The 56105-nt window shown below is 71.3% G+C and carries 57 protein-coding genes (1 of these 57 cut by a window edge); 22 read left to right on the plus strand and 35 right to left on the minus strand.

Annotation, left to right across the window (positions count from 1 at the left end):
* The first annotated feature begins 5 nt into the window (after positions 1–5).
* Positions 6–464, plus strand: a complete 459-nt coding sequence (locus tag BJ981_RS06230) for a MarR family winged helix-turn-helix transcriptional regulator (protein ID WP_239139333.1) — start codon at positions 6–8, stop codon at positions 462–464.
* A 17-nt stretch (positions 465–481) separates the two neighbouring features.
* Here BJ981_RS06230 and BJ981_RS06235 read toward each other — a convergent pair whose 3' ends face one another.
* Together BJ981_RS06235 and BJ981_RS06240 are read right to left on the minus strand one after the other, a co-directional pair.
* The gene (locus tag BJ981_RS06235) at positions 482–1084 is read right to left on the minus strand and encodes a TetR/AcrR family transcriptional regulator (RefSeq protein ID WP_184615715.1); all 603 of its coding nucleotides are present in this window, start codon (positions 1082–1084) and stop codon (positions 482–484) included.
* A 173-nt stretch (positions 1085–1257) separates the two neighbouring features.
* Positions 1258–2352 carry a CapA family protein gene (locus BJ981_RS06240; RefSeq protein ID WP_184608865.1) on the minus strand — a complete coding sequence of 365 codons (1095 nt, stop codon included), beginning with the start codon at positions 2350–2352 and terminating at the stop codon, positions 1258–1260.
* A 305-nt stretch (positions 2353–2657) separates the two neighbouring features.
* On the opposite strand from BJ981_RS06240, the gene BJ981_RS06245 reads away from it, so the two are divergent.
* Positions 2658–4106 carry a catalase gene (locus tag BJ981_RS06245; RefSeq protein WP_184608867.1) on the plus strand — a complete coding sequence of 483 codons (1449 nt, stop codon included), beginning with the start codon at positions 2658–2660 and terminating at the stop codon, positions 4104–4106.
* 82 nt (positions 4107–4188) lie between these two features.
* On the opposite strand, the gene BJ981_RS39050 is transcribed toward BJ981_RS06245, so the two are convergent.
* The 4 genes from BJ981_RS39050 to BJ981_RS06265 form a co-directional block, all read right to left on the minus strand.
* A complete protein-coding gene (locus BJ981_RS39050; protein WP_184608869.1) occupies positions 4189–5013 on the minus strand; it encodes a helix-turn-helix domain-containing protein in 825 nt (274 codons plus the stop codon).
* A 286-nt stretch (positions 5014–5299) separates the two neighbouring features.
* Positions 5300–5536 carry a DUF397 domain-containing protein gene (locus BJ981_RS06255; protein ID WP_311745339.1) on the minus strand — a complete coding sequence of 79 codons (237 nt, stop codon included), beginning with the start codon at positions 5534–5536 and terminating at the stop codon, positions 5300–5302.
* Positions 5537–5585: 49 nt separating this feature from the next.
* A complete protein-coding gene (locus BJ981_RS06260) occupies positions 5586–5774 on the minus strand; it encodes a DUF397 domain-containing protein (protein WP_184608873.1) in 189 nt (62 codons plus the stop codon).
* Positions 5775–5831: 57 nt separating this feature from the next.
* Positions 5832–6692: a helix-turn-helix domain-containing protein gene (locus BJ981_RS06265; RefSeq protein WP_184608875.1), complete on the minus strand. Its 861-nt coding sequence runs from the start codon at positions 6690–6692 to the stop codon at positions 5832–5834.
* A 467-nt stretch (positions 6693–7159) separates the two neighbouring features.
* On the opposite strand from BJ981_RS06265, the gene BJ981_RS06270 reads away from it, so the two are divergent.
* From BJ981_RS06270 to BJ981_RS06285, 4 genes are all read left to right on the plus strand, one after another.
* Complete coding sequence (locus BJ981_RS06270; protein ID WP_184608877.1) at positions 7160–7474, plus strand: hypothetical protein; 315 nt, start codon at positions 7160–7162, stop codon at positions 7472–7474.
* The gene (locus BJ981_RS06275) at positions 7471–8130 is read left to right on the plus strand and encodes a hypothetical protein (protein ID WP_184608878.1); all 660 of its coding nucleotides are present in this window, start codon (positions 7471–7473) and stop codon (positions 8128–8130) included. Before BJ981_RS06270 ends, BJ981_RS06275 begins: the two co-directional genes overlap by 4 nt.
* A 196-nt stretch (positions 8131–8326) precedes the next feature.
* A complete protein-coding gene (locus BJ981_RS06280) occupies positions 8327–8938 on the plus strand; it encodes an HD domain-containing protein (protein WP_184608880.1) in 612 nt (203 codons plus the stop codon).
* Positions 8939–9073: 135 nt separating this feature from the next.
* On the plus strand, positions 9074–9946 hold the full coding sequence (locus BJ981_RS06285; RefSeq protein WP_184608882.1) for a Rieske (2Fe-2S) protein: 873 nt from the start codon (positions 9074–9076) through the stop codon (positions 9944–9946).
* A 21-nt stretch (positions 9947–9967) separates the two neighbouring features.
* Here BJ981_RS06285 and BJ981_RS06290 read toward each other — a convergent pair whose 3' ends face one another.
* The 4 genes from BJ981_RS06290 to BJ981_RS06305 all read right to left on the minus strand — a co-directional run bounded on the left by BJ981_RS06290 (position 9968) and on the right by BJ981_RS06305 (position 12929).
* Positions 9968–10219 (minus strand): DUF8836 family protein, encoded by a 252-nt coding sequence (locus BJ981_RS06290; protein ID WP_239139328.1) that lies wholly within the window; start codon positions 10217–10219, stop codon positions 9968–9970.
* A gap of 12 nt (positions 10220–10231) precedes the next feature.
* Entirely contained in the window at positions 10232–10987 is a 756-nt protein-coding gene (locus tag BJ981_RS06295) for a sulfite exporter TauE/SafE family protein (protein WP_184608883.1), read from the minus strand.
* A 114-nt stretch (positions 10988–11101) separates the two neighbouring features.
* The gene (locus BJ981_RS06300; protein ID WP_184608885.1) at positions 11102–12025 is read right to left on the minus strand and encodes an SPFH domain-containing protein; all 924 of its coding nucleotides are present in this window, start codon (positions 12023–12025) and stop codon (positions 11102–11104) included.
* A gap of 109 nt (positions 12026–12134) precedes the next feature.
* On the minus strand, positions 12135–12929 hold the full coding sequence (locus tag BJ981_RS06305) for an ABC transporter ATP-binding protein (protein WP_184608887.1): 795 nt from the start codon (positions 12927–12929) through the stop codon (positions 12135–12137).
* Between the two features lie 83 nt (positions 12930–13012).
* On the opposite strand from BJ981_RS06305, the gene BJ981_RS06310 reads away from it, so the two are divergent.
* Positions 13013–13819, plus strand: coding sequence for an Rv1486c family protein (locus BJ981_RS06310; protein ID WP_504747768.1), 807 nt, complete (start codon positions 13013–13015; stop codon positions 13817–13819).
* A gap of 16 nt (positions 13820–13835) precedes the next feature.
* Here the strand turns inward: BJ981_RS06310 and BJ981_RS06315 are convergent, their stop codons facing one another.
* Both BJ981_RS06315 and BJ981_RS06320 read right to left on the minus strand, forming a co-directional pair.
* On the minus strand, positions 13836–14471 hold the full coding sequence (locus BJ981_RS06315; RefSeq protein ID WP_184608890.1) for a response regulator: 636 nt from the start codon (positions 14469–14471) through the stop codon (positions 13836–13838).
* Entirely contained in the window at positions 14468–15601 is a 1134-nt protein-coding gene (locus tag BJ981_RS06320) for a GAF domain-containing sensor histidine kinase (RefSeq protein ID WP_239139326.1), read from the minus strand. The genes BJ981_RS06315 and BJ981_RS06320 overlap by 4 nt, the downstream gene beginning before the upstream one ends.
* Positions 15602–15725: 124 nt before the next feature.
* On the opposite strand from BJ981_RS06320, the gene BJ981_RS06325 reads away from it, so the two are divergent.
* From BJ981_RS06325 to BJ981_RS06340, 4 genes are all read left to right on the plus strand, one after another.
* Complete coding sequence (locus tag BJ981_RS06325; RefSeq protein WP_184608892.1) at positions 15726–16412, plus strand: SDR family NAD(P)-dependent oxidoreductase; 687 nt, start codon at positions 15726–15728, stop codon at positions 16410–16412.
* Positions 16409–17425, plus strand: coding sequence for an S-adenosylmethionine:tRNA ribosyltransferase-isomerase (locus tag BJ981_RS06330; protein WP_184608893.1), 1017 nt, complete (start codon positions 16409–16411; stop codon positions 17423–17425). The genes BJ981_RS06325 and BJ981_RS06330 overlap by 4 nt, the downstream gene beginning before the upstream one ends.
* A gap of 74 nt (positions 17426–17499) precedes the next feature.
* Positions 17500–18066 carry a hypothetical protein gene (locus BJ981_RS06335; RefSeq protein WP_184608895.1) on the plus strand — a complete coding sequence of 189 codons (567 nt, stop codon included), beginning with the start codon at positions 17500–17502 and terminating at the stop codon, positions 18064–18066.
* Positions 18067–18636: 570 nt separating this feature from the next.
* A complete protein-coding gene (locus BJ981_RS06340) occupies positions 18637–19212 on the plus strand; it encodes a DUF11 domain-containing protein (protein WP_184608897.1) in 576 nt (191 codons plus the stop codon).
* A gap of 63 nt (positions 19213–19275) precedes the next feature.
* Here the strand turns inward: BJ981_RS06340 and BJ981_RS06345 are convergent, their stop codons facing one another.
* Positions 19276–20151 carry a lysophospholipid acyltransferase family protein gene (locus BJ981_RS06345; RefSeq protein ID WP_204070341.1) on the minus strand — a complete coding sequence of 292 codons (876 nt, stop codon included), beginning with the start codon at positions 20149–20151 and terminating at the stop codon, positions 19276–19278.
* On the minus strand, positions 20148–20993 hold the full coding sequence (locus BJ981_RS06350; protein ID WP_184608899.1) for a GNAT family N-acetyltransferase: 846 nt from the start codon (positions 20991–20993) through the stop codon (positions 20148–20150). Before BJ981_RS06350 ends, BJ981_RS06345 begins: the two co-directional genes overlap by 4 nt.
* Positions 20994–21105: 112 nt before the next feature.
* Here BJ981_RS06350 and serB point away from each other — a divergent pair, with 112 nt between their 5' ends.
* Positions 21106–22338 (plus strand): phosphoserine phosphatase SerB, encoded by a 1233-nt coding sequence (serB, locus tag BJ981_RS06355; RefSeq protein WP_184608901.1) that lies wholly within the window; start codon positions 21106–21108, stop codon positions 22336–22338.
* An 82-nt stretch (positions 22339–22420) separates the two neighbouring features.
* Here the strand turns inward: serB and BJ981_RS06360 are convergent, their stop codons facing one another.
* The 4 genes from BJ981_RS06360 to BJ981_RS06375 all read right to left on the minus strand — a co-directional run bounded on the left by BJ981_RS06360 (position 22421) and on the right by BJ981_RS06375 (position 27119).
* Positions 22421–22903, minus strand: coding sequence for a SixA phosphatase family protein (locus tag BJ981_RS06360; RefSeq protein ID WP_221314660.1), 483 nt, complete (start codon positions 22901–22903; stop codon positions 22421–22423).
* An 89-nt stretch (positions 22904–22992) separates the two neighbouring features.
* Entirely contained in the window at positions 22993–25329 is a 2337-nt protein-coding gene (locus tag BJ981_RS06365) for a sodium-translocating pyrophosphatase (protein ID WP_184608902.1), read from the minus strand.
* A gap of 969 nt (positions 25330–26298) precedes the next feature.
* Positions 26299–26766 carry an ATP-binding protein gene (locus BJ981_RS06370; protein WP_184608904.1) on the minus strand — a complete coding sequence of 156 codons (468 nt, stop codon included), beginning with the start codon at positions 26764–26766 and terminating at the stop codon, positions 26299–26301.
* Between the two features lie 2 nt (positions 26767–26768).
* Positions 26769–27119: an STAS domain-containing protein gene (locus tag BJ981_RS06375; protein ID WP_114029683.1), complete on the minus strand. Its 351-nt coding sequence runs from the start codon at positions 27117–27119 to the stop codon at positions 26769–26771.
* 155 nt (positions 27120–27274) lie between these two features.
* Between BJ981_RS06375 and BJ981_RS06380 the strand changes: the two genes are divergently transcribed.
* Positions 27275–29593, plus strand: coding sequence for a DNA 3'-5' helicase SftH (locus BJ981_RS06380; protein WP_184608906.1), 2319 nt, complete (start codon positions 27275–27277; stop codon positions 29591–29593).
* Positions 29594–29629: 36 nt separating this feature from the next.
* Here BJ981_RS06380 and BJ981_RS06385 read toward each other — a convergent pair whose 3' ends face one another.
* The 8 genes from BJ981_RS06385 to BJ981_RS06420 form a co-directional block, all read right to left on the minus strand.
* The gene (locus BJ981_RS06385; RefSeq protein ID WP_260324611.1) at positions 29630–30013 is read right to left on the minus strand and encodes an Rv3654c family TadE-like protein; all 384 of its coding nucleotides are present in this window, start codon (positions 30011–30013) and stop codon (positions 29630–29632) included.
* Positions 30014–30022: 9 nt separating this feature from the next.
* Positions 30023–30571 carry a TadE family type IV pilus minor pilin gene (locus tag BJ981_RS06390; protein WP_311745340.1) on the minus strand — a complete coding sequence of 183 codons (549 nt, stop codon included), beginning with the start codon at positions 30569–30571 and terminating at the stop codon, positions 30023–30025.
* A gap of 538 nt (positions 30572–31109) precedes the next feature.
* Entirely contained in the window at positions 31110–31280 is a 171-nt protein-coding gene (locus BJ981_RS06395) for a DUF4244 domain-containing protein (protein ID WP_275422303.1), read from the minus strand.
* A gap of 815 nt (positions 31281–32095) precedes the next feature.
* Positions 32096–32671 carry a type II secretion system F family protein gene (locus BJ981_RS06400; protein ID WP_204070340.1) on the minus strand — a complete coding sequence of 192 codons (576 nt, stop codon included), beginning with the start codon at positions 32669–32671 and terminating at the stop codon, positions 32096–32098.
* A 736-nt stretch (positions 32672–33407) separates the two neighbouring features.
* Positions 33408–34127 carry a type II secretion system F family protein gene (locus tag BJ981_RS06405; protein ID WP_184608910.1) on the minus strand — a complete coding sequence of 240 codons (720 nt, stop codon included), beginning with the start codon at positions 34125–34127 and terminating at the stop codon, positions 33408–33410.
* 254 nt (positions 34128–34381) lie between these two features.
* Positions 34382–35536: a TadA family conjugal transfer-associated ATPase gene (locus tag BJ981_RS06410; RefSeq protein ID WP_184608912.1), complete on the minus strand. Its 1155-nt coding sequence runs from the start codon at positions 35534–35536 to the stop codon at positions 34382–34384.
* On the minus strand, positions 35533–37038 hold the full coding sequence (gene ssd / locus BJ981_RS06415) for a septum site-determining protein Ssd (protein WP_184608914.1): 1506 nt from the start codon (positions 37036–37038) through the stop codon (positions 35533–35535). The genes BJ981_RS06410 and ssd overlap by 4 nt, the downstream gene beginning before the upstream one ends.
* 1283 nt (positions 37039–38321) lie before the next feature.
* Complete coding sequence (locus BJ981_RS06420; protein WP_184608915.1) at positions 38322–39110, minus strand: Fic family protein; 789 nt, start codon at positions 39108–39110, stop codon at positions 38322–38324.
* 722 nt (positions 39111–39832) lie between these two features.
* Between BJ981_RS06420 and acs the strand changes: the two genes are divergently transcribed.
* The 4 genes from acs (at position 39833) to BJ981_RS06440 (ending at position 43928) form a co-directional block, all read left to right on the plus strand.
* Entirely contained in the window at positions 39833–41809 is a 1977-nt protein-coding gene (gene acs / locus BJ981_RS06425) for an acetate--CoA ligase (protein ID WP_184608917.1), read from the plus strand.
* Positions 41810–41992: 183 nt separating this feature from the next.
* On the plus strand, positions 41993–42505 hold the full coding sequence (locus BJ981_RS06430) for a phage holin family protein (RefSeq protein WP_184608919.1): 513 nt from the start codon (positions 41993–41995) through the stop codon (positions 42503–42505).
* Between the two features lie 8 nt (positions 42506–42513).
* A complete protein-coding gene (locus BJ981_RS06435) occupies positions 42514–43440 on the plus strand; it encodes an alpha/beta fold hydrolase (protein ID WP_184608921.1) in 927 nt (308 codons plus the stop codon).
* Positions 43437–43928 carry a DUF309 domain-containing protein gene (locus BJ981_RS06440; RefSeq protein WP_184608923.1) on the plus strand — a complete coding sequence of 164 codons (492 nt, stop codon included), beginning with the start codon at positions 43437–43439 and terminating at the stop codon, positions 43926–43928. The genes BJ981_RS06435 and BJ981_RS06440 overlap by 4 nt, the downstream gene beginning before the upstream one ends.
* Positions 43929–43943: 15 nt before the next feature.
* Here the strand turns inward: BJ981_RS06440 and BJ981_RS06445 are convergent, their stop codons facing one another.
* Positions 43944–45134 (minus strand): MarP family serine protease, encoded by a 1191-nt coding sequence (locus tag BJ981_RS06445; protein WP_184608925.1) that lies wholly within the window; start codon positions 45132–45134, stop codon positions 43944–43946.
* 179 nt (positions 45135–45313) lie between these two features.
* Here BJ981_RS06445 and BJ981_RS06450 point away from each other — a divergent pair, with 179 nt between their 5' ends.
* Complete coding sequence (locus BJ981_RS06450; protein ID WP_184608927.1) at positions 45314–45847, plus strand: HEAT repeat domain-containing protein; 534 nt, start codon at positions 45314–45316, stop codon at positions 45845–45847.
* Here BJ981_RS06450 and BJ981_RS06455 read toward each other — a convergent pair.
* Both BJ981_RS06455 and nth read right to left on the minus strand, forming a co-directional pair.
* Complete coding sequence (locus BJ981_RS06455) at positions 45844–46491, minus strand: NUDIX hydrolase (protein WP_184608929.1); 648 nt, start codon at positions 46489–46491, stop codon at positions 45844–45846. The two genes, BJ981_RS06450 and BJ981_RS06455, sit on opposite strands and share 4 nt — an antisense overlap.
* Before the next feature lie 100 nt (positions 46492–46591).
* Entirely contained in the window at positions 46592–47248 is a 657-nt protein-coding gene (gene nth, locus BJ981_RS06460; RefSeq protein WP_184608931.1) for an endonuclease III, read from the minus strand.
* Positions 47249–47438: 190 nt separating this feature from the next.
* Between nth and BJ981_RS06465 the strand changes: the two genes are divergently transcribed.
* Positions 47439–48119 (plus strand): Crp/Fnr family transcriptional regulator, encoded by a 681-nt coding sequence (locus BJ981_RS06465; RefSeq protein WP_184608933.1) that lies wholly within the window; start codon positions 47439–47441, stop codon positions 48117–48119.
* 25 nt (positions 48120–48144) lie between these two features.
* On the opposite strand, the gene BJ981_RS06470 is transcribed toward BJ981_RS06465, so the two are convergent.
* From BJ981_RS06470 to sp36, 4 genes are read right to left on the minus strand one after another with little or no spacing between them, the layout of a single operon-like run.
* Positions 48145–48942, minus strand: a complete 798-nt coding sequence (locus BJ981_RS06470; RefSeq protein ID WP_184608934.1) for an MBL fold metallo-hydrolase — start codon at positions 48940–48942, stop codon at positions 48145–48147.
* A complete protein-coding gene (locus BJ981_RS06475) occupies positions 48939–49772 on the minus strand; it encodes an NUDIX hydrolase (protein ID WP_184608936.1) in 834 nt (277 codons plus the stop codon). The genes BJ981_RS06470 and BJ981_RS06475 overlap by 4 nt, the downstream gene beginning before the upstream one ends.
* The gene (locus BJ981_RS06480; RefSeq protein ID WP_184608937.1) at positions 49769–50230 is read right to left on the minus strand and encodes a RidA family protein; all 462 of its coding nucleotides are present in this window, start codon (positions 50228–50230) and stop codon (positions 49769–49771) included. The genes BJ981_RS06475 and BJ981_RS06480 overlap by 4 nt, the downstream gene beginning before the upstream one ends.
* Positions 50227–50382, minus strand: a complete 156-nt coding sequence (gene sp36, locus BJ981_RS06485; protein ID WP_184608939.1) for a Sp36 family protein — start codon at positions 50380–50382, stop codon at positions 50227–50229. The genes BJ981_RS06480 and sp36 overlap by 4 nt, the downstream gene beginning before the upstream one ends.
* Before the next feature lie 179 nt (positions 50383–50561).
* Here sp36 and bagA point away from each other — a divergent pair, with 179 nt between their 5' ends.
* A complete protein-coding gene (gene bagA, locus BJ981_RS06490; RefSeq protein ID WP_184608940.1) occupies positions 50562–51566 on the plus strand; it encodes an ATPase BagA in 1005 nt (334 codons plus the stop codon).
* 40 nt (positions 51567–51606) lie between these two features.
* Complete coding sequence (bagB, locus tag BJ981_RS06495; protein ID WP_184608942.1) at positions 51607–52788, plus strand: ATPase BagB; 1182 nt, start codon at positions 51607–51609, stop codon at positions 52786–52788.
* A gap of 140 nt (positions 52789–52928) precedes the next feature.
* Here bagB and BJ981_RS06500 read toward each other — a convergent pair whose 3' ends face one another.
* Positions 52929–53225: a WhiB family transcriptional regulator gene (locus tag BJ981_RS06500; RefSeq protein WP_114029663.1), complete on the minus strand. Its 297-nt coding sequence runs from the start codon at positions 53223–53225 to the stop codon at positions 52929–52931.
* Between the two features lie 299 nt (positions 53226–53524).
* Here BJ981_RS06500 and BJ981_RS06505 point away from each other — a divergent pair, with 299 nt between their 5' ends.
* Entirely contained in the window at positions 53525–55756 is a 2232-nt protein-coding gene (locus BJ981_RS06505; RefSeq protein ID WP_307837829.1) for a transglycosylase domain-containing protein, read from the plus strand.
* 111 nt (positions 55757–55867) lie between these two features.
* Here the strand turns inward: BJ981_RS06505 and BJ981_RS06510 are convergent, their stop codons facing one another.
* Positions 55868–56105 carry the 3' portion of a GatB/YqeY domain-containing protein gene (locus BJ981_RS06510; protein ID WP_184608946.1) on the minus strand. The gene runs 218 nt beyond the window's last position, so only the last 238 of its 456 coding nucleotides appear in the window; its start codon lies beyond the right edge, outside the window — the gene reads right to left on this strand; it ends in the stop codon at positions 55868–55870.

The following is a 56105-nucleotide window of genomic DNA, read 5'->3' on the forward strand; positions in this document are numbered from 1 at the left end:
ATCGTGTGAACGGAGTCGAGTTGTTCCTGCTGGGACGCACGTTGATGAAGATCGGTGAGGACGCCCTCCCCACCGAGGGCATCGGCGACCACACGACCAGCGTCCGCACGGTCCTGATCGTCCGCATCGACGTCGCCGAACATCCGGACAGCGCGATCGGCGAGATAGCCGCCAGGACCGGCCTGCCGCAGAGCCGCGTCTCCGAGGCCGTCGCCCGGCTGCGCGCGACCGGCGTCGTCGAGACCGCGCCCGACCCCCGCGACCGCCGGCGCATGCTCGTCCGCCAGTCCTCCGAGATCTCCCCCCGGGCGGCGCAGGTCGCGGCGACCCCGGTGGACGACGCCCTGGCCGCGGCCCTCGGCACCGGCGATCCCGAGCGGGTCGCGCGGGTGGTGGCCCTGCTGGAGTCACTCGCCGAGCAGCTCACGCCCGAGGCGCTGCGGCGCATGCGCCCGGCCCGCTGACCCCCGCCCGGCGAAGGTCAGCTCGTCGCGGCGGGGACCTCGCCGCGCCTGCCGGACAGCGCGTCCCGCTGGGCGCGCAGCTGGCTCGACAGGTACTCGCGGATCAACCGCTTGGCCTCCTCGATCAGCGGCGCGTGGCCCCCCGGGTCGCGGCGGAAGGCCAGCGCCAGCACCGCGCCGCCCGCCTCGACCGCGACGGTGAGGCTGAGGTCCAGGTCCTCGCTGTCGGCCATGCCGAACTCCTGGAGCAGCAGGCCGCGCAGCCGCCCCGCGATGACGGTGTTGTTCTCCGAGGCCGAGTCGAGCAGGTTGAGATCGACGGCGTCGCCGAATCGGAGGGACCGGAACCCTGGAACGGTCCTGTGCATGTCGACGTACTCGTCGATGATGGCGTCCACCGCGTGCCACCAGTCGGGGTACTCGTCCTCCATGAACCGGCGGCCCACCCGCGAGATGAACATCTCGACGTTGCGCTGGGTCAGCGCCTGGGTGATCGCCCGCTTGTCGGGGAAGAACTGGTAGACCGACCCGATCGCGACATCGGCCCTCGCGGCGATGCGCGTCGTGGACAGGGCGTCGTAGCCGGCCTCGTCGAGCAACTCGGCACAGGCGTCGAGCATGCGCTCGACCCGGCGGGCGCTACGACGTTGCGCGGGTTTACGGCGCAGGGGCACCTGCTCGCCGTCGCATTGGGGAGAGGAGAAGCCGGGCACATGTTCATCTTGCCCTCTCCGCGCCAACAGGTCAGTCCTTCCCGGCCAGTCGTCCTATTTCGGAATGCGTTACCGGGCGGCTACGGGGTGGAGGCGAGGCCGGCGCAGCCGCGCAGGGACTTCCAGTTCGTCACCGCGCTCTGCCGCGCGGCGCCGGTGAGGGGAACGGGGATGCCGCCGGTGATGCGTGCCGGGGTCCACTGGTCCTTGAGCACCTTGCGGCCGTTGACGGTCAGCGTGAGCACGCCGGTGGCGCCGGTCTCGGGGCCCGAGTTGTAGAAGACGAAGTTGCCCATGCCGTAGTTGACGTACCGGCCCTTGAGGTAGCCGCTGCCCAGCAGGATGTGGGCGTGCCCGCCGACGATGACGTCGGCGCCCGCGGCGATCAGCTTGGGCGCGAGGGTGAGCTGCGCCGGGTTCGGGCATTTCTGCAGTTCGGTGCCCCAGTGCAGGTGCACGATGACGGTGTCGGACGTCCGGCGCGCCTGCCGCACGGCCTGGATCAGCCGCTCCTCGTTCTTGGCCGAGGCCAGCCCGCCCTGCGTGGAGGTGGCCGTCCAGGACTGGATGAACTCCGAGTCCAGCACCTGGGTGGCCCCGATGATCGCCACGCGGTTGCCGTTGACCGTCTTCCTGAAGGGCTTGTACGCCTCCGCGGCGTTGGCGCCGATGCCGACGATCGGGAACTTCGAGCGGCGGATCGCGGCGAGCGAGTCGCGCAGGCCGCCCTGCATGTAGTCCATGCCGTGGTTGTTGGCCATGGACGCGACGTCGACGCCCGCCGCCTTCAGCGCGGTCAGGGCGCTCGGCGGCGCGCGGAAGGTGAACTGCTTGCCCGGCGCGGGCGTGCCGGCCTGGGTGATCGCCGTCTCCAGGTTGACCATGGACAGGTCGGACTTGCGCAGGACCGCGGAGATCGGGCCGAGCGCCGTGCGCGGGTTCGCCAGCCGGCCGCGCAGCACGCCCTCGAAGTGGACGTCCCCGCCGAAGGAGATCGTGAACGGCTTGCGCGCCGGCTTGGTGGCCTCGGCCTCCGGCGAGCCCTCGGGGGACGTCTTGCCGCCGGACGTGGGCGAGGGCGACGCCGACTCCGCCGCGGAGCAGGCCACGACGGCCGGTCCGGCGATCACGGCCGCCAGGAGCGCGAGAGCGGCCCGCCGGGCGGAACGGGTCATGCGACGGACCTCGATCGGCACGGGAGGCGGTACTCGGACGAACCGGGGGCAGGGGACAGAGGACAGGGGACGGGCTGGCTTCTCATCGTCCCAAGAGCATGCCATCTCCCGCTCCCGGATGGACACCGCCACCCGGCGAAATCGCCTCAGTTGAATGGTTCCCTTACTTGAATCATTCGTGTTTAGCGCCTAGGGTGCAGGTGGTGGGGGATGTGGACCGGCCACGGGCCGGACAGGCGTCCCTCCAGTCGGAGTCAATGGCCAAGGAGCCGCACTCCATCGACGACGATACGGAGGACCACGCGATGACCATCCGGCCATACACGACCACGGACGCGGGCGTTCCCGCCCCGAGCGACGAGTTCTCGCTCTCCGTGGGCCCGAACGGGCCCCTGCTCCTGCAGGACCACTACGTCATCCAGAAGATGGCGCAGTTCAACCGCGAGCGGGTGCCCGAGCGCGTCGTGCACGCCAAGGGCGGCGGCGCGTACGGCGTGCTGCGGATCACCGAGGACGTCAGCCAGTTCACCAAGGCGGGCCTGTTCCAGAAGGGCGAGGAGACCGACCTCTTCCTGCGCTTCTCCACGGTCGCGGGCGAGCTCGGCAGCGCGGACACCCAGCGCGACCCGCGCGGCTTCGCGATCAAGTTCTACACCGACGAGGGCAACTACGACCTGGTCGGCAACAACACCCCGATCTTCTTCATCCGCGACCCCTCGAAGTTCTCCGACTTCATCCACAGCCAGAAGCGCCGCGCGGACAACAACCTGCGCGACCACAACATGCAGTGGGACTTCTGGACCCTCTCCCCCGAGTCGGCGCACCAGGTCACCTTCCTGATGACCGACCGGGGCACGCCGAAGAGCTGGCGGAACATGCACGGCTTCGGCTCGCACACCTTCCTCTGGTACAACGCGGCGGGCGAGAAGTTCTGGGTGAAGTACCACTTCAAGACCGACCAGGGCATCGAGAACTTCACCGACGCCGAGGCCGGCGCGGTCATCGCCCAGGACGCCGACTACCACATCCGCGACCTGTTCACCGCGATCAAGAACGGCGACCACCCGTCGTGGACGGTGAACGTGCAGGTCATGCCGTTCGAGGCGGCTGCGGACTACCGGTTCAACCCGTTCGATCTGACCAAGGTCTGGCCGCACGCCGACTACCCGGAGATCACGATCGGGAAGCTCACCCTGACCCGGAACCCGGAGAACTACTTCGCCGAGGTCGAGCAGGCCGCCTTCGAGCCCGCCAACCTCGTCCCCGGCATCGCCGCCTCGCCGGACAAGATGCTCCAGGGGCGCCTGTTCTCCTACCCGGACACCCACCGGTACCGCATCGGGGCGAACTACCTCCAGCTCCCGGTGAACCGGCCGAAGGCGCCCGTCCACAGCTACAACAAGGACGGCGCGATGCGCTACAGCAACCCCGGCGACCCGGTGTACGCGCCGAACTCGGCGAACGGCCCCGCCGCCGACCCGTCGTTCTTCGCGGGCGAGAGCTACCAGGTCGCGGGTGAGATCATCCGCAGCGCCTACCGCAAGCACGCCGAGGACGACGACTTCGTCCAGCCGCGCGCCCTCTGGGAGAACGTGCTGTCGGACACCGATCGGGAGCACCTGGTGGGCAACATCGTCGGCCACGCCTCCGCCCCCGAGGTCACCGGCGACATGAAGAAGCGCGTGGTGGAGTACTGGACCAACGTCCACAAGGACCTCGGCCACGGCGTCGCCGCCGGCCTCGGCCTCGCCTGACCCTGCTCTCCGGGTGAGCCCCGGCTCGCAGAACGGCTCGCGCCCCACACGGGCGCGAGCCGTTCGCCGTCTCGCGGCGGGCTCAGCGCCGGGCGCCGGCGATGTCACGGATCAGCAGGCGCGAGTCCGCCTCGTCGAGGGCGACGGCGCACAGGTGGTCGAAGGCGCGCTCGTAGCCGCGGACCTGGCCGGCGTCGGAGACGAGGCGCGTGCCGAGGATCTCCTCCAGGTAGACGACGGCGGGGAGGTCGGGGAACCGCAGGTGGACGAACTGGCCGGCCGTCATGGGGTGCGGGGACTCCTCGGCGAGGACCCGGAGCCGCACCTGCTCCGACCTGCTCATCTCCACGAGGTGGCGGAGTTGGTCGCGCAGCACCCGGGCGTCGCCGAGCGGGCGCCGCAGCGCGGACGCGTGCACCACGGCCGTGAAGGTGAACGGGCGCGACCCGTCGAGCAGATACTCCTGCCGCGCCTTCAACGCCTCCAGCCGCCGCGCGACGGTGGTCTCGGCAACCGGCTCGATCGCGTGCATGCCCTTCATCACCAGCCGGGCGTAGTCATGCGTCCGTAACAGCGCCGGGATCACCTGAGACTCCCACTCCCACGCCCGGTCGGCCTCGGCCTCCCGGTCCAGCAACTCCAGCGCGGGGGCGGCCAGCACTCCGCGGTACTCGTCGTACCAGCGCCGCCGCCCGGCGTCCCGGTACAGGCCGAACACCTCCTGCCGCACGCCCGGAGCGGCGCCGTACAACGTCAGGAGGTCCTCCACGTCGCCCACGGAGGGAAAGGTCCTGGCCGTCTCGATCCGGCTCACCTTCGCCGCGGACCATCCGAGCCGGGCCGCGGCCGCGTCGCCGACCATCCCCGCGCGCTCCCGGAGCCGCCGCAGCCGCAGCCCCAGCCGCACCCTCCGGACCGAAGGATTTCCCCGCTCCACCACTCCGGCCTCCCGTCCTGGGACATCAGGGGGATCGCGCCCCCTCGTCACCACGGCGGGGAATCTGCGATCTTGCAAATTGCACATATGATTACGTCGCAAACCATCCGTGACTATACCCCTCAAGTTGCCATGTAATCGGATACGCAAGCAGTCGTCACGTCTGCGCGAAGACGGTCAGCGGCCACGCGATCATCAGCGGGCACGAAAAAAGGCCCCGTCCTGTGACGGACGGGACCCTCCAGGAGCTGGGGCGTCAGCCCGCCTTTATGCTGCGGACGAAATCGTTCCACGCCACCCTCCCGCAGGCCACGACGGCACCGCGCGGGTTCTTGGTGTCGCGCACGAGAACCTGTGCGCCGGCACCGACGCCGACCGCTACGCAATTACCGTTGACGCTGTAGGAGCTTTTACGCCAGTCCCTACATCCGCTGCCCGTAACGGACATTCGTGACCTCCACCCCAGAAGACAGCAAAGGAGTACTTGCATCATGAGCTTCAGCGGGGCGGGACGCAAGATTCCAGCGGGATAGCCTGCCGGATCAGGCTTTCAGCTCGGCCATGAAAGCCGCCATTTCCCGGCGCGGAACGCGCAGCTCGGGCCCCCCGGGGTTCTTACTGTCGCGGACGCCGACGAGATCGGCGCCCACCGCCGCGATCTCCACACAGTTGCCGTTCGCGCTCCGCCTGCTCTTGCGCCACACGAGGCCGGCGCCGTCGGTCGTTTGCATAGTATTCCCTTTCCGGGCATGTGCCGGCAGCTCGCGCCCCCCGATGAAGCGTTTCACTCAGTGCCAGCGTTCGGACAGTGTCTTTTTGATGAACTCACGGGATGTGGGTTCGTCCAGCGCCAGCTTGAGCAGATGATCAAAGGCCCGTGCGTACGCGAATACCTGTTCCGTGTCCTGGACCATGCGCGACCCGAAGTACTCTTCGAGATAAACGACGTCCGGAAAGTCAGGGAACTGGAGATACAGAAACGGGCCCGTCGGCATCAGGGGAGGCGTCCCCTGCGCCAGGATCCTCATCTCCACGTGCGGAAGCTCCGAGATCTCGATCAGGTGTTCCAGCTGTTCCCGCATCACTTCGTCCCCCCCGAACCGGCGCGTCAGCACCGAGTCCTCGAAGACGGCGAAGAAGCCGACGGGATTGGACTCCAGCAGGAGAGTCTGCTTGCGCCGCATCCGCGCCGCCGCCCGGTCGCGCTGCCATTTGGGGGGAATCTGGATCACCGGCTGCCACGACTCGAACAGCGCCCGCGCGTACGCCTCCGTCTGCAACAGCCCCGGCACAACCTGGGGTTCCCAGTTGCGCAGCTCCACCGCCTCCGATTCGAGGTCGATGAGCTCCACGGTCGGTTCGGGCAAGGAACTGCGGTACTCGTCCCACCAGCCCTTCTGGGCGGCGCTCCGGCGGAGGTCCACCAAGTCCCGCCGCAGGGCCGGCTCGGCCTCGTACAGCTCCAAGAGGGCGTCGACGTCCTTGGGCGTGGGAAACGTCTTCGCGGTCTCGATCCGGCTTACTTTCGCGGCGGACCAGCCCAGTCTGGTCGCCGCGTCCTCGCCGATCATGTCGGCGCGCTCGCGCAGCCGCCGGAGTTCCCGGCCGAGCCGCTGACGGCGGAGAGAAGGACTGCCACGGTCAGGCACACGGCCTCCTCGTCGAGACACGGGTGGTGGGCGCAGGCGTCGTCGCCTCCACGGACCTGATCCTAGCCGCTCCCCCGTGCAACTTGCACATTCAGTTGCACGGCATCAGATGAAATCACTTTCAGATTTTCTTGCGGACGGCCTTGCAAGGCAATATGCCATGAGGGAGCATTTGAGAAGTAGAACCCCGGGAGATCCGGGAAGGGGGGCCAAATGATCTCGTGCGGAGATGACCAGGGGACGTCATTCGATCATGTCCGCCTCCGGCGTCATTCCCACGCCCGATTCCGCAGCGCCCACACCACGGACAACGACTTCAAAGAGAGGAAAGATCGGGAACGCCGGCATCTGCCAGATGGGGGATGAAACGCCCTTTTTGGGCGTGTACTAAAGCCGGGCCGAAGGCTGCCACCTGTCGACCCGGCCGTTACGAGAACTCCGTCCCAAGCCAAAGTCAGGAGTCTCCGATGAGTCACCACGGTACCAAGCAATTGTCGCGAATCAAGAACTACTTGGCCCGATTACTGGAACGTGCCGACCGGGCCATCTGCGCCGAACCGGACGAGCGGGCGCGAAAGCACGGCTGGACGGTCACGCGTACCGGATTCGGCGCGAGGAGCTACCGGGACCCGCGCTTCGACCGGTTGCGCGGCGCCGGCGGGCCCGGCACCCCTCCCGAGGACGGCCCGCGCGCCGTGCGCACCCGGCCGGCGGCCGGGCGCGACGACCTCCTCTACGCCACCCCCCGGCGCGTCGTCCCCACCGGGAGGGATCGGTCATGAACCCGCGCAACACGCGGCACGGCTCCTACCACCACGTCGCGCCGCCTCCCCCGCCCGGAGCCCTCACCCGGCTGTGGCGCAGGCGTAGCGAGGTCCTCCTGGTCACCGGTGCGGTCGCGTTCGGCGTGGGGGCGTACGCGGCGCACGGCTGGATCGGGTTCGGGCTGCTCACGGGCCTGGTCGCCGCCCCGGCGACGGTCAGGGCCGGGCGCAGCCGGTTCGTGGCGCACTTCTGGTGCGTCTACTCGCGGCGCCGCATGCAGCGGGTGTTCATGAACACCTCGCTGCAGACCCCCGCCGGCCGCGTCCCGCTCATCCTCTGGATCACCCCGGCGCAGGCGGGCGAGAAGGCGCTGATCCTGTGCCGGGCGGGCATCAGCCCGGAGTCCTTCCACGCCTACGCCCCCGAACTGGCGGCGGCCTGCGGCGCGAGCGAGGCGCGGGTGTCCCGGCACCGTAAGTGGTCCAACCTGGTGACGGTCGAGATCGTCCGGCGCGCGACCGTCCCCGCGCGGTCACCCGTGGGCGTCCACCGGCTGATCTCGAACCCGTACTCCTGGGAGTCGCTGGACGTCTCCTCCCCGGAGGCGTTCCCGGAGATCGCCGGGCGCGCGGAGCGCCACGACCGGCCCGGAGAGGTGCTGACCTGGCACTGAACCGCACGAGGCCCTGCCGGCGGACGGCCCTGACGGCGCACGGCCGTCCGGGCCCTTCGCCGTCCGTCTCCCTCTCCGGTCCCCTCTCCGGTTCGTCTCCGGCGGCGTGCCGGCCGGGCCGTGCCCCTCGCCTGACACGCCTGGGAACGGCGATGCCGGGCGGTTTCTGGCGCTTGGCGGTAATAGGCTGGTCCGCGTGACCACCGTGCCCGATAAGGAACGTCTGCTGGCCCAGGTCGGTTTCGCCGTGGAAATCGACAAATTGAAGCGCGTGCTGCGCCGCAACACCTTGATGGACGGCTCCCGCAGGGAGAACGACGCCGAGCACTCGTGGCACCTCGGGATGCTGGCCATGGTCCTCGGCGAGCACGCGCCGCCGGGCACGGACCTCGGCCGCGTCACCGCGATGCTGCTCGTCCACGACATCGTCGAGATCGACGCGGGCGACACGTTCGTCTACGACGTGGCGGCGGTCGAGGTGCAGCGGAAGGCCGAGCGCGCGGCGGCCGACCGCATCTTCGGGCTTCTCCCCGCGGACCAGACGGTGACGCTGCGGGCCCTGTGGGACGAGTTCGAGGAGCGGGTCACGCCCGAGGCCAGGTTCGCCAGGGCTCTCGACCGGCTGGCGCCGATGCTGGCCAACCACCACACCGAGGGCGGCAGCTGGGTGCGGCACGGGGTCACGATCGAGGAAGTGATGGAGAAAGTCGAGATCATCCGGGAGGGATCGCCGGCGCTGGGCGCCTACGCGACCGAGATCGTCGAGCTGTCGGCGGCCCGCGGCCACCTGGCTCGCGGCCACGCGTAGCGCTCTTCACGGTGTTCCCTCCGGGTCTTAGGGGTACGTCCCCTAGGGCGAGAGGGGGCGAAAGTGGAGGAAACTTCGAAGTCCATCAACTCGCGACGCCGTCGAACGATCAGGGAGTCCCTGGGTCTGGGCCCCATGACGTTGCCGGTGAAGGTCACCGAGCGCCTTGAGCACGTCAGGGCGGGTGACCAGGTGATCACGCGGCTGGCCAAGACGGTCCGCCGCAGGCTCCCCCTCGGGAGCCGGATAAGGGACCTGTTGCACGGCGTGCCGACCGGGCATCCCCTGCATCCCCCGCTCGCGACCGTCACCCTGGGCTGCTGGACGGCGACGGCCGTGCTGGACGTCATCGACGCCGACCCGCGCGCCTCGCAGGCCGTGCTGGCGACGGGCATCGCCGGAGCCATCCCCACCGCCGCGGCCGGGATCACCGACTGGTCGGTCCTGCACCTCGGGCAGCAGCGGGTGGGCTTCGTGCACGCGCTGGTCAACCTGACCGCGCTCGGCCTGTACTCCGGTTCCCTGCTGGCGAGGCTGGCCGGGAACCACCGCGCGGGGCGCGCCCTGGCGTTCGCCGGGCTCGGCGCGGCCGGCGTGGGCGGCTATCTGGGCGGCCACCTGGCGTACCGCATGGCGGCCGGGCCCACCCACGCCGAGCCGACGACCCATCTCGTGCCGCTCGGATGGCACGACCTGTGCCGGCTGTGGGACCTGCCCGACGGGCGTCCCGTCCCCCGGCGGCTCGGCTACATCCAGCTCTTCGTGCTGCGCCACGGGGCACAGGTGAAGGTGCTCGCCGACCGCTGCTCGCACTTGGCGGGCCCGCTGCACCAAGGACGGCTCAAGCTGGAGAACGACGAGGCGTGCGTGGTGTGCCCGTGGCACGGCAGCACCTTCCGGCTGGAGGACGGCGCGGTCGTCCACGGCCCGGCGACGTCGCCGCAGCCGTCGTTCGAGGTCAACGTGCGCGGCGACGGGCTCGTGCAGGTGCGCCCGCGCCCGGTCTGAGCCTTCCGGCCGCCCGGCGCCTCATCCGCCGTCGCGGTCGGCCGCCGGATGCTCCACCAGGGCCAGGATGCGGCTCGCCATGAAACGCGCCGTGCGCACGGGCGTGCCGCTCCTGGTCACCTCGCTCACCTCGACCAGGCCCCTGCGGGTCGCGACGTCCACGCGCCGGCCCGCCTTCGTCGCGACGACCTCGTACGTGCGCGGTCCGAGTGTCCCGCCCGCGTCTATGACGATCTCGACCCGGTCACCCTTCATGTCCAGGTAAATACCCACTTGCGGTCCTGGTTATCCGTACACCAGTTTGACTATCGCGATGACGCCGACGCAGACGATCACCGCTCTCAGCACCCGCGGCGGCAGCCTGCGGCCGATCTTGGCCCCGACGAAGCCGCCCACCAACGTGCCGAGGGAGACGAAGAGCACGGCCCACCAGTCGACCGGGGCGATCACCGTGAACAGGACGGCGGCCGTGAAGTTGACCAGCAGCGACAGCAGGTTCTTCGCGGCGTTGACGCGCTGCAGGTGCTCGTCGAGGAAGATGCCGAGCAGGCCGACCAGCACCACTCCCTGCGCCGCGCCGAAGTAGCCGCCGTAGACGCCCGCGGCGAACACGCCGAGCCACAGCCACGCCCCGCCGTCCACGCGCGGGTCGTCCTGGCGGGCCGACAGCCAGGCCTGCAGGCGGGGCTGGGCGACGACGAGCACGCACGCCAGCGCGATCAGGACGGGGACGATCACCCGGAAGGCCTCGGCGGGCAGCAGGAGCAGCAGGAAGCCGCCGGCCAGCGAGCCGAGCACCGAGCCGACGCCGAGCCGGAGCAGGCGCCGCCGCTGCCCCGCGAGCTCCGGGCGGTAGCCGAGCACGCTGGACACGCCGCCGGCCACCATGCCGATGTTGTTGGACACGTTCGCCACGATCGGCGGGTACCCGAGGGCGACCAGGGTGGGAAAGGTGATCAGCGAGCCCGAGCCCACGACCGCGTTGATGGCTCCCGCCGCCAGCCCGGCCGCGAGGATCGCGGCGACCTCCCACGGTGTCACGACCTCACCCTTCCTGGAGACTCCGCCCGATGCTAGGCCGTCGGCCCCGGCGCGGCGCGCGGCAGGGTGCCCCGGGAGGCATCCGGGAGGTCAGGGGACGGGGGCGCGGCCGGGTCAGCGGGCCGGAGGAGCGTCCTTCGGGCGGCGGTCGAACAGGCCGCCCAGCCCTTCCAGCGCCTTGCCCATCTCGGACGGGACGATCCACACCTTGTTGGCGTCGCCCTTGGCGATCTCCGGCAGCGTCTGGAGGTACTGGTAGGCGAGCAGGTTCTGGTCGGGGTTGCCCTCGTGGATCGCCCGGAACACCATCGAGATCGCGTCGGCCTGGCCCTTGGCCCGCATGGCCTGCGCCTCGGCGTCCGCCTGCGCCCGCAGCACCGCGGCCTCCGCCTCGCCGCGCGCCTTCAGCACGGCCGCCTGCCGCTCGCCCTCGGCGGTCAGGATCGCCGCCTGCTTCTGCCCCTCGGCCGACAGGATGGACGCGCGCTTGTCGCGGTCGGCGCGCATCTGCTTCTCCATCGAGTCCTGGATCGAGGCGGGCGGGTCGATGGCCTTGAGCTCGACCCGGTTGACGCGGATCCCCCACTTGCCGGTGGCCTCGTCCAGCACGCCGCGCAGCTCGGAGTTGATCTCCTCACGGGAGGTCAGCGCGCGCTCCAGGTCCATGCCGCCGACGACGTTGCGCAGGGTGGTGACGGTGAGCTGCTCGACGCCGGTCAGGAAGTTGGCGATCTCGTACGTCGCGGCCTTGGGATCGGTCACCTGGAAGTAGATGACGGTGTCGATGGACACCACCAGGTTGTCGGAGGTGATCACCGGCTGGGGCGGGAAGGAGACGACCTGTTCGCGCAGGTCCACCGTGGTCTTCACCGCGTCGACGAACGGCACGACGACGTTCAGCCCCGGCGTCAGCGTGCGGTGGTAGCGCCCGAGCCGCTCCACGATGTACGCCCGCGCCTGCGGCACGATACGGACGGTCCGATACAACGCGAACCCGGCGATGGCCACCACGACCACGGCCACGACCAGTTGAGTCATCACGGCACTCCGCCCGACGGTTGCGAATATGTCTGGGCCGGAATGATATTTGGTTTATTGCCGCTATTGCCGGAACTCACCGCAAAAACGACACAGAGCGCCGTTCATCTCATCCAGGGAGGGCTCGGGCGTACCAGCGGCCTTCGGGGCTGCGTTCCAGGCTCAGGGGGACGCCGAAGGTGCGCGAGAGGTTGTCGGCGGTCATGACGTACTCCAGGGGGCCCTGGGCGACCACCGCGCCGTGGCGCAGGAGCAGGACGTGCGTGAAACCGCTCGGCACCTCCTCGACGTGGTGGGTCACCAGGACCATCGTGGGCGCCGTGGCGTCGTAGGCCAGCGTCGACAGGCGCCGCACCAGGTCCTCGCGGCCGCCGAGGTCGAGGCCGGCGGCCGGCTCGTCCAGCAGCAGCAGCTCGGGGTCGGGCATCAGCGCGCGGGCGATCTGGACCCGCTTGCGCTCGCCCTCCGAGAGCGTGCCGAACCTGCGCCTGATCAGGTGCGCCGCCCCGAGCTGGTCGATCAGCTCGACGGCGCGCGTGACGTCGCCGGAGTCGTAGTCCTCGTTCCACCGCCCGAGGATCGCGTACGAGGCGGTGAGCACGAGATCGATGACCTTCTCGTCGGAGGGCACCTTCTCGGCGATCGCCGAGCTGGCGAGGCCGATGCGGGGCCGCAGATCGAAGACGTCCGTCTGGCCGAGCCGCTCGCCGAGGATCTCGGCCGTGCCCTCGCTCGGGTACATGAGGGCCGCCGCGACCTGGAGGAGCGTCGTCTTCCCCGCGCCGTTCGGCCCGATGACGACCCAGCGCTCGTCCTCCTCGACGGTCCAGTCGATGCCCCGCAGCAGGGCCGCGCCATCTCTGCGGACGGCGACGTCCTGGAGCCGAAGCACCTGACCACCCATCCCCACTACCTCCCTGACATAGAACCCGGGCGGCCCGGTCACCCCGGAACCACCCGGCTTCACCGCGCGGGTGCCCCCGCCCGATGCCTCCGGACCAAACCTATTGCAGCATCAACGCATATCGTGGATCGGTGCACCCCGATTCACCGATCTCCGCCACCTTGGTCGCATGGGGCAATTCTTGGCTTGCCGGACATGTCGGCCTGGACGAAGCAGTGGACCGGCTGGAGCGCGTCGCGGGACCTCACGTCGTCTCCGTTGAGGGAACAGAGACCCCGCTGCGCGTGTTCCTCGCCGACCTCCGCGCCGAGGGCGTGACCGGACTGCGCCTCTCCCTGCCCGTCGCCGGCGACCCGCTCGGGCTGACCGGCCCTCCCCCGTTCACCATGGCCGCCGTGGACGCCGGCGAGGCGGCCACGGCGCTGCTCACCGGCGGCTGCGTCGGCCTGGTCCCCGCGCCCGACCGCCGCGGATCGTCCTACACCGGCATCCGTTGGACGGCGATGCCCGCCTCGCCGGCCCCGCCCGACGTCCCCGCCCTCGCCGAGGCCGAGCACGCCCTCACGCTGGCGATGCGGTCGGCCACCGACGCCCTGCTCGCCGTCGAAGGGCCGGGCGGCGGCCCGCCGTCGATCGCCGCCGGCGGCGAGGGACTCGCGCCCGGATACCCGGGCCGCGCCCACCGCGTCGCCGCCCTGACCGGGCGGCTGGCGGCGGTGCTGCGCCTGGCCGACGACCGCGGCCTGACCGCCGGGCAGATCGCCACGCGCGGCCAGGCCCTGCGCGAGCTGGACCGCGCGGTGCGGCGGGCCCGCGTGGCCGCCCACAACGCGCTCCTGGAGGGCCGCCCGGCCCCGCTCGGCACGCCTCCGGGCGGCTCCCGGCCCTGACCGCCGCCCGGCCGTCCTAGGCCAGGCCATGGCGCACCGCGTAGAGCGCCGCCTGGGTGCGGTCCTGGACGCCGAGCTTCATCAGCACGTTGGAGACGTGGGTCTTGACGGTCTTCTCGGCGACGACGAGCTCCCTGGCGATCTCGCGGTTGGACAGGCCCGAGGCGATCAGCGCCAGCACCTCGCGTTCCCGCTCGGTCAGCACCGCGATCGGCTCGGGGGCCCGCCCGGCCTCCGCGCCGGGACCGGCCAGCATGGCGTCGGCCGCCTCGGGCGCGAGCAGCACCTGGCCGCCGTGGACCGCGCGGATCGCCTGCACCAGCGCCGCCGGGTCGACGTCCTTGTAGAGGAAGCCCGCGGCGCCCGAGCGCATGGCGGGCGCGACGTCCCCCTTGTCGCTCACCGACGTCAGCACGATGACCCGCGCCCCGACGCCGCGCTCGGCCAGCCGCCCGAGCGCGGCGAGGCCGTCCAGCACGGGCATCTTCAGGTCGAGCAGCAGCACGTCGGGGGCCAGCGAGGCGGCCAGCTCGACGGCCTCGGCGCCGTCCGCGGCCTCGCCCACGACCTCCAGGTCGTCCTGCAGGCCGAGGAACGTGCGCAGCCCCTGGCGCACGACGGGGTGGTCGTCGGCGATCAGCACCCGGATCACGCGGGGACCTCCAGCAGGACGGTGGTGCCCGCGCCGGGCTCCGAGGACACGCGCAGCGCCCCGCCGGCCTCCTCGGCGCGGTCGCGCATCGAGACCAGGCCGAGCCCGCGGACGGGCGCGTCCACGTCGAAGCCGTCGCCGTCGTCGCTGATCTCCAGCGTGAGGCGCGACCCCGGCATGCTCAGCCGCACGGCGATGGAGGACGCGCCGGCGTGCCTGAGCGCGTTGTGCACGGCCTCCTGGGCCACGCGCAGCACGGTGACCTCGGTGGCCGCGGGCAGGTCGCCCGCCTCGCCCGCGGCGCTGAACGAGACGGTCTCGGGGTTGAGGCGGTCGAGCAGGGCGACGTGCTTGCGCAGGGCCTCCACGAGGCCGTGCCGGTCCAGCTCGGCCGGGCGCAGCTCGACGATCACGGCCCGCAGCTCGGCCAGCGCCTCGCCCGCCAGGCGCTCCACGCGCTCGATCTCCGCCAGGGCGCGCCCGGGGTGCCCGTGGACCAGGGACGCGGCGGCCTGGGCGGTGAGCCGCAGCGAGAACAGCTTCTGCGTCACCGCGTCGTGCAGCTCGCGGGCCACGCGGGTGCGCTCCTCGACGACCGTGAGCTCGCGCCCGCGCTCGTACAGGCGCGCGTTGGTCAGGGCGATGGCGGCGTGCGCGGCGAACAGGGTGAGCAGGTCCTGGTCATGGGAGGTGAAGCCGCCGGGGGTGCGCTTGTTGGACAGGAAGATGATCCCGAGCACCTGGTCGCCGTCCCGGATGGGGACGCCGATGAAGTCCTTCAGCACAGGATGCGCGCTCGGCCACCACTCGAACCGCGGGTCATCACGGATGTCGGGCAGGCGCACCGGGGTGGCGTCGCGGAGCATCGCGGCGAGCATGCCGTGCTGGCGGGGCAGCGGGCCGATGGCCTCCCACTGCCGGTCGCTGACGCCCTCGGCGACGAACTCGGCGAACGAGCCGTCCTCGTCGGGCACGCCGAGCGCGGCGTACCGCGCGCCGAGCAGAGCCCTGGCCGAGCGGACGATGACCTGCAGCACCTCGCGGACCGACAGGTGGCGCGTGACGGCCAGCACCGCCGAGCTGACGGCGTGCAGGACGGCGTCGCGCTCGCCGCACGGTTCCGAGGTCACGCCCACACTGTAGGCGGGCGCGCCGGGCACGGGGCCTCCGCCGTTGGTCCTAGGCCCATGAGCGCAGGACGGAGCCGGTCGCGGGCCCGATGTCCCGGCGGCGGCGCGCTCCTAGCGTCGGGGCATGACCGATGACACCCCTTCCACCCCGCGGCGCACGGCGCTGGTCACGGGCGCCTCCCGCGGCCTCGGACTGGCCCTCGCGCGGGAGCTGTCCGCCCGGGGCTGGCAGCTCATCATCACCGCGCGCGGCGCCGCCGACCTGGAGAATGCCGCGCTTGAGACCGGCGCCACCGCCGTGCCCGGCGACGTGACCGACCCCGCGCACCGGGACGCCCTCGCGCGGGTCGCCAACGACTTCGGCGGCCTGGACCTGCTGGTCAACAACGCCGGGACGCTCGGCGCGGTCCCGCTGCCGCCGCTGGCCGCCTATCCCCTGGACGTGCTGGCCGACGCCGTGCGGGCCAACGTGATCGCGCCGCTGGCACTGATCCAGGCGACGCTGCGCGGGCTGCGCGAGCGCGGCGGCGCGGTCGTCAACATCACCTCGGACGCGGCCGTCGAGCCCTACGAGGGCTGGGGCGGGTACGGCCTGACCAAGGCGGCGCTCGACCAGCTCTCGCGCGTGCTCGCCGTCGAGGAGCCGGGCGTGGCCGTCTGGTCGGTGGACCCGGGCGAGATGCGCACGCGCATGCTGGCCGACGCCGTGGGCGAGCAGGAGGCCGCGGGCGCCGACGACCCCGAGGTCGTGGCGCCGTTCATCGCCGACCTGGTCGAGCGGCGGCCGGAGAGCGGCCGGGTGAGCCGGTGATCGCCTTCGAGCTGCCCAGGACCCGCGAGGCCCACGAGCCGCCGGAGGCCCGCGGCCTGGCCCGCGACCACGTCCGGCTGATGGTCTCCAGCACCGAGACCGGCGAGGTCACCCACCACACGTTCACCGACCTGCCGGAACTGCTGCGGCCGGGAGACCTGCTCGTCGTCAACGACTCGATCACCCTGCCCGCCGCCGTGCCGCTGGACCGGCTGGCGGTCCACTTCTCCACCGCGCGCGAGGACGGTTCGTGGCTGGTGGAGCTGCGCCGGCGCGTGGGAGGGGTCACGGCGCCCTATCCCGGGGGCGCGCCCGGCGAGTGGCTGCCGCTGCCGGGCGGCGCGACGCTGCGGCTGCTGCAGCGCGAGACGCCGCGGTTGTGGCGTGCCGCGCTGGACCGGGACGTCCCCGGGTACCTGGCCGAGCACGGGCTGCCCATCCGGTACTCCTACGTGCCGCGGGAGTGGCCGCTGGCGGCCTACCAGACGGTGTTCGGCGTGCGCCCCGGCAGCGCGGAGATGCCGAGCGCGGGGCGGCCGTTCAGCCACGAGCTGGTGACCGCGCTGGTCAGCCGGGGGATCCTGGTCGCGCCGATCACCCTGCACACCGGCGTGGCCTCGCCGGAGAAGGACGAGCCGCCGTACCCGGAGCGGTTCGAGGTGCCCGAGCACACCGCGCGCCTGGTGAACCAGGCCGAGGGCCGGGTGATCGCCGTCGGGACGACGGTGGTGCGGGCGCTGGAGACGGCGGCGCTCGGAGCGCCGCACGGCAGGGTGCGGGCGGCGGCGGGCTTCACCTCGCACATCGTCACCCCGGCCGAGGGCGTGCGCGCGGTGGACGGCCTGATCACGGGGCTGCACGAGCCGAAGTCCAGCCATCTGATGATGCTGTCGGCCATCGCCGGAGAGGAGCTGCTTTCCCGGTCATATGAGGAGGCGCTCGGCGAAGGCTACCTATGGCATGAATTCGGAGACGTCCACCTGATCACCTCGGGTAAATTTCCAATAAAGTGACACACAAGGACATTACAAGTCCGCCGCCCCATGATGGGTCAGTCGTTCAGTCACCTCTACGGGAGTTCTCACCCATGCGTCGGTACCTCTCCGCTTGTGCCGCTCTCACCGTGGCCGGAGCCCTGGCGGGCGCCTCGCTGGCCGCCCCGGCCTCGGCGGCCACCACCACGGCCGCCTCCGCACAGCACACGGCCACCACCACCCAGGCGGCCGCCAAGCCCCAGTCGCCGCTCTACACCCGCATCGTGTGGAACAAGGCGGTGCGCCGCGGCGGCACGATCACGTATTCGGTCAAGAGCACCAACCAGGGTGAGTGGGCGACCGACGTGGCCGGCCTTTTCGCCAAGCTTCCCCGGGGCGCGAGCAAGATCCGCGTGGTGAGCAGGTCGAAGGCGTTCTGCGAGGTTTCCGGCCGCGATCTGTTCTGCCTTTATGACACCCTCAACTCGGGCCGCTCGGCCTCGCTCAAGGTGAAGGTGTGGCTGAAGAGGAGCACCAGGGGCACGGCCGTGGCCGAGTTCGGCCACTTCTCCATCGACGTCCCCGCGGGCGTGGACATCACCAACGAGGAGGAGCTGAACAAGCTCGACATCCAGAACCAGATCAACTGGAAGACGTTCAAGACCAGGATCGTGCGCTGAGCCGGGCGGGCGCGCCACGTCGCGCCCGCCGCCCGCTCGCAGAGGCGGCCACCGTCCCGACGGTGGCCGCCTCGTCGTGTTCCGGGGCGCCGGGCCCGAGTACGGAAATGCGGTCGGGTAATTGCGGCAAAACGCTGTGTGATACATGCACGCGAGAACCGTGACGCTGGCGGCGCGCGGACTTTTCCGCCCGGGCTTTCCGTCACCGCCCGCTCACACCCGCAGCGCGCGGCCGCCCCTTCCTCGCTATAGGGGCGGTCCACATTCGCATCACGATATGCGGGTAAATGGTAAATAAGGTGTGACGCGCCCGGTAGATCATGATAGAAACGTGCCGTTTACGTGCGGGCTTCGCTGACGAGCCTCCGGAAGCTCCGGCGCGGCCGCACGCGCGTCCGACGGGACTCCTCGTCCCATCGCCGGGAGACCCCGTCTCCCGGCCCACGCACCCACGTCCGACGCCGTGGAGCCCTGCGCTCCGCGGCGTGCCGTTCCGCGCGCTCGCGTGCCACGGGAACGTTCCCGAGCGCGTGGTCCCGGTCCTGTCCCCCACCCCCATGGAGAATCCCTATGCGTCACCCGCTCGCCAAGATCGCGGCAACGGCCGTCGCCGTTCCGCTGGCGGGAGCCCTGATGTTCGCCGCGCTCCCGGCCTCGGCCGCGACGAGCGCGAAGAGCGGCACCGTCACCGCGACGGCCAAGGCCGCCGGTGAGGACCCGTACTCCGCGTTCTCGGTGACGGTCACCGGGCCCAAGAAGGCCAAGCGTGGCGGTGAGATCACCTACCGCATCAAGGGCGTCAACAACGGCCCCTGGACCGCCGACGACTACTACCTCGGCGGCACGCTGCCCAAGAACCTCCGCGGGCCGGTCTACTACGACGGGCCGAAGGGCACCAAGTGCGGCTTCTTCCCCGACGGCTTCTGGTGCTGGCCGCCGTACGCGCTGGAGAAGGGCGAGAGCACCTGGCTGACCATCACCGTCCGGCTGAAGAAGGGCGCCACGGGCACGGCCACGGCCAAGCTCGGCGTCAACACCTGGAACTGGCCGACCGGCGCGGAGGACCTGAGCCGTGACGAGCTCAGGCGGATCGGCGTCAAGGGCTGGTACTTCACCAAGCCGGTGAAGACCAAGATCGCTCGCTGAGCACACCGGGGGGAGGGCCCGTCCGCCGGGCGGCCCTCCCCCCGGGCGTGAGCGCCGGTCCCGCTACGCCGCGACCAGCACGTCGTGGCGGCGGGGAGAGTCCCCCGACACCGTGGCGTGCGCGATGCCCGCCAGGGAGCGCCGCGTCGCGCCGCCCGCGGGCGCGTAGGCGACCTGCGGGAACATCGTCACCTCGACCACGAGGCCGCGGGCCGCGATCACCCGCCGCAGCGACGCCAGCAGCGTGTCGTCGCCCACGAACGCCGGCCCCGTCGCCGGATCGCTCCCCTCGTCGCGGAACCGCAGCCGGACCGGCCGCACCGGCGCGCCCGCGTCGATCGCCGCCTGGAACATCGCCGGGCGGAACGGCCCCATCGCCCTGCCGCACGTGGTCGTGCCCTCGGGGAAGACCGCGACGTCGTGCCCGGCGCGCAGCGCGCCCGCGACGTCCCGCACGGTGCCCGGCAGCGTCGAGAGCCGCTCACGGTCGATGAAGATCGTGCCACCGGCCGCCACCAGCCGGCCCAGCACCGGCCAGCGGGCGATGTCGCTCTTGGCCAGCGGCCTGCACGGCGTGATCGCGGCCACCACCAGCGGGTCCAGCCACGACACGTGGTTGGCCACCAGCAGCGCGCCGCACGTCCCGGGATCGGGCGCCACCGGGGCCGGGGACGCCGCCGAGCCGCCCAGCACGCTGAACCCCTGCGCGACCTCCAGCCGGATGCCGAGCACCCGCAGCAGCAGCCGGGCCCAGCGCATGGTGATCCGCCCGCGCCGCCGCTCCTCGAACCGGCGGGCCACCAGCGACCAGGGGACGCCGCCCGCCACGACCCCGAGGGCCCCGAGCACGCGCAACGTCCGCCGGACCGGGCCCGCCGTCCTCGCGGGAGGCCGGACGCAGCCGCCCACCGTGCACGCGGCGACGGGGAGCCAGCTCACGCGGTCACCCCGAGGAAGTGCCGCAGGTAGCGGACGTCCACGTTGGCCAGCGACAGCAGCACGAAGAAGTCGGCCGTCCCGAAGTCCGGGTCGTGGGCGGGAGCGCCGCAGACCCACGCGCCGAGGCGCAGGTAGCCGCGCAGCAACGGCGGGACCGCGAATTTTCCCGGCCGGGCCACGCCCGTGTCCCGCCACATCCGGTGCGGCGTCACCCGGTACTTCGCGGGGCCCAGCGGGACGTTGTCCACCACGCCCGCGGCCGCCGCCCCTCCGTCGTCCAAGGGGATCGAGCAGCACCCGCCGAGCCAGCCATAACCGCCACTCACCATGTAGTGGGCGATCCCCGCCCACATCAGCCCGATCACCGCGCCCCCGCGATGGTCCGGGTGCACGCACGTGCGCCCGGCCTCCACCAGGCCGCCCCGGATGCCGGAGAGCGCGGAAAGGTCGAACTCGCCGTCGGAGTACAGGCGGTCGGCACGGCCCGGCGCCAGCATCCGATAGGTGCCGACCACCGTGTCGCCCTCGCGCACCAGCAAGTGGTCGCAGTAGGCGTCGAACCTGTCCACGTCCAGCCCGGAGACCGGCGAGTCCAGCCGGGCGCCCATCTCGCCGGCGAAGACCTCGTACCGCAGCCGCTGCGCCGCGCGCAGGTCGGCCGGCGTCCTCGCCAGCCCGAGCGTGTACCGCCCGCGCGCGTCGGTCAGACCTTGCTCGGGAAGCCTCGCGGCTCCCGGAACGCCCGCCAACGGCGGGAGGGCGGAGGTGGGGGGATCCGCCGGTACGGCGGCCCGCGCGGAGCCGTTACCGCCGTGGACACGGTCGGTGAAGACCTGGGTCATGGCATGCCTCCTCATGTGGCACACCCATGAAGACATGCGGAGATGGCTATCTGCCGTCCGTATGGTGAACCGCTTACGCGTTCACTCTGAGCGGTCGGTAGCGTTGTCCGCGATGAAGCAGCGCACGCTTTTGATCACGCTCACCGGTCCCGACCGGCCCGGGGTGACGTCCCGCTTGTTCGGCACGCTGGCGTCCTTCCCCGTGAACGTCGTCGACGTCGAGCAGGTCGTCATCCGCGGCCGCCTCGTGCTCGGCGTTCTCGTCATGTACGCGGGCGGGCCGCCGACCGGCACCGGCGGCACCCTCGGCGCCATGTGGGCCGCCGTCGAACGCGTGGCCGAGGACCTCGGCATGGAGGTCGAACTCGCCACCGGCACCGACACCAAGGAAAAACGCCGCAGGGGACGTCTCCACGTGACCGTCCTCGGCGAGCCGCTCCAGCCCGCGGCGCTCGCCGGCATCGCCGGTCGCATCGCCGCCGCGGGCGCCAACATCGACCGCATCGAACGCCTGGCCCACCTGCCGGTCACGTGCATCGAGCTGGAGGTCTCCGGCGCCGACCCGGCCGCGCTGCGCCACGCGCTCGCCGCCGAGGCCGTCCTCCAGCAGGTCGACGTCGCCGTCCAGCGCTCCGGGCTCCTCCGGCGCACCAAGAAGCTGATCGTCATGGACGTCGACTCCACCCTGATCCAGGGGGAGGTGATCGAGCTGCTGGCCGCCCACGCCGGGTGCATGGACGAGGTCGAGAAGATCACCTCGGCCGCGATGCGCGGCGAGCTCGACTTCGCCGCCTCCCTGCGCGAGCGGGTGGCCCTGCTCGAAGGGCTCCCCGCCGACGCCTTCGAGGCCGTGCGGCAGGAGGTCGTGCTCACTCCGGGCGCCCGCACGCTCGTGCGCACGCTCAAGCGCCTGGACTACCGCTTCGCCATCGTCAGCGGCGGCTTCACCCAGATCACCGACGCGCTGGTGGAGGAGCTCGGCATCGACTACTCGGCCGCCAACACCCTGGAGGTCGTGAACGGCAAGCTCACCGGCCGCGTCGTCGGCGAGATCGTCGACCGTCCCGGCAAGGCGCGGGCGCTGGAGCGGTTCGCGCGGCAGGCGGGCATCCCGATCAGCCAGACCGTCGCCATCGGGGACGGCGCCAACGACCTCGACATGATCGGCGCGGCGGGGCTCGGCATCGCCTTCAACGCCAAGCCCGTGCTGCAGGACGCGGCCGACGCCGCCGTCAACGTGCCCTACCTGGACACGATCCTGTACCTGCTCGGCATCTCGCGCGAGGAGGTCGAGGCCGCCGACGCCGAGGACGGCCTGGCGGCTCCCGGCCCGGCCCCGGCCTGACCCCGCGGCGGCGCTCAGCCGCTCCTGCGCGTCCCTGGACGGCCAGGCCCGCCTAGGCCGTCCACGGGTGCCCGGGCGGCGCTCAGTCGTCCTTGGGCCTCCAGCGGTGCACCACGCGGCCGTCCCCCGGGCCGAGGCCCGCCCAGCCGTCCGTCTCCAGCACCGCGAACGCCCCCGGCGGGAAACCCTCGTCGTCGTGCGACAGGGACAGGTTCAGCACCAGCTCGTGCACGCCCGGGTTGTGGCCGACGAGCAGCAGGGTCGAGACGTCCTCGTCGGTCCTGCCGATGAGTTCGAGCAGCTCGTCGGGGTACGCCTCGTAGATCTCGCTCTCCAGGTGCAGCGGAGCCGAGGGCGCCAGGTCCGCCAGGGCCAGCTCGGCGGTCTGCCGGGTCCGCAGCGAGGGCGAGCAGAGCACCAGATCGGGAGACAGCCCCAGCGACCTCAGCGTCCGCCCCGCACGCCCGGCGTCGCGCTCGCCGCGCCCGGTCAGGGGGCGCTCCCTGTCCGCCAGCCCGGGCACGTGCGCGGCCTTGGCGTGTCTCAGGACGATCAGCGTGTTCATCTCCCCAACTATCCCATTACACGCGTACGGCCACCGCCCAACCCGGGCGGTGGCCGTACGTCTCGTGCGTCAGGCGGTCAGGACCCCGTTCAGCCGGGGACCTTCTCGCTCTCGACCCGCGCGCGCGGGTCGTCGCTCGACGGGGCGATGCTCGTCGAGCGCCGCTTGGAGATCACGACCGCGCCCACGACGACCGCCACCGCGACCACCGTGACGCCGATACGCAGAGCGGCGTTGTCGGCGTAGGTCACGACGGCCGGGGCGATGAGCAGGGCCACCAGGTTCATGACCTTGATCAGCGGGTTGATCGCCGGGCCCGCGGTGTCCTTGAACGGGTCGCCGACGGTGTCGCCGATCACCGTGGCCGCGTGGGCGTCGGAGCCCTTGCCGCCGTGGTGGCCGTCCTCGACCAGCTTCTTGGCGTTGTCCCAGGCTCCACCGGAGTTGGCCAGGAACACGGCCATCAGCGTGCCCGCCGCGATGGCGCCGGCGAGATAGGCGCCGAGCGGGGCGTAGCCGAAGGCGAAGCCGACCGCGATCGGCGTCATGACGGCGAGCAGACCCGGCGTCGCCAGCTCGCGCAGCGAGTCGCGGGTGCAGATGTCGACGACGCGGCCGTAGTCGGGCAGCTCGGTGCCCGACATGATGCCGGGCTTGGTGCGGAACTGCTCGCGGACCTCGTACACGACACGCCCGGCCGCCCGGCCCACCGCGCTGATCGCGAGCCCGGAGAACAGGAACACGACCGCCGCGCCGACGACCAGGCCGACGAGGACGTTCGGGGCGTCCACGCTGAGGCTGAACGACGAGAACTGGCCCAGGGCGTCCTTCACCCCGGCCGAGGCGGTGGCCAGCTTGCCCTCGACCGCCGTCCTGAAGGACCCGAACAGCGCCGTCGCGGCGAGCACCGCGGTCGCGATCGCGATGCCCTTGGTGATCGCCTTGGTGGTGTTGCCGACCGCGTCCAGGGAGGTCAGGATCGTCGCGCCCTCGCCCTCCACGTCGCCGGACATCTCGGCGATGCCCTGGGCGTTGTCCGAGACCGGGCCGAAGGTGTCCATCGAGACGATGACGCCGACGGTGGTGAGCAGACCGGTGCCGGCCAGGGCGACGGCGAACAGCGCCACCGTCACGTTGCCGAAGCCCAGCAGGAACGCGCCGTAGACGGCGCCGCCGATGAGCAGGGCGGAGTAGACCGCGGACTCCAGACCGACGGAGATGCCGGAGAGGATGACGGTCGCCGGGCCGGTCAGCGAGCTCTCGCCGATCTCCTTCACCGGACGGCGGTTGGTCTCGGTGAAGTAGCCCGTGAGGATCTGGATCGCGCTCGCCAGCACCAGGCCGACCAGCACCGCGCCGATGGCGATCAGGCGCGGGTCCGCGTCGAGCTGCGCCACGCCGGAACTCACGCCGCTCAGCTCGGCGAACGTGCTCGGCAGGTAGATGAAGGCCGCCACGGCGACCAGGATCGCCGAGATGATCGCGGAGATGAAGAACCCGCGGTTGATGGCCGCCATGCCGGAACGGTCGCCGTTACGCGGAGCCGTGGTGAAGATGCCGATGATGGCGGTGAGCACACCGATCATGGGAACGATCAGCGGGAAGACCAGGCCCTCGGTGCCGAAGGCCGCCTTGCCCAGGATGAGGCTCGCGACCAGCATGACCGCGTAGGACTCGAACAGGTCGGCCGCCATGCCGGCGCAGTCGCCGACGTTGTCGCCCACGTTGTCGGCGATGGTGGCGGCGTTGCGCGGGTCGTCCTCAGGGATGCCCTGCTCGACCTTGCCGACCAGGTCGGCGCCCACGTCGGCCGCCTTGGTGAAGATGCCGCCGCCGACACGCATGAACATCGCGAGCAGCGCGGCGCCGAAGCCGAAGCCCTCCAGGACGCTCGGAGCGTCGCCCTTGTAGATGAAGACGACGATGGCCGCGCCCAGCAGGCCGAGTCCGACGGTGAACATGCCCGCCACACCGCCGGTGCGGAAGGCGATGCGCATCGCCGGCTTCTCGCCGGACTCGCGGGCGGCGGCCGCGACGCGGACGTTGCCCCGCACCGCCAGCCACATGCCCATGAACCCGGTCAGCGCCGAGAACACCGCGCCGACCACGAAGAAGACCGAGCGCCCGATGGCCACACCGGTCGACTCCGACGGCAGCAACAAGAGTAGGAACGGGATGAGGATTACAAAGACGGCCAAAGTTCGGAACTGCCGCGTCAGATACGCGGCAGCCCCCTCCTGTACGGCCCGAGCGATGTTCTGCATGCGCTCGGTGCCTTGACCGGCGCCCAGCACCTCGCGGACGAGGCCGCCCGCGACGGCGAGCGCGATCAGCGCCACCGCGGCGACCACGACCACGATCGTGAGATGGGAACCGCTAAGGGATACCGCTGCGGCGTCGTCAGCGGCGAGATAGAGCCTAGACATCCGTCCTCCTCGGCCAGACGGGTAGGTCCACAGCTCAGACCGCGCTGCGGAATGAGTCGGGGGGCGGCGCGCATCCGAGCTGGATTGGCAGTGCCGCTTCCGGTAACGTCCGCAGATCCCGCAGGGCGTCGTCGATCTGCGGGGACAAAACCTTGGCCGGTGCGGGGAGTCTACGCAGGCACGCGCCAGATATGAAGCCTCTCGCGACTGCTAATTAGGCCTCCGTCCAGTAAGCGGCCGGGCTTTGCCCAGCAACGACACGGTTTTCCTGCGACGATGCGCTCCGGCGTCCGGTTTTCGGACAGGAACTTATTGCCAGAACTTTGTGCCTAGAACTGCTCGGGCATACCTCTTCGCCCCTCCCCCGGACACGATCGACTGGCCCGCGCCGCCCTCCGGCGACCCCCGCCCGAGCCCTTCCCGAATACCCTCATGACGCCTTCCCGGCCATCTCTTCACCCTCATTTCACACGGCCGCCACCGGCCGTCCAGGTGTCCCGGAGTTCGCGCCTGCCACACTCACCACTCGATAGGGGAAGGCCGGGCTATATGCGTCTTGGTGCTCGACGGCCGGAATCGCGCCGTATGCGAATGCGTGCGCCCGTGTGCGCGCGTCGCGGGAGGCGGATTCACGGGCCGCCGGTCAGGGCGCACGATGGTTCGGACGTATTCGCCCCGCGCCTGCGCGCCGGAGCGTCGGCGCCGCCGGTTCATGGGCACGGCGGCGGATTCGGCCGGCGACGTGCCACGGCACCCGAAATCCCGTCCTGTACCGGCTCGGCGGTACGAATCCGGACGTCACGCGGGGGAATCCCGGCACGCGCCGCCGGGACCGGACGTCCGCCCAGGCTCCGTCCGGAGCGCTCGGACCTGCGTCCGGAGCGCTCGGAGTTCTCGGAACGCCGGCCTCAGGGCCGGTACGGCACGAGGCCTCTCCGGCGCCGTGCCCCTGAGAGCCGCGGAACCGCGTCAGGCCGTCGCGAAGCCGGCGGTCGCGGGCCAGCTCATCCTGATCCGCAGCCCCTTGGCACTCGGGTACACCTCGACGTCGTCGGCCAGCGCCGCGATGACCGCGATGCCGAACCCGGACATCAAGGTGTCGGCCGGGAGCAGGCTGGCCAGCTCGGTCCCGTTGACGGGCGTCGGGGGCCCGTCCCCGGGCTTGTATGCCTGTTCGAGGTCGTCACTCGGGGCCGAGTCGGTGACGGTGACCTCGAACCGCCCCGACTCATCGCACAGCTCGATGCGGATCGGCTCGCCTGGGCAGTGAACGCGGTGCGCCTCCACTGCCCGAGAGCATGCCTCCCCCACGGCGAGCCGCACTTCGTCCAGCAGCGCCTCCGGAACCCCCGTACGGCGGGCGATCGCGGTCGCGACCAGCCGTGCCGTCCGAACGTGAGCCGGCAGTGCACTGAACGTCAGCTCGACGGTGGCCATGACTACTTGTCTCGGCCGTGAGCTTCCTTGGCCTCTTCGACCGAGGCGTAAATCCCGAAGACCTTCGTCAGACCGGTGATCCGGAAGATCTTCAGGATGCGTTCCTGCGTGCAGACGAGCTCCAGGGAGCCGTCGTGCGCCCGAACGCGCTTGAGCCCGCCGACCAGGACACCGAGTCCCGTGGAATCGAGGAAGTCCACCTTCTCCATGTTGACGAGCAGGTGGAAGTTGCCCTTGTTGACCAGGTCGATCAGCAGCTCACGCAGCCTCGGCGCGGTATAGACGTCGATCTCACCCTCGACTTCCACGATGGTGAGCCGGTCTTCGGTGTGGTGGTCCAACTTCAGATCCACAGATCCTCCAGCGCCTTGCCTGCTGAGTCCACGACGAGGGGTCTGACATGCCGGGACCCCAGGTCCCAGCGCGCAATACCCTGACGCGCGGCATTCAACCACGCCCCGTCTTCGTGTCTATACGAAATCACGACTCCGGGCGACTCTCCCCCAAGATGCCAAACTGGAAACCAGTGACTGCGACTACTTCATCCTCGAGGCGACCAGGCCCGATCCTCACGCGCCTGCTCGCGGTGCCCGCACGCCGGGAGCGTGTCACCCATGTGGAACACGTTCCCGCACGTCAGGCGGGTCATGTGCGCTGGCCGGAGTGGGTTGACCAGCGGCTTGTCAGCCCTCTGCGAAATCAGGGCGTCGACGGCCTCTGGGAGCACCAGGCGACGGCCGCCGACCTGGTACATCGTGGCCAAAACGTGATCATCGCCACAGGCACCGCGTCGGGAAAATCTTTGGCCTACCTGGTGCCGGCCGTGTCGGAGATCCTCGCAGGAGGCACCGTCCTTTACCTGACGCCGACCAAGGCCCTCGCCGCCGACCAGCTCCGGTCGCTCGGGGACCTCGGCCTCGGCGAGGTGCGCGCGGCGACCTACGACGGGGACACCCCGCCCGACGAGCGCCAGTGGGTGCGGCGGCACGCCAACTACGTGCTGACCAACCCCGACATGCTGCACCGGTCGATGCTCCCCCGCCACTCGGCGTGGACGTCGTTCTGGCGGCGGCTGAAGGTGGTCGTCGTGGACGAGTGTCACGGCTACCGCGGGGTCTTCGGCTCTCACGTGGCGCAGATCCTCCGCCGCCTGCGCCGGATATGCGGCAAGTACGGCTCCAGTCCGGTGTTCATGCTCGTCTCGGCGACGGTGAGCGACCCCGCGGTCGCGGCGATGCGCCTCACCGGGCTTGAGATGGCCGAGGTGACGACGGACGCCTCTCCCAGGGGTTCCACCACCTTCGCGCTGTGGGAGCCGCCCCTGACCGATCTGCGGGGCGAGGGCGGCGCGCCGGTCCGCCGAACGGTGACGGCCGAGACCGCCGACCTGCTGACCGACCTGGTGATCGACGACGTGCGCACGCTCGCCTTCGTGCGCTCGCGCCGGGGCGCGGAGACGGTCTCGCTCATCGCGCGCGGCAACCTGGAGGAGATCTCACCCGAGCTCCCCGCCAAGGTCGCCGCCTACCGCGCCGGGTACCTCGCCGAGGACCGGCGGACGCTGGAGAAGGCGCTGCGGTCCGGCGCCATCACCGGGCTCGCGACCACCAACGCCCTGGAACTCGGCATCGACGTCTCCGGGCTCGACGCCGTGCTCATCGCGGGCTGGCCCGGCACCCGGGCGTCGCTCTGGCAGCAGGCGGGCCGCGCCGGCCGCGACGGGCAGGACGCCCTCGCCGTGCTGATCGCCCGCGACGACCCTCTGGACACCTACCTCGTCCACCACCCCGAGGCCCTGTTCGGACGGCCGGTCGAGGCGATCGTGCTCGACCCGGACAACCCCTACGTCCTCGGCCCCCATCTGTGCGCCGCGGCGGCCGAGATCCCGCTGTCCGAGGCCGACCTGCCCACCTTCGGACCCTCGGCGGCCGAGGTGCTGGACGACCTCGTCGCCCGCGGTCTCCTGCGCCGGCGCCCCCAGGGCTGGTTCTGGACGCGCAGGGACCGCGCCGCCGACCTCGCCGACATCCGCGGCTCGGGCGGGCCCCCGGTGCACGTCGTGGAGTCGTCCACGGGACGGCTGCTCGGCACCGTGGACGAACCCTCCGCCCACACCGCCGTGCACACCGGCGCGGTGTACCTGCACCAAGGCGGAACCTACGTCGTCGAACAGCTCGACCTGGACGCGAGCGTGGCCCTGGTCTCGCCCGCCTCGCCCGACTACTCCACCTTCGCCAGGGACGTGACCGACATCTCGGTGCTGGAGTCCGTGCGATCCCACCCGTTGGGGCCGGGCGAACTGCACTTCGGCACGGTCGAGGTCACCCGCCAGGTCGTCTCCTTCCTCAAGCGCCGCCTCCAGTCCGGCGAGGTGCTCGGCGAGGAGCCCCTGGACCTGCCGCCGCGCACGCTGCGCACGCGGGCCGTCTGGTGGACGCTGCCCGACGAGGTGGTGGCCCCCCTGCGGGCGGACGGCCTCGACCTCGGCGGCGCCGCGCACGCCGCCGAGCACGCCTCCATCGGCCTGCTGCCCCTCTTCGCCACCTGCGACCGCTGGGACATCGGCGGCGTCTCCACCGAACTGCACCTCGACACCGGCCTGCTCACGGTCTTCGTCTACGACGGCCACGAAGGCGGCGCCGGCTTCGCCGAACGCGGCTACGCCCGCGCCCGCGACTGGCTCACCGCGACCCGCGAGGCCATCGCCTCCTGCGAATGCGACCGCGGCTGCCCGTCCTGCATCCAATCCCCCAAATGCGGCAACGGCAACGACCCCTTGAACAAACTCGGCGCCCTAACCCTCCTAGACCTCCTCCTAACCCCATAACCCACCCACGCCCTGCGCTCACGTTGCCGTATTGGGCTAGACCGGGCCGGCGCGGGCGGTGGCGGTGAGGGTGTGGGGGCCTGGCCAGGGGATGGTCAACTGGAGGGCTACCGTGACGTCCACGATGCCGTCGTGGACGACGCAGTTCCGCAAAGCGGCTCCGTTGGCACGGGCGAGATCGTGCGCCACACGGCATGCCGCTTCCGGGTCCGCGAGCGCGTGGCGCGCGGCGGCCAGCGCGCTGAGGTCGGCCGCCGCCTGCGCTCGATGACGCGCCACCCGCACGCCTCCCGCGACGACCACGACCCCGGCAAGAAACCAGACAACCCCCATAAGGACCACCACCCAAATCGTCCCCGCGCCCCGATCCCACCTCCACGACAGGGGTTCATCTGCGCGGGTCACATTGCAGTTGATCATCGTTCGGAATCACTCATTGAGGTCGGCCATGGAAGCACCCGTCTCCGCGTCCGTGATGACGGGAGCGCTCGCTCCGGGCTCTGTCGTAGATACGGCCGAGGCACTGACCGAGAGGGGTGGGACGGTGAAAGACCAGCCAAGCTGAATGGTGGCGGAGACGGTGACTCGGCTGATTCGGGAGTGTCGTTCCACCGATACCGAAGCACCACGGGGACCAGCACGGGCGGCGGCCTCACGCACGCCATCCAATGGCTCTCCCCTGGCGGCGGCCCGAGCCCCCGTCCGAGCGGCATCGACGCATTCCATCTGCGCGGCGACGACCGCGATGCCCCACAACGCCGCCCCGAGAACAAGCACAAGCGTAGGTAGAGCCACCGCCGTCTCAGCCGTCACAGACCCCTTGTCCCGAGGCCGAGAGCCGCACGGATTCACACCGCGCAACACAGAAAATACGATGCACCCGCACCGGAGCCCACAAGAAATCCATCTCAGCAGCCGACATCCGGCCATTCTCAACACGGCAGCCTCCCTAACGCCGCCCGGCCTATAAGTACCCATGGGGACGCGGCCATCCGCCCCACCCTGACCACAAGAATCCCCTTGTCAACCTCCTCTCGCGATACAACATGGTTTCTTGCCACGGGAATCGACTTGCCCCTGACCGCAAGAATCCGTTGACGATGAACCCCCACGGCGCCACCCGACCCCGGCACGTGGAGATCGGCGAGGAGCGCCAGAGCGCGGCCATGTTGTCGGCGCACTCCAATGCACCCCCATAACCCTCAGCGGCTCGGAAGAGCCGCCTAACGGGATCAGTGGCCTGATGAGGTCCCCGGCTGGGGCGAACATCGCCATAACGATCTCTGGTGATCCCGGCTGTCCTTCTCGGGACACCTCAGTCCCCCTACCGGACGCATACGACCAAGGACGGAGATGCCCTCAGATCGGCACTACCAAGTGGAGACACCCTCAGACCGACAGTCCGACGCCTCCACCTGAAGCCGGCACCTCAAGGGGATGGATGTGGCGACGGGCGTCCGAGTCTTCGAGGGAGGACGGCGAGCGGCCCGTCGCCTGGTGCCGGGATGAGTGGGCTCTAACCCGCCAGCTGCAGGGCTCGGCCGATGACGTCGGACAGCATCTTGCGCACCTCTTCACTACTGACGATCTTGAAGAGCAGCCCTGCGAACGCGCAGGCCGCGATGGTGCCGACCGCGTACTCGGCGGTCGACATGCCCGCCTCCGGCCGTGTCCGAACAATGGTCACGAGCCGACGTCCCTCCGCGCGGAAGCGCCCGGACCACCTCCGCAGCCGGCGCCGGACCGCACGCGCCCTCTCGCCCCACCACATCGCCGGCGTGAGCCGGACGAACGCGCGGATCCACCTGTTCATCGGACCTCCCATGAGTCTCATCGCGGCCGTGGCTGCCCGCCGCCTCGGCCCGTCGCGCACAACGAGAATCCCTCGAACGACCAGGGAGAATGGCTCCCGAACGACGTTCTGTGGATAGTTCTGCCACAGCCACGCAAGCCTGTGGACAACCGCCACGGAAGAGATCTCCGGGAACCGTCCCCTCGGCCGTCGGCCGTGTCCAGGTACCGCATCGACAGAGGGGCTGGCCCCCGAGGGCACTTCGTGCGGTATGACGGCGAGGGCGCCCCCGGTGACCGACGGCCCGTTCACCGAGACCAAGCACCTCATCGCCGACTGGATGATCACCGACGTGGAGTCCTGGGCTCGCGCCGTCGTGCCCCACGACCACGCGCCCGCGTTCCGGAAGGCCTCTCGGGCCCGTCATCTCAACCACCGGCCCCGGCTATGGGGTCGCACCGGCAAGCGCCCGCGGCCGGGCCCGTCCAGATACCGCAGCGGCGGTAGCGCCACGGACCTGCGCTCACGTGTGGAGGAGAAGTCGTGGCACCGCGACGTCGGGCAGCGGCCCGGCCCGGCCACCACACCGAAGGCCCGACGTGGGCAGACGCTCGGTGTCGCCGCCCTTCGCCGGCTCCACGCCGATGCGCCGGCCGTAGGGAAACGTCTTCCACTTACCGATCTCGCAGGTACGCCGTCCTTGCCGGCGTTCAGTCGTGGAAGACCTGCGCGGCCAGTCCGGCGACCACGGGGATGATCCCGAGGAACACGAAGGCCGGAAGGAAGCAGAGGCCGAGCGGTGCGACGACCTGGACGCCGACGCGCCGTGCGGCGGCCGACGAGGCGGTGCGGACTTCGTGGCGCGCGTCGTCGGCGAGTCTCGCCAGAACGTCGGCGACAGGGGCTCCGCTGAGCGCCGCGCGCGTCATCCCTCGCGCGAGGGCGGCCAGCGAGGGCTCCCGCTCCAGGGCCTGCCACGCGTCCTCCGGGCGGGCGCCGAGCCTCAACTGTCCGTTGACCCGGGCCAGCCGCTCCCCCAGAGGGCCGCCCATCGCCTCGGCTGTGGCCTCCACGGCGCCGCCGATGGGCTGACCCGCCCTCAGGCAGGCGACCATCAGGTCGAGGGCATACGGGAGATCGGCCTCGAGGCGTCGCTCACGCCTGCGGACATCGCCCGGCTTCCGGCGACGCACCATGATCGCCGCGACCACACCGATGACCGCGCCGACCGGCAACCCCGGCCACACACCGGCGAAGATCAGCCCCCCGAACGCGGCCCCGGCCACGGTCACAGCATCCCGTGACCTCTCGGATCCACGGCCAGGAGCAGAGTTCCCCTCTCCACCCGCGGTCGATTCGTCACCTCGTTCCAGAACGTGAGATCCGCCCCGCAGCCGGGCGAGCCGTTCCACAGGATCCCACGCCCCGACCGCACACCAGCCCGCCAACGCCGCCAGCCCAACGGCCAAGAGAATCCCCATCACCCATCCCAGAGATCACACCACCACCGCCACCCCGGCGACGCGAAACCACACCACGTACGTGCCGCCCCGGCGGGACCAAACCACACCACGTACGCACCGCCCCGGCGGGACCAAACCGCGCCGTGCGAGTGGTCCCGTCTGCGCACCTCCCGCGCCAACGTCACCGCCGGCACCACGCGCGGGGCCATCCCAGACCTCCACCCTCCCAAGGGCGGGACCGCCTTGGCCCCAAGCACAGCCGACACATCGCCTCTCCCGCCGCCGACGCCGTGCAGCATGTGTTGCCTCGTCCAACCGCCGAAGGCCGGGGACAGGCACACAGCCATCACCGCCGGGTGCCAGAGGCCACGTGCATCCAACCCCTTCCACCTTCCTCAGCCGTCCTAAGAGCGAACCCCCTTCGAGGCAGGGCACCGTCCTCGCCAGAACCCGGGCGTCGCAGCGCGCACTCGGCACGCCGGGAGACGTCCAAGCAGCGCCGCGGCATCGTCATCACCAACCTCAAGGGCCGCTACTGGATCTCGGGTGGTTCTTGTCGTCATACGGCCGTCTGTTGTGCGCGGGCGGCCAGCCAGGTGGTCCACCACAAGCCTGTGACGTCCAGCGCCACACCCGCCACGAGGCAGGCGAAACCGGCTGGGCCGCCGAAGAGGAACGACAGTGGGTGGAGGCCCAGGCCGGCGGCCAGCAGCAGGCCCAGGGCCGGAAGCCCGGCGAGAAGGCGTGCGGTGGAGCGGGGACCCGCCAACTGTGCCGCGACCTCGGAACGGTGGCCTTCCGCCTCTCGCAGTGAGGCGCCCAACCGGTCGATCAGCGCGGCGAGTCCACCGCCGACGGTCAGGCTCACCCGCCAGCACGCGGCGAGGCGCAGAAGCCCTTCGCCGCCATGGTCGGGCACCGCACGGTCCAGGGCCGCGGCGACGTCCCCGCCGTCGCGGGCGATCGCGACCACCGGCCGGAGCACACCGGGGTCGGGCGGGTCGAGGTAGGAGACGGCGCGGGCCAGAGCTTCCCCCGGAGTGCGACCGGTTGACAGCTCGGCCACGAGGCCCTGGCACAGCTCGATCGAGGCCCTCCGCCAGGCGGCGGCCCGCCGTCCACGATCGGACCACTGGACGACCTTCGCCGGCCGCGCCCATGACCACTGTTTCGGCGCATCGGCCGCGCGCAGCAGTGCCCGCAGACGAACCACCTCCCCGGACGGCCCGCTCCACACCACCGCGGCGACCACGCCCAGGACCACCGCTACAGACAACACGTTCACCCTCCTCGCGGACGAGCCGACATACCGCTACAGACAACACGTCGACTCTCAAGGGACGAGCCAGACATCATGAGCGAGACCTGGTGCGGCAGAAGCCGTCAGGCCGGTCCACCCCGCCGCCCCTCCCCTTCACGGATTCCGAGCCCCACCGCGCCCGGAAGTGATCACGCCGGTCCACCCGAGTTCGCTTCACCACCCACAGACCTCCGTTCCGGGCACCCGGTCGAATGACCCCGATCAGCGGCTGTTCAGGGAGTGGCCCGGGCTTGGGCTTGCAGGGAGGCGAAGGACGGTCCTGGGATGGGTGGGCCGTTGGCTGGGAAGGTCAGGGCTGGGGTGATCTCGATCAAACCTGAGGGCGCCCGCTCGACCGTGCAGATCTGTGCGACCCGGCGTCGTCCGCCGCCGGGGTCTCTGACCACGTGGATGACCGCGTCGAGGGCCGCCGCGATCTGGCTGTGGACGGCCTCGCGAGTGAGCCCGGCGGCGCAGGCGAGGGCTTCCAGCCTCGCCGGGACGTCGGCGGGGTTGTTGGCGTGCAAGGTGCCGCACCCGCCCTCATGGCCGGTGTTCAAGGCGCCCAGGAGATCGACGACCTCGCTGCCGCGGACCTCGCCCACGACGAGCCGGTCGGGGCGCATGCGCAGGGCCTGGCGGACCAGGTCGCGCAAGGTGACCTCGCCGACGCCCTCCAGGTTGGACGGGCGCGTCTCCAGGCGGACGACGTGCGGGTGGAGCGGGCGCAGCTCCGAGGAGTCTTCCACGAGGAGCAGCCGCTCGCCCGCCTCGGCGAGGGACAGCATGGCGGACAGGAGGGTGGTCTTCCCCGTGCCGGTGCCGCCGGTCACGAGGAAGGCGAGGCGTGCGGCGATGATCGCCCGCACGGCGGCGGCGCCGGGGCCCGGGACCAGTTCCTCCAGGGTGAAGGACCGGCGGGGTGGGAGCCTGAGGGAGACGCACGTTCCCTCGGCGGCCACGGGCGGGAGGATCGCGTGCAGGCGCACGCCGCCGGAGAGGCGCGCGTCCACGTATGGGCAGGCGTCGTCCAGGCGCCGCCCGGCCGCCGCGGCGAGCCGCTGGGCCAGCCGCCGGACCTCGTCCTCGGAGGAGAACACCACCGGCGTGCGGCGCAGGCCGTGGCCGTCGTCGACCCAGACCTCGCGGGCGCCGTTGACGAGCACGTCGGTGACGTCCGGCTCGGCCAACAAGGGCTCCAGCGGGCCCGCGCCGATGAGGTCGGCCCGCAGGGCGCGCGCCACCGCGAGGACCTCGGCGTCGCCCAGCACGGCGCGTTCGGCGCGCAGCGCCGCCGCGACCTGCGCCGCCGTAGGCTCCGCCGCCGTCCTGGCCAGACGCACTCTCACCGCCTCGACGAGTTCGGGCGGCACGCTCGCCCGGCTCATCGTGGCTCCTCAAAGTGAGCGAGAACCTTGCGACGCGACGACCGGCCAGTGGGGTGACGTGCGGTCACGGGGGTGAGGGGCCATGACGTACGGGCGGTGGCCCGGCGTGAGGTCTCGTTCATCAGAAAGCCCGGGGCCTCGGCGACGCGGCGGCACGCGCTCTCGCCGAGCGGTAAGCCCGGTGACCCGGCGAGGCGATGGCGTGCACTCTCGCTCGTCAGAGAGCCCGAGCGTCCGGCGACGCGACGGCGCTCACCTCCACCCGGCGAAGGGACCGAGGGTTCACCAACGCGATGGCATGCACTCTCGATCCTCAGAGAGCCCAAGCGTCCGGCGACGCGACGGCGCTCACCTCCACCCGGCGAAGGGGCTGAGGGCTCGGTGACGTGATGGTGTGCGTTCTCGTTCGGTGGAGAGTCTGGGGGGTTGGCGGTGCGGGGAGGGGGTGGTTTGGCGGGCTTGGGGGGTGGGCGGCGGGGGGTGAGGTAGGTGGCGCAGAAGCGGGCCAGAGGGGTGCGGGGGGTTAGGGAGGGGGCGTCGCCGCGGTTCAGGGCTTCGGAGAGGCCGCGCTGGTCGGGGAGGGCGCCTGCGCAAGGGATGCCGAGGGAGGCGGAGATGACGTCGGGGCGGAGGGTGCCCGTGCGGGCGACCGCAGCGATGGACGAGGTGTGGCGGCGTAGCTCGATCAGCACCTGGGAGGCCGCGAGGACGCCTCTGACGTCGGCGGGCACGAGGAGCAGGGTGGAGGCCGCGCGCGAGAGCGCCTCGGCGGCCGCGGGGCCGATGTGGCGGGGCAGGTCGACGACGATCAGGTCGCAACCCCGGTGGGCGGCGCCCAGGACGGCGCGCATGGCCTCCGGCGGGATGGGCGGGGACTCGCCGCGGTGCCAGGACAGCACGGTGAGCTCTCCGAAGGTCGGAAGCGCCTTCTGCAGCGCGGCGAAGCTGACCCTGCCCTCGCGCTCCGCGATGTCCGGCCACCGGGCGCCGGTGGCCTGTTCCTGGCCGAGGACGACGTCGATGCCGCCGCCGAGCGGATCGGCGTCGATGAGGAGGCTGCGCAGCCCTCGCCGTGAGCCCCAGAGCGCCAGCGACGCGGCGAGCACGCTGGCGCCGGAGCCGCCGCGTCCGCCGACGACGCAGATGGCCTCTCCGGCCCTGGCCGAGGGCTCGGACGCTTCCGCGAACTCGTCCACCAGGCGCCGTTCCTCGGACGGCAGCCGGAGCAGCGCCTGGGCGCCGACCGCCACGCATCTTCGCCAGACCTCGGCGTCGTCCGGGGCACGGGTCACGAGCAGCACACCTGATCGGGGAGGCGGGCCGGTGGCGGCGAGAGCGTCGGCGGCGTCGGCTCCCACCACCACGAGCGGGGCGTGCTTCCAGTACGGGCGGGCGTGAGCCGCGGCGTGCGCCACGTCGATCTCGACGCCGGCCGCGGCGGCGACGCGCAGCAGATCGTCGAGCAGCTCCTGGTCTTCGGTGATCACCAATGGGCGGTGCATGGGTCCTCTCCTCCTGCGGTGGAGGACCACTTTGCGCTCCCGCGCGCCCGCCCAAGGCTCCCGAACCGGGTTCTGTGGATAACCCGCCGACTCTCAGCTCGCGCGCCTGCCGCCGCTCGACTCGGCGCCGCAGAGCTCGGACCCGCATGGCGGCCGACGGCCCGGCGGGGCGGCACGGAAGCAGTGGCACAAGCCGGTCACGCGTTCGACCGCTCGTCGCGCCCCGGAAGCGGCCCAAGGAAGCGGCTCAAGGATCAGCCGGTGCGCGAGGCATGTGGTGGGCGGTGCCGACGCCCGAGTGCCTGTGAGCGGGCTGTCCGTGGAGCGGGTGGGCTGCCAGCCGAGGGACGGAGGGGGAGGAGAGGAAAAGATGGGAGAAAAGAGGCGACCCCCGCCGGGGGGGAGAGCGGGGGTCGCCAACCGGTCCGGCTCCGGGGGGGTAGAGCCGGTCCCGTTTCAGAAGAAAGTTTTCAGTCCGCGAAGACCGCGGCACGGCACGGGAAGGTCAAAACTTACCCAAGGCCGTTCGCCACAGTCATGTGGACACCCACGTATGGTGCCCGATGAACTCAAGTTTCGTCGAGGAGCAATCTCTGATTTCCACTAGTTTTTTTCAGCCGTAGCGATGCGGCTACTGGAAGTACGCGAAAATCGGCCCCGCCCGCCGCCATCACCGACGGTGATCAGAGAGGTTTCACTCGCGCCTGTCAGGAGCCCGGCGTGCGCCCCGGCCCGAGGGCGCGGCCGGCGACTCCCCCGCGCCCCGGCCGGCGGGCGCGGCCACGCCAGGAGTCGGTAAAGGTCTTGCTCGGAGGGGTTCCCATCAGGTCGAATCCGACGTACAAAGGTGGCACGGACCATGTGTCCGAGTACGACAGCCGGGCACCCACGCGCGACCAGCCGCGGGAGGCGTGTCGAGACGGGCTTGACCCGCTCCGACTGATTCGAGGTGCACGCTTGGTAACCCGGTGTGTCGTACTGGCAACGGCGTCCCGCACACGGGACGCCGTTCGCTTCGTCTGAGGCGGTGTCAGGACACCCTCGCAACGGGAAATCTTCCCACAGACGCCGCACCATCACCGGATACCCGCTGCACTCAGGGCGACACGGCAGGAGATTCTTCGCCACGACCTGTCATCCGGGCGATGAACGGCGTCCGAGCGGCTCCGAAAACCGAAATCCCGGTTACGGGCCGATCAGGTGGCGGGCCCGGAACGGCCCGTAGACACCCCCAGTGATCGGATCGATCACCCCGGGAAGGCGCCCCGCGGACCCCGGTTCCGTCACCCGCGCTGGAGCGCCTCGCAGACGGCGACCGACTCGCGCGCGCCCAGCCGGACGGCCTCCGCGCAGTGCCGCACCCAGCCGGCGACCCCTTCCGAGGTGCCCTTCAGGTAGCCGCGCAGGCTCTCCCCGTAGGACTCCCCCAGCTCGACGTGACCGGCCTCGACCACGACGAGCGACTTGGGGTCCAGGCCGAACTCGACCAGTGTGAGGCGCTCGGCGGCCCTGGCGACGATGCCGTCCGCGGCGCCGAACGGGCGGAGCACCGCGATCTCGGCGTGCGCGATCGCGGCGAGCACGAGCGCGGGGGCGTCCGTCGGCGTGGTGATCAGTTGGACGAGGGCGGCGACGCGGGCCGCGGCGGCCTCGGCGCCGGGGGCGGGGCCGAGGTCGTGAAGATCCGACGTCGCGGGGCCGGTGCGCGGGCGTCCCAGGAGATCCTCGTCGGCGACGACCCCGGCGGCGGCCAGCATGTGCAACCGCGCGAGCACCTGCCGCGGCGCGGAGCGCCAGGTCACCCCGAGGCGTCCCACTTCGGCGGACACGCGCAGCGCCCCTTGGGCGAGCGGCTGCCCGGCCTCCCCGGACCGCAGCGTCTCCAGGGGGACGTCGACGCCTTCGAGGGCGGCGGACGCGCGGGCGCCGCGCAGGGCCGACTCCGCGGAGACCTCTGGCCTGCGGCGGCGCAGGACTCGGTGGCCGTAGAGCCGGTCGACCGCGGCGCGCGCCTCCTGGACGGCCTCGGGGACGCCGGGAAGCCCGGCGATGACTGCCAATGGGTCGCTCACGCCTCCCGACCCTACCTGCGGGTAAACCGGACGCTCCGGCACCCCCGGCCCGTAGCCCGAAATGCCCCTTATCAGGACCCGGCCAAGGCCCAAAACCCCAATGTCCCCACTGGCCCCCCAATTCCCGAACGGGACTGCTTGGCGCAACACTCCCGACTTGCCATGACATGCCATGAAGTGCCCCAGATGGCCATCTGTCACACTGAGATCACCCCGGACGGAGCCGCGTCCCGCCGAGAGAGACCCTCTCCGAGACGCCCTGCGCGCCGGTAGAACGAGAGCACCCCTCACCTCTACCTCCGGGTAACCTCGGACCGGACACCCTCCGGCCCCACCGCTACCCGTCAGTAGGCTTTGACGCAGGTCAACACAGGGTCAAGGCGTCGCCGACACAAGCCGTCGGATGTGTGGACCGGTTCACAAGACCGTATGGAACAGACCAAGAGACACATGATCCGCGAATCGGCAAGACCGCTCGTCGCGCGGTTCGCGCCGTTCAACGAACGGCGCGGAGAAAGCCCCGGGCCCGCATGGTATTTGTCATTGGATATCATTCCCACAACGAATCCGCTGCTTTTGTGACTCTTGGTTAAGTCCTTTGTGAAGTGCGCGTGCCCGGTGACGGCCCGCCACCGCCCGTCCGTCCCTCTTGTCCCCACAGCCTCGAGACTGGTGGAGTGGGAACCAGCCGTATCGAGCAAGGCCATGTGAAGGAGTACGTTGTGGCCCCGGAAACCCCTGGTCGTGAGACCCAGGAGACTCTGTCGAACCTGCTGCAGGAGACCCGCCGCTTCGAGCCGCCGGCGGAGCTCGCGGCGTCCGCGAACATCACGGCCGACGCCTACGACGAGGCGGAACGCGATCGTCTCGGCTTCTGGGAACGTGCGGCCGACCGGCTGACCTGGGGACGCCGCTGGGACACCACCCTGGAGTGGAACGCCCCGTTCGCCAAGTGGTTCGTGGGCGGCACGCTGAACGTCGCCTACAACTGCGTCGACCGCCACGTCGAGGCCGGCCACGGCGACAAGGTGGCCTACTACTGGGAGGGCGAGCCCGAGGGCCACAACCGCACCCTGACGTACTCCGACCTGCTGCGCGAGGTCAGCAAGGCCGCCAACGCGCTCACCGAGCTCGGCGTCGGCAAGGGCGACCGCGTCGCGATCTACATGCCCATGATCCCCGAGCTGCCGATCGCGATGCTGGCCTGCGCCCGCATCGGCGCTATCCACTCGGTGGTCTTCGGCGGCTTCTCGGCGGCGGCGCTGAGCGGCCGCATCCAGGACGCCGACGCCAAGCTCGTCATCACCGCCGACGGCGGCTTCCGCCGGGGCGCGCCGAGCGCGCTCAAGCCGACCGTGGACGAGGCCGTCGCCGAGTGCCCGGGCGTCGAGCACGTGCTGGTGGTGCGCCGCACCGGCGAGGACGTGCAGGTGACCGGCAAGGACATCTGGTGGCACGACCTGGTCGACCGGCAGAGCGACACGCACGAGGCCCCGCAGCACGACGCCGAGGACCCGCTGTACATCCTCTACACCAGCGGCACCACCGGGAAGCCGAAGGGCATCCTGCACACCACCGGCGGCTACCTCACGCAGACGGCCTGGACGCACCACGCGGTGTTCGACCTCAAGCCGGAGTCGGACATCTACTGGTGCACCGCCGACATCGGCTGGGTGACCGGCCACTCCTACATCGTGTACGGCCCCCTGGCCAACGGCGCGACCAGCGTGATCTACGAGGGCACGCCCGACACCCCGCACAGGGGGCGCTTCTGGGAGGTCGTCCAGAAGTACGGCGTCACCATCCTGTACACCGCGCCCACGGCGATCCGTACGTTCATGAAGTGGGGCGACGACATCCCCGCGAAGTTCGACATGTCCTCGCTGCGCGTCCTCGGCTCGGTGGGCGAGCCCATCAACCCCGAGGCGTACGTCTGGTACCGCGAGCACATCGGCGGCGAGCGCTGCCCGGTCGTGGACACCTGGTGGCAGACCGAGACCGGCGCGATCATGATCAGCCCGCTGCCGGGCGTGACGGCCGCCAAGCCCGGCGCCGCGATGCGCCCGCTGCCCGGCGTGTCCGCCGACGTCGTGGACGACCAGGGCGTCTCGGTGCCGGACGGCGGCGGCGGCTTCCTGGTGGTGCGCGAGCCGTGGCCGTCCATGCTGCGCGGCATCTGGGGCGACGAGAAGCGCTACAAGGACACCTACTGGTCGCGCTTCGACGGCATGTACTTCCCCGGCGACGGCGCCAAGCGCGACGAGGACGGCGACCTGTGGCTGCTCGGCCGCGTGGACGACGTCATGCTGGTCTCCGGCCACAACATCTCGACCACCGAGGTCGAGTCGGCGCTGGTCTCGCACCCGAAGGTCGCCGAGGCGGCCGTCGTGGGCGCGACCGACCCGATCACCGGCCAGGCCATCGTGGCGTTCGTGATCCTGCGCGGCAGCGCGGAGGAGAGCGCGGACATCGCCAAGGAGCTGCGCGACCACGTGGCCAAGTCGCTCGGCCCGATCGCCAAGCCCCGGCAGATCCTCGTCGTGCCCGAGCTGCCGAAGACCCGCTCCGGCAAGATCATGCGCCGTCTGCTCCGCGACGTGGCGGAGAACCGCAGCATCGGCGACGTCACCACGCTGGCCGACAGCTCGGTGATGAACCTGATCTCCCAGAAGCTGCCCTCGGCGTCCAGCGAGGACTGACCCGGCTTCGGTAGGGCGCGGATCCGGTCGCGGATCCGCGCCCTACGCTTTTCAGGGACGGACACCCGTGGTACCGGTGACGGGCACACGTGGCGCCGGCGAGGGAACCGGAGCGGGAGGCGCGACGACAGGCGCCATCACGCAGGATGAAGATGACCGGAAAGATCCGATAGGAGAGCGAACATGGCCGCACCGCCCGAGGAGGAGTCACTCGGCGCCCTCGTCGCCCAGGCGACAAACCACATATCCACCCTGGTCCGCGCCGAGATCGAGCTGGCCAAGTCCGAGCTCAAGTTCGACGCCAAGCGGGTCGGCACGGCCGCGGGTCTCTTCGGCGTGGCGGCGTTCATGCTGCACCTGTGCCTGATCCTCGCGTCGTTCGCGATCGCCTACGGGCTGGTGCAGCTCGGCATGATGCGCTGGCTGGCCTTCACGATCGTCACCGCCTTCTACCTGATCGTGGCCCTGCTGCTCGGGTACGTCGGCTACCGCCGCCTGAAGGGCCTCACCGGCATGAAGCGGACGGCGCGCAGCCTGAAGAACCTCAGGGAGGTCGTCGACCTGGAGGACGGGTCCGCCGCGCCGAACGGCCACCGCGCCGAGCCGTACGGGGCCGGGACGGTGGGCCACCACCGGGTGCCGGTGGGCACCGAGACCGGCTCGCCCGATCCCGGGCACACGAGCCCGCGGCCGTGAGTCCCGCCATGGCCACCCGCCCTGACGAGTCGCTGGCCCGGGTCCCCGGGCCGTGGACGCACCGCTCGGTGCACGCGGGCAACGGCATGTTCCACATCGCCGAGGCGGGTGAGGGGCCGCTGGTGCTGCTGCTGCACGGCTTCCCGCAGTTCTGGTGGACCTGGCGGGGCCAGCTCGTGTCGCTGGCCGAGGCGGGGTACCACGCGGTCGCCGTGGACCTGCGCGGGTACGGCGCCAGCGACAAGCCGCCGCGGGGGTACGACCTGCCGAGCCTCGCGGGCAGCATGGCGGGGCTGGTCCGCGCGCTCGGCGAGACCTGCGCGGTCGTCGTCGGGCACGACTGGGGCGGGCTGGTCGCCTGGACGATGGCCGCCCTGGATCCGAAGGTGGTGCGCCGCCTGGCCGTGGTCTCGGCCCCGCACCCGCTGCGGCTGCGCCAGGCCCTGCTCACCGAGCCGTTCGGGCAGCTCAGGGCCAGCGGCCACCTGTTCGCCGCGCAGCTCCCCCTGCTGCCGGAGCGCAGGCTGACCAAGGACGGCGCGGCCCGCGTCGGACGGCTGCTTGAGGACTGGTCAGGGCCGCGGTGGCCCGGCGAGGACGTGGCGCGCACCTACCGCGAGGTGTTCGGCATCCCCACCGTCGCCCACTGCGCGCTCGAGTACCACCGCTGGTTCCTGCGCTCGCAGCTCCGCCCGGACGGCAAGCGGTACCGCAGGCTCATGCGCACCGAGCTGGAGATGCCGACCCTGCAACTGCACGGCGCGCTCGACACGTGCACGCTGCCGCGCACCGCCCAGGGGTCCAGCCGGTACGTCGCCGCGCCGTACCGCTGGCGGCTGATCGAGGGGGCCGGCCACTTCCCGCACGAGGAGCGGCCCGAGCAGTTCGACCAGGAGCTGCTGACCTGGCTCGCCGACCCGGAACCGGACCGATGAGCGGGGCCGGCGCCAGGGACCGGGATCCTCTCGGGCGTCCGCGCAACGCCCGGCCCCGGGACGAGTTCGGCCGTCCCCTGCCCAAGGGGACGCCGGGCGTCGCGCGGGTGCCGGACGACTACGCCCCGAGCGCCGGCCGCGCGCTGGCCGACGCCGCCGCCTACCTCGACGAGGGGCGGCCCTTCCACGCCCACGAGGTGCTGGAGGCGCGGTGGAAGACCGGCCCGGAGCGGGAACGGCCGCTGTGGCAGGGCCTGGCGCAGATCTGCGTGGGGCTGACGCACCTGCAGCGGGGCAACGCGCGGGGCGCCGCGGTGCTGCTCGGCCGGGGCGCGACCCGGGTGTCGGAGTACGCGGCCGGGGAGCCGCACCCTGGCCCGCCGGACCTGGCGGAGGCCGTGCGCGTGGCCCGCTGCCTGGCCGACCGCCCGCCGGACGACCCCGCCGACGCGATCGGCCGGGTCGCCGTCGTGCTCAAGTCCGGCTGACGGGAGCCGGCGGGGCTAGTCGCAGTCCTGGGTGTCGACGCGGGCGGTGGCGCCGCCGCCGGTGTCGGCGTCGGGGCGCACCTCCTTGGCGGTGAGCGCGTACCCCGTGTCGGGCTGGTCGGTCGCCGCCGCGAAGATCACGCCGTACACCTGGCCGGTCGGCGTGAGCAGCGGGCCGCCGGAGTTGCCCGGCTGGACCAGGCCGCGGATCGCGTACACCTCCCGGGTGACGGTCTTGCGCGAGTAGATGTCGGACGCCTTCGCGTTCTGCGTGCCGCGGAGCCTGGCCGCGCTCGTGGTGAACCCCTTGCCCTTGGGGAACCCGGCGATGATCGCGCTGCCCTGCTCCTCCGGCGTGTAGTCGAACTTGAGCGGCGTGACGTTCAGGTCGGGGACGTACAGGATGGCGATGTCACGGTCGGGGTTGTAGAGCACCACCCGGGCGTCGTGGCCGTCGCGGTCGGCGTCGGTGACCCGCAGGTCCTGCGTCACGCCGGCCACCACGTGGGCGTTGGTCATGATGTGGTTCGGCGCGTAGACGAAGCCGGTGCCCTCGATGCGCTTGCGGCAGGCGGGCGCGGTGCCCTGCACCTTGACGATCGCCCGCCGGGCGCGCTGCATGCCCGGCCCCTTGACCACGCTGGCGTCGGGCGGCGGGACCTCGATGATGCCGCCGTTGCCGATCGCGTTGAACACCTGCGGGAACTCGGAGGTGTCGACGAACTCCTTGAACGACAGCCGCCAGGCCTTGGCGCGCTCGGGCATGGCGGCGTCGACGGTCTGCAGCAGCAGCGAGCCGTTGGTCTGCTGGCGCAGCCACGGGAACGGCGCGACCGAGAGCAGCGAGCCGATCAGCCAGGCGATCACGAGCACCGATAAGGCGCTGGTGAACGTGCCGCCGAGCGCGTCGACCGTGCGCGCGGGCTCCCAGGTGACGTGGCTGCGGACCACCGCGCCGATCGTGGAGCAGGCGAACTGCCCGACGACGGCCGCCAGGAACACGATCACGATCGCGAGCAGCGCCTGGTCGGTGGGCGCGTCGACGACCGCGTGGGCGATCGGCGGCGCGATGAGGACCCCGAGGAACCCGCCGCCGACGAAGCCCAGGAAGCTGAACGCCCCGATGATGAAGCCCTGCCGGTAGCCCGACACGGCGAAGGCAATCACAAGAACAATCAGGATGAAATCGAGGAGATCGCCGCTCACGCTTCAACGGTATCCAGCGCGGCCACACGCCGTGCACGCCTTGGCTCGATATCGTTGGCGGCATGGTATCGATCGGGGGATCGAGCGAGGGCCGCACACACGAACACCCGGGCACGGGCACGCGCGCCTCCCCGTCCTCCGGGAGCACGCGATCGACGTCCGCGCGGCCGGCGCCGATCATGAACGCCGACACTCCCCACACCCTGACGTCGCGCACCGTGGGCGAGCTGATCGCCATCGCGCTCGCCGACGACGATCCGGACGGCCCGATCCGGTGGAAGGCCGTGGGCGTCCTGCACGGGCGCGGCGACCTGGAGACCTTCACCGAGGCCAGGCGGCTCTGCGCGGGCGACCACCGCGCCGAGCGGGTGCTCGGGGTGGACATCCTCGGGGAGCTCGGGGCGCCGCAGCGGCCGTTCATCGACAAGACGTTGTCGGTGCTGCGCTACCTGGCGGCCTGCGAGGAGGACGTGCGCGTGCTGCACGCCGTGCTGATCGCCTTCGGGCACCTGCGCGACCCGCGCGCGCTGCCCTCGGTGATCGAGCTGGCCACGCACCCGGACGCCACCGTGCGGTACGGCGCGGCGTACGCGCTGTCGCACGTCCTCGGACGCCCGCCGGACCCGGCCGGGCTCGCGGCGCTGCGGCGCCTCGCCCGCGACCCGGACGACGACGTCGCCGACTGGGCGGCGCTCGGGCTGATCCTCCCCTAGCGGCGGGCGAGCCTCAGCATCTCGGGCGGCAGTTCCTCCACCTTGCCGTCGTCCCAGGGACGGGCGAAGCCGGTCAGCGCCAGCACGTCGTTCAGGACGCCGGCCGTGAAGCCCCAGACGAGCATGCCGCGCACCCGGAACGCGGGCCCCGTGTAGCCGCCGGGGAGGCGCAGGCCGAAGCGGTTGCCGGGGTCGGCCAGCTCGGCGAGGGGCACCCGGGCCACGGCGTCCACCTCGTCCGGCGAGGCGGCGTGCACCGCGGACGGGGTGTGCCACCAGCCGAGCACGGGCGTCACCCGGTTGTCGCTGCGCCAGACGTACAGTTCGGGGAGCGTGCCGAGGACGCGGACGCCGGCGCGGTCCAGCCCGGTCTCCTCCTCGGCCTCGCGCAGGGCCGCGCCCACGGGGCCGCCGTCGCCGGGGTCGACGCCTCCGCCGGGAAAGGCCGGCTGGCCGGCGTGGTTGCGTCCCCGGGCGCTGCGCTGGATCAGCAGGATGTCGGGGCCGTCGGGCGACCGGCCGAAGAGCAGGAGGACCGCCGCGGCGCGTCCTCCGGAGGCGGGAGGCCGCAGGGGCGCGGGGACGGGGTGGTCGGCGGCGTTCGCCGCCAGGTCGGTCAGCCAGCCGGGGACGGGATCACTCATGCCATACCTCCTGCGGGGAGCAACATCGCGGCCCCGCGGCTGCTTCCCGGCAGTTCCGTGAGGTTTCGGCAGTGGCCCTCCGGGGGCCGGGCACGCCGTCCTACGAGAAGGGCCCGGTGCGCACCAGTTTGGCGGCCTTGTCGGGCTCGGTGGGGCCCTCGCCGAACGACGGGCAGAGGGTGGCGAGCGGGCACACGCCGCAGGCCGGCTTGCGCGCGTGGCAGATGCGGCGGCCGTGCCAGATCAGATAGTGCGACATGTCGGTCCACTGATTCTTGGGGATCAGCTCTCCCACGACGTGCTCGATCTTGACCGGGTCGGTCTCGGTGGTCCAGCCGAAGCGGCGGGTGAGCCGCTGGAAGTGGGTGTCCACCGTGATGCCGGGGACGCCGAACGCGTTGCCGAGCACCACGTTGGCGGTCTTCCTGCCGACGCCGGGCAGCGTGACCAGGTCCTTCAGCTTGCCGGGGACCTCGCCGCCGTAGCGCTCGCACACGACCTGGGCCATGCCGATGATGCTGTTGGCCTTGGCGCGGAAGAAGCCGGTCGACCGGATGATCTCTTCCAGCTCTTCACGATCGGCGCCCGCGTAGTCAGCCGCTGTCCGATATTTGGCAAAGAGTACTGGAGTAACCATGTTGACCCTTTTGTCCGTACACTGCGCGGAGAGAATGGTCGCGACCAGCAGCTCAAGTGGGTTGCCGAAGTCGAGTTCGCAGTGCGCGTCGGGATAGGTTTCCGCCAGGATTCGGGTCATTCGTCGGGCTCGGCGCACCAAGGCGAGCCGGGACTCCCCAGCGGAGGTCACTTTGCGGGGCACTCCGACAGCCTACGCGGACGGGCTCCCTGAGACTCCCTTGATGCGGTACGTCACAATGTCTAGCAGCGCGCGCCCCCCAGGCGTGGTGCGCGGTCGTGCGGGCGCGACACTGGAACGAGGAGGCACCGTGAATACCGACGACGTGCTGGGAAAGGCCCCTTTGTTCGCCGCGCTCGACCGCGAGGGCGCCGCCGCGCTCCGGACGAGCATCACCGAGGTCCAGCTCCACAAGGGCCAGACCTTGTTCAGTGAGGGCGAGACCGGCGACAGGCTCTACGTCGTCCTGGACGGGAAGATCAAGCTGATCCGCACCGCCCCTGACGGCCGCGAGAACCTGCTGAGCGTGCTCGGGCCAGGCGAGATGTTCGGCGAGCTCTCGCTGTTCGACCCGCGCCCCCGTACGGCCAGCGCCATCGCGCTCACCGACGTCCGGCTCGCCGGACTGGGGCACGACGACCTGCGGCCGTGGCTGACCGGGCGTCCCGAGGTCGCCCTCCACCTGCTGCGGGCCCTCGCCCAGCGGCTGCGGCGCACCAACGACGTCATGGCCGACCTGGTCTTCACCGACGTACCCGGACGGGTGGGCAAGGCGCTGCTCGACCTCGCCGAGCGGTTCGGCCAGCGCACCGAGGAGGGCCTGCGGGTCCACCACGATCTCACCCAGGAGGAGCTGGCGCAGTACGTCGGCGCCTCCCGCGAGACCGTCAACAAGGCGCTCGCCGACTTCGCCCAGCGGGGCTGGCTGCGCATCGAGGCCAAGGCCGTCGTCATCATGGACGCCGACCGCCTCTACGCCCGCTCCCGCTGAGCGCGTCGAACGCCGAGGCGGCCGGTCAGGCGCCGTCGAGGTAGGCGAGCTGCGCCCGCACCGACATCTCGGCCGCCGGCCGCAGCCCCTCCTCCAGCCCCGCGTACACGATCGCGACGATCTCGGCGGGCGTCGCCGCGCCGTCCCGCCGCGCCCGCGCGACCTGCTCCAGGCGTTCGCGCCGGTGGGCGATGTAGGCGTCCAGCGCCGCGATCGGCTCGGGCAGCACCGGGCCGTGCCCCGGCAGCAGGGCCTTGGCCGCCGTGACCTCCGCGCCGGCCCGCAGCCGGTCCAGGCTGCGCAGGTAGTCGGCGAGGTCGCCGTCGGGGGCGATCACCGTCGTCCCCCTGCCGAGGATCGTGTCGCCGGTCAGCATCGCCTCGTCGGCGGGCAGCCAGAAGCACAGCGAGTCGAAGGAGTGCCCCGGCGTGCCGACGACGCGCAGCTCGACGCCGCCGCCCGTCACCACGTCCCCGTCGGAGAGCCCTTCGTCGCCCAGCACGTGCCGGGGGTCCAGGGCGCGCACCGGCGCGCCGGCCATGCGGGCGAACCGCGCGGCGCCGCCGCTGTGGTCCTCGTGCCCGTGGGTCAGCAGGATCGCGGCCACGCGCCGGTCGCCCAGGTGGTCGGCGACCCGGCGCAGGTGCCGCTCGTCGTCCGGCCCGGGGTCGACGACCAGCGCGGACGGGGCGTCAGGCTCGCCGATCACCCAGGTGTTGGTGCCGTCCAGGGTCATGGGCGAGGCGTTGGGCGCGAGCACGCCGGTCGCGCGGGTGGTGCCGGAGCCGTCCGGACCGCCGAGGGGAATTCGCAGGCCGCTCATGACACCCCATCATGACCTTCGGGGATGAACAGCCACATCTCGCCCTCCACCTCGGCGACGTGCGGCCGGAAGGTCACGACCCGCCGCTCGCTGGCCAGGACCGACGCGACGTCCTCGAACGCCGCGATCTCCGTCAGCGTGCGGATCGTCGGGGACATCAGGAAGATCTCTCCGGCCTCCGCCCGGCGCAGCGCCTCGCCGGGGCGCATCCACGCCACCTGGTCGGCCTCGCCGCCCACGTCCCGGGTGCGCTGGCCCGGGGGCAGCGCTGCCACGAAGAAGCGGGTGTCGAACCGCTTGCTCTCGACGTCCGGAGTGATCCAGTGCGCCCAGGGCCGCAGCAGGTCCGTCCTGAGCACCAGGCCACGCCGGTCCAGGAACTCCGCCAGCGACAGCTCACGGGCGATCAGGGCCTCGCGGTCGGCCTCCCAGTCGTCGCCGGTGGTGTCGGCGACCAGCGTGTCCGGGCTCGGCCCCGCCAGCAGCACGCCGGACTCCTCGAACGTCTCGCGCACGGCCGCGCAGACCAGCCCGCGCGCCGTCGTGACGTCCGCGCCGAACGCGCGCGCCCACACCTCCGGAGAGGGGCCCGCCCAGGCCACCCGGCGGTCGGCGTCACGCGGATCCACGCCGCCGCCGGGGAAGACGTACGCCCCGGCGGCGAAGCTCATGCTCGTGGCGCGCCTGAGCAGGTAGACCTCGACGCCGGGGCCGCAGGCGCGCAGCAACACGACGGTCGCGGCGTCCCTGGCCGGCGCCGGGGCGATCTCACCGGCCAGGATCGCCCGCGCCCGCACACCGGACTCGCCGCGCAGCGGGAAGCCGTTCATCTCACCTCGGCGATCAGCTCCACCTCGACCGGGGCGTCCAGCGGCAGCACCGCGACGCCGACGGCGCTGCGCGCGTGCCGCCCGGCGTCCCCGAACACCTCGCCCAGAAGCTCGCTGGCCCCGTTGATCACCTGCGGCTGGCCGGTGAAGCCCGGAGCGCTCGCCACGAAGCCGACCACCTTGACGATGCGCACGATGTTGGACAGGCCGCCCGCCACCGAGGCCACCGCCGCCAGCGCGTTCAGCGCGCAAATCCGGGCCTGCTCCTTGGCGAGGTCGGCGTCCAGGTCGGCGCCGACCTTGCCGGTGACGGCGAGCTTGCCGTCAACCAGCGGCAACTGGCCCGAGGTGTACACGTGGTCACCCGTGCGCACGGCCGGCACGTACGCGGCCAGCGGCGGCACGACCTCGGGCAACGTCAGGCCGAGCCCGGCCAGCCGCTCCTCGGGTGTGCTCACTGCTTCACCCTCTTCAGGTAGGCGACGAGCTGCTCGGCGTTCGGGCCGGGGATGACGGTGACGAGCTCCCAGCCGTCCTCGCCCCACTGGTCGAGGATCTGCTTGGTGGCGTGGGTCAGCAACGGGACCGTGGCGTATTCGAACCTGTTCATGGTGAGACTGTAGACGGCGCGGGGGCGCCCGGGTCGCGCGCGGGGACCTTTTGCGAAGTATCAACGATGACCGGAAAAGCCCCTGGTGTAGGGCTTTTCGCCGGTCATGGGCGACGGGCGGGTATCCGGGGGGTGGGGAACGGCGAATCGCCAAGTGACCGTTGGGTAGCCTTCGAGACGTGAGCGCTCGCGACATCGACTGGGACGGCGTGCGGCTGCACGTCGTCACCGGCAAGGGTGGCACCGGCAAGACCACGGTGGCCGCCGCCCTGGCACTGGCCCTCGCCGCGGGCGGCAAGAAGGTCCTCCTCGTCGAGGTCGAAGGACGGCAGGGCATCGCCCAGGTCTTCGACACCCCGCCGCTCCCCTACGAGGAGCGCAAGATCGCCGTCGCCCCGGGCGGCGGCGACGTCTACGCCCTCGCCGTGGACCCCGAAGAGGCCATGCTCGAATACGTCGAGATGTTCTACGGCATGCGGCGCGCGGGCAAGGCGCTCAACAAGATCGGCCTGGTCGACTTCGCGACCACCATCGCCCCCGGCCTGCGTGACGTGCTCGTCACCGGCAAGACCAGCGAGGCCGTGCGCCGCCGCGACAAGTCGGGCAGGCGCGTGTACGACGCCGTCGTCATGGACGCGCCGCCCACCGGCAGGATCACCCGCTTCCTCAACGTGACCTCCGAGGTCGCCGGGCTCGCCCGCATCGGCCCGGTCAAGAACCACGCGGACCTGGTGCGCGGCGTCGTGGCCTCGCCCGAGACCGCCGTGCACTTCGTCACGCTGCTGGAGGAGATGCCCGTCCAGGAGACCCTCGACGGCGTCGAGAGCCTGCGCGCCGCCAATCTGCCCGTGGGCGGCATCTTCATCAACATGGTGCGCCCCGAGCTGCTGCCCAAGACGGCCCTGGACGCCGCCGCGAAGAACTCCTTCGACCCGGCCGAGCTGGCGCTCGGGCTCAAGGCCGCCGGGCTCGCCGACGGCCCGGCCGACGCCTCCGCGATAGCCGAGGCCCTGGCGGCCGAGATCGCCGAACACGCCCGGCGCACCTCGCTGGAACGGCGCGAGCGCCGTGCGCTGGCCCGGGCCAAGAGCCCGCGCTATGACCTGCCGCTGCTGACCGACGGCGCCGACCTCGCCGGGCTGCACGAGCTGGCCCAGGCCATCCGCGCGCAGGGAGCGGCGTGAACATCTCCAGGCGAAGCCCCCACCGGAGGACCTCCCCGTCATGACCACGACCATCCCGGACCCGACCGGCCAGGCCGCGCACACCGGCGACGCCGGCCGCCGGGTCTCGCCCGTCCTCGACGTGGACGCCATCCTCGACGACGAGGGCACCCGCATCGTGGTGTGCTGCGGCTCCGGCGGGGTGGGCAAGACCACGACGGCCGCGGCGCTCGCGCTGCGGGCGGCCGAGCGAGGACGCCGCGTCGTGGTGCTCACCGTCGACCCGGCGCGCCGCCTGGCGCAGTCCATGGGGCTCACCGAGCTGGACAACACCCCGCGGCCGGTCGCCGGCGTCAAGGGGGCGGGCGAGCTGCACGCCATGATGCTCGACATGAAGCGGACCTTCGACGAGATCATCGAGGCGCACGCCGACCCCGAGCGCGCCCGGCAGATCCTCACGAACCCCTTCTACCAGTCGCTGTCGTCCAGCTTCTCCGGCACGCAGGAGTACATGGCCATGGAGAAGCTCGGCCAGCTGCGCCGCTCAGACGAATGGGACCTGATCATCGTCGACACGCCCCCGTCGCGGTCGGCGCTGGACTTCCTCGACGCCCCCGAGCGGCTCGGCCGCTTCCTGGACGGGCGGCTGATCCGCATCCTGACGGCTCCGGCCAAGGCCGGGGGCCGCAGCGCCTTCAAGCTGCTCAACGCCGGGTTCGGCCTGGTGGCCGGGGTGCTGACGAAGATCCTCGGCGCGCAGTTCCTCAAGGACATCCAGACGTTCGTCGCCGGGCTCGACGCCGTGTTCGGCGGGTTCCGGCAGCGCGCGGAGCAGACCTACCGCCTGCTCCAGGCCCCCGGCACCGCCTTCGTGGTCGTCGCCGCGCCCGAGCGGGACGCGATGCGGGAGGCGTCGTACTTCGTGGAACGGCTCGCCGAGGAGCGCATGCCCCTGGCGGGCCTGGTGATCAACCGGGTGCACCGATCCCCGGCGCCGGCCCTCTCGGCCGCGCGCAGTGCGGCCGCCGCCGAAGATCTGGAAGCGCGTGGCGAGCACGAGCTGACCGCCGCCGTGCTGCGGCTGCACGCCGGACGGATGCAACTCGCCGCTCGCGAGCACCGGGAACGCGACCACTTCGCCTCGGCACACCCCACCGTGCCGATCTCCGAGGTCCCCGCGATGCCGGAGGACGTCCATGACCTCGCCGGCCTGCGTCGGATCGGCGAGCTGCTGTCCTCGTGACCGGCGGACGGCGACCGTGATCGCCGTGGCCCCCGGAAGGTCGTGAAGGTTCTGACCCGGTGACGCCAGTGAGGGGCTGACCCGTCAGCCCCTCTGTCGTGTCATCGGAGCGCGAGGCGACACCGCCCCCGCTCCTGAACTCAGCCGGCGATCAGCTCGTTGGTCCGCTCGTACTCCTCCTTGGCGACCTCCAGAAGGTCGCGCCAGGAGGTGACGTCCGGCCGTCGCCTGAGCAGCGCTCGGCGCTCCCGCTCGGTCATGCCGCCCCAGACACCGAACTCGATGCGGTTGTCCAACGCGTCCGCGAGGCACTCCGTACGGACCGGGCATCCTCGGCAGATGAGCTTCGCCCTGTTCTGCGCGGCACCCTGCACGAACAACGCGTCAGGATCCGCACCTCGACAGGCGGCACGGGAGGTCCAATCCGTGATCCACATTTCGACCCCACTCCCCTATAGGTGGTCAGTCGTCACTTGGCGGCCGACGGGCGCGGGCGTCGAGCCTCCTTATTCAGTTGCCGCAGAGGAGAACGTACGCAACCAGACGTTGGGACCGACAGACCCCGGGCGGGTCAATTTCCCACATGGTCATGTCAGGCCATGTGGCCGGGAATGACTAGTCATCTCCGCGCCGGGTAGCGGGCGAGTCAATGCGAAATGGACTTTCGGTACCTATTGAGTCATGGGTTCGGCATACCCTTGGACGTGTGCAAGCTCAAGGCAAAGCTCACGGGTCCGTGTTCGGGAACCTGCTGCGGCTGATCGGGGCCGCCGTCGCCGCCGGCGTCCTCGCCGCGGCGATCGCCCTGCCCGCCGTGGGCGGCGCCGGCATGGGCGTCAAGAGCACCACTGACGTGCTCAACCTCAAGCCAGAAGAGCTCAAAGCGGATCCGCCTCCGGAGAAGACGGTGATCCGGGACTCCGACGGCAAGCAGATCGCGCAGTTCTACTACCAGAACCGCGAATCAGTGACGCTGGACAAGGTCGCGCCCATCATGCGCCAGGCCATCATCGCCATCGAGGACTTCCGCTTCTACGAGCACGGGGCCCTCGACCTCGAAGGCTCGCTCCGCGCTCTCATGAAGAACTTCCAGTCCGGCGGCGTCGCCCAGGGCGGTTCCTCGATCACCCAGCAGTACGTCAAGCAGGTGATCTTCAACAAGGCCGAGACCGACGAGGAGAAGGCCGCGGCCATCGCCCCGACCGTGTCGCGCAAGCTCAACGAGCTGCGGTACGCCATGGCGGTCGAGCAGGAGAACACCAAGGACCAGATCCTTGAGAAATACCTGAACATCGCCTACTTCGGCGCCAGCTCGTACGGCATCCAGGCCGCGTCCAAGCGCTTTTTCGACAAGCCGGCCTCCGAGCTGAACCTCGAAGAGGCCGCCACGCTCGCGGGGGCCGTGCAGAACCCCAACGCGACCGACCCCAACCTCGGCAAGCAGCACCGGGCCGCCCTGCTGTCCCGGCGCAACGTCGTCCTCGACCGCATGGCCGAGCTGGGCAAGATCACACCGCAGCAGGCGGCCGAGGCCAAGGCCAAGAAACTGACGTACAAGGACATCTCCATCCCCGGCGGGTGCGAGCAGAGCAAGTACCCGTACTTCTGCCTGTACGTCCAGCACGAGATCCTCAACGACACGCAGTTCGGCAAGACCGAGAAGGCGCGCAGGGAGTTCCTCAACCGGGGCGGCCTCGTCATCAGGACGACGCTCGACACCAAGATGCAGAAGGCCGCCGAGAAGGCGATCAAGAGGTTCGTGCACGCCTCCGACAAGCCCGTCGCCTCCGAGGCCCTCATCGAGCCCGGCACCGGCGCCATCAAGGCCATGGCCGCGAGCCGCAAGTTCGGCGGCAGCAAGAAGAAGAACGAGTCGAACTACAACCTCGTCGCCGACGTCGCGCACGGCGGTGGCACCGGCTTCCAGGCCGGGTCCACGTTCAAGGCGTTCACGCTGGCCACGGCCCTGAAAGAGGGCATGCGCTACGACGACGGCATCAACTCGGGCAGCAGCTTCCAGGCGAGCGGGTACAGCGACTTCAAGAACTGCAAGGGCGAGAACGTCGGCGACCCCAGCCACGTCGCCCACAACTCCGAGGGCGGCGGCGGGTTCAAGACCCTCAGGACCGGCACCTGGGGCTCGGTCAACACCTTCTTCCTCCGGCTGGAGCAGAAGGTCGGGCTCTGCGACGTCGTCAAGACCGCCAAGGACCTCGGCATCAAGCGCGCCGACGGCGGCAAGCTGAGCGAGGTCGAGACCTTCACCCTCGGCGTCAACGAGATGGACCCGGTGACGGTCGCCGCCGCCTACGCCACCTTCGCCGCCCGCGGCAGCTACTGCAAGCCCATGGCGATCACCTCGATCACCGACCGCTTCGGCAAGAAGACCCAGTTCAAGCCCGCATGCAAGCAGACGCTGGACGAGAAGGTCGCCGACGCCGTCAGCGGCATCCTGTCCGGGGTCTTCACCAAGGGCACCATGACCGGCGTCGGCGGCATCGGCCGCGACGCGGCGGGCAAGACCGGGACCACCGACGGCTCCATGACCGCCTGGTTCGCCGGGTACACCCCCGACCTGGCCGGCGCCGTCAGCCTGGGTGACCCGCGCGGCTCCTACACCCACCCGCTGCGCAACATCCGCATCGGCGGCCGCTACTACGGCGAGGTGTTCGGCGCGACGATCTCCGGACGCATCTGGAAGGAGACGTTCCTCAGCGCGCTGAAGGGCATCGAGGCCTCGTCCTTCACGGCGCCGGACATGAGCCAGTTCGGCGGGTGCAGCGGCGGCTGCGCGCCCAAGGCGCCGCCCAAGACCCACGGCGAGGACGGCGGCCCGTTCGAGGTCCCGAACGGCAACAACGGCGGCGGGGACATGCCCAACCTCCCGGACGTCACCACCAACGGCGGCGGCGGCACCACCGGCACCACCGGCATCTACCCCGTCACCCCGGGCATCGCCCGGGACTGACCCGGCCCCGGCGCCACACAGCCGAAGGGGCCCGCCACGGCATCACTCCGCGGCGGGCCCCTTCGGCTCGTACCCGGCGCCTCCTACGGCCCGGGATGCGCGCCGTCCCCCTCAGCCGGCGAGGTGCGCGCGGACGGCCTGGGCGACCCTGCCGCCCTCCGCACGGCCGGCGACCTTGGGGTTGAGAACCTTCATCACCTGCCCCATCGCCTTCGGCCCCTCGGCGCCGCTCTCGGCGATCGCCTCCTGGACCAGACGGTCGAGCTCCTCGTCGCTGAGCTGCGCCGGCAGGTACTCCTCAAGCACGGCCTGCTCGTCCTGCTCGGCCCGCGCCTGCTCGGCCCGGCCG

It is taken from the genome of Sphaerisporangium krabiense, assembly GCF_014200435.1.
GTDB classification, from domain to species: Bacteria; Actinomycetota; Actinomycetes; order Streptosporangiales; family Streptosporangiaceae; genus Sphaerisporangium; species Sphaerisporangium krabiense.

Bases quoted from the DNA above. Each gene is read 5' to 3' on its own strand.
- BJ981_RS06260 (WP_184608873.1), bottom strand. From the start codon at position 5,774: ATGCAAACGACCGACGGCGCCGGCCTCGTGTGGCGCAAGAGCAGGCGG.
- BJ981_RS06390 (WP_311745340.1), bottom strand. From the start codon at position 30,571: ATGGGTACTTATAGGCCGGGCGGCGTTAGGGAGGCTGCCGTGTTGAGA.
- sp36 (WP_184608939.1), bottom strand. From the start codon at position 50,382: ATGAACAGGTTCGAATACGCCACGGTCCCGTTGCTGACCCACGCCACC.
- BJ981_RS06275 (WP_184608878.1), top strand. From the start codon at position 7,471: ATGAACCCGCGCAACACGCGGCACGGCTCCTACCACCACGTCGCGCCG.
- BJ981_RS06305 (WP_184608887.1), bottom strand. From the start codon at position 12,929: ATGGGTGGTCAGGTGCTTCGGCTCCAGGACGTCGCCGTCCGCAGAGAT.
- BJ981_RS06435 (WP_184608921.1), top strand. From the start codon at position 42,514: ATGGCCACCCGCCCTGACGAGTCGCTGGCCCGGGTCCCCGGGCCGTGG.
- BJ981_RS06470 (WP_184608934.1), bottom strand. From the start codon at position 48,942: ATGAGCGGCCTGCGAATTCCCCTCGGCGGTCCGGACGGCTCCGGCACC.
- BJ981_RS06350 (WP_184608899.1), bottom strand. From the start codon at position 20,993: ATGACCCAGGTCTTCACCGACCGTGTCCACGGCGGTAACGGCTCCGCG.
- BJ981_RS06270 (WP_184608877.1), top strand. From the start codon at position 7,160: ATGAGTCACCACGGTACCAAGCAATTGTCGCGAATCAAGAACTACTTG.
- BJ981_RS06475 (WP_184608936.1), bottom strand. From the start codon at position 49,772: ATGAACGGCTTCCCGCTGCGCGGCGAGTCCGGTGTGCGGGCGCGGGCG.
- BJ981_RS06360 (WP_221314660.1), bottom strand. From the start codon at position 22,903: ATGAACACGCTGATCGTCCTGAGACACGCCAAGGCCGCGCACGTGCCC.
- BJ981_RS06440 (WP_184608923.1), top strand. From the start codon at position 43,437: ATGAGCGGGGCCGGCGCCAGGGACCGGGATCCTCTCGGGCGTCCGCGC.
- BJ981_RS06285 (WP_184608882.1), top strand. From the start codon at position 9,074: ATGACGTTGCCGGTGAAGGTCACCGAGCGCCTTGAGCACGTCAGGGCG.
- BJ981_RS06455 (WP_184608929.1), bottom strand. From the start codon at position 46,491: ATGAGTGATCCCGTCCCCGGCTGGCTGACCGACCTGGCGGCGAACGCC.
- BJ981_RS06245 (WP_184608867.1), top strand. From the start codon at position 2,658: ATGACCATCCGGCCATACACGACCACGGACGCGGGCGTTCCCGCCCCG.
- bagB (WP_184608942.1), top strand. From the start codon at position 51,607: ATGACCACGACCATCCCGGACCCGACCGGCCAGGCCGCGCACACCGGC.
- BJ981_RS06365 (WP_184608902.1), bottom strand. From the start codon at position 25,329: ATGTCTAGGCTCTATCTCGCCGCTGACGACGCCGCAGCGGTATCCCTT.
- BJ981_RS06500 (WP_114029663.1), bottom strand. From the start codon at position 53,225: ATGTGGATCACGGATTGGACCTCCCGTGCCGCCTGTCGAGGTGCGGAT.
- BJ981_RS06430 (WP_184608919.1), top strand. From the start codon at position 41,993: ATGGCCGCACCGCCCGAGGAGGAGTCACTCGGCGCCCTCGTCGCCCAG.
- ssd (WP_184608914.1), bottom strand. From the start codon at position 37,038: ATGCACCGCCCATTGGTGATCACCGAAGACCAGGAGCTGCTCGACGAT.
- BJ981_RS06335 (WP_184608895.1), top strand. From the start codon at position 17,500: ATGCGTCGGTACCTCTCCGCTTGTGCCGCTCTCACCGTGGCCGGAGCC.
- serB (WP_184608901.1), top strand. From the start codon at position 21,106: ATGAAGCAGCGCACGCTTTTGATCACGCTCACCGGTCCCGACCGGCCC.
- BJ981_RS06255 (WP_311745339.1), bottom strand. From the start codon at position 5,536: ATGATGCAAGTACTCCTTTGCTGTCTTCTGGGGTGGAGGTCACGAATG.
- BJ981_RS06310 (WP_504747768.1), top strand. From the start codon at position 13,013: ATGCCTCCGGACCAAACCTATTGCAGCATCAACGCATATCGTGGATCG.
- BJ981_RS06325 (WP_184608892.1), top strand. From the start codon at position 15,726: ATGACCGATGACACCCCTTCCACCCCGCGGCGCACGGCGCTGGTCACG.
- BJ981_RS06410 (WP_184608912.1), bottom strand. From the start codon at position 35,536: ATGAGCCGGGCGAGCGTGCCGCCCGAACTCGTCGAGGCGGTGAGAGTG.
- BJ981_RS06300 (WP_184608885.1), bottom strand. From the start codon at position 12,025: ATGACTCAACTGGTCGTGGCCGTGGTCGTGGTGGCCATCGCCGGGTTC.
- BJ981_RS06240 (WP_184608865.1), bottom strand. From the start codon at position 2,352: ATGACCCGTTCCGCCCGGCGGGCCGCTCTCGCGCTCCTGGCGGCCGTG.
- nth (WP_184608931.1), bottom strand. From the start codon at position 47,248: ATGACCCGAATCCTGGCGGAAACCTATCCCGACGCGCACTGCGAACTC.
- BJ981_RS06235 (WP_184615715.1), bottom strand. From the start codon at position 1,084: ATGCTCGACGCCTGTGCCGAGTTGCTCGACGAGGCCGGCTACGACGCC.
- BJ981_RS06450 (WP_184608927.1), top strand. From the start codon at position 45,314: ATGAACGCCGACACTCCCCACACCCTGACGTCGCGCACCGTGGGCGAG.
- BJ981_RS06340 (WP_184608897.1), top strand. From the start codon at position 18,637: ATGCGTCACCCGCTCGCCAAGATCGCGGCAACGGCCGTCGCCGTTCCG.
- BJ981_RS06385 (WP_260324611.1), bottom strand. From the start codon at position 30,013: ATGATCAACTGCAATGTGACCCGCGCAGATGAACCCCTGTCGTGGAGG.
- BJ981_RS06380 (WP_184608906.1), top strand. From the start codon at position 27,275: ATGCCAAACTGGAAACCAGTGACTGCGACTACTTCATCCTCGAGGCGA.
- BJ981_RS06370 (WP_184608904.1), bottom strand. From the start codon at position 26,766: ATGGCCACCGTCGAGCTGACGTTCAGTGCACTGCCGGCTCACGTTCGG.